At 75.5% G+C, this 57,671-nt stretch carries 49 protein-coding genes (2 of these 49 only partly in view); 30 read left to right on the plus strand and 19 right to left on the minus strand.

Annotated features, from left to right (window positions below; all coding sequences use genetic code 11):
* Together MT994_RS11270 and hemE are read right to left on the minus strand one after the other, a co-directional pair.
* A protein-coding gene (locus MT994_RS11270; RefSeq protein WP_354806303.1) for an FAD-dependent oxidoreductase crosses the window boundary here: on the minus strand, positions 1 to 808 show its 5' portion. Its footprint begins 665 nt before the window's first position; 808 of the gene's 1,473 nt are visible here — the first part of the coding sequence; its start codon is at positions 806 to 808; its stop codon lies off the left edge, out of view.
* Complete coding sequence (hemE, locus tag MT994_RS11275; RefSeq protein ID WP_354806304.1) at positions 805 to 1,959, minus strand: uroporphyrinogen decarboxylase; 1,155 nt, start codon at positions 1,957 to 1,959, stop codon at positions 805 to 807. The genes MT994_RS11270 and hemE overlap by 4 nt, the downstream gene beginning before the upstream one ends.
* Before the next feature lie 50 nt (positions 1,960 to 2,009).
* Here hemE and MT994_RS11280 point away from each other — a divergent pair, with 50 nt between their 5' ends.
* The 3 genes from MT994_RS11280 (at position 2,010) to MT994_RS11290 (ending at position 7,321) form a co-directional block, all read left to right on the plus strand.
* Positions 2,010 to 3,383, plus strand: a complete 1,374-nt coding sequence (locus MT994_RS11280) for a glutamyl-tRNA reductase (RefSeq protein ID WP_354806306.1) — start codon at positions 2,010 to 2,012, stop codon at positions 3,381 to 3,383.
* A 201-nt stretch (positions 3,384 to 3,584) separates the two neighbouring features.
* Positions 3,585 to 6,287 carry a GH92 family glycosyl hydrolase gene (locus MT994_RS11285; RefSeq protein WP_354806307.1) on the plus strand — a complete coding sequence of 901 codons (2,703 nt, stop codon included), beginning with the start codon at positions 3,585 to 3,587 and terminating at the stop codon, positions 6,285 to 6,287.
* 98 nt (positions 6,288 to 6,385) lie between these two features.
* The gene (locus MT994_RS11290) at positions 6,386 to 7,321 is read left to right on the plus strand and encodes a hypothetical protein (protein WP_076403882.1); all 936 of its coding nucleotides are present in this window, start codon (positions 6,386 to 6,388) and stop codon (positions 7,319 to 7,321) included.
* Between the two features lie 15 nt (positions 7,322 to 7,336).
* Here the strand turns inward: MT994_RS11290 and MT994_RS11295 are convergent, their stop codons facing one another.
* A complete protein-coding gene (locus tag MT994_RS11295) occupies positions 7,337 to 8,704 on the minus strand; it encodes a CoA transferase (RefSeq protein WP_354806308.1) in 1,368 nt (455 codons plus the stop codon).
* A 177-nt stretch (positions 8,705 to 8,881) separates the two neighbouring features.
* On the opposite strand from MT994_RS11295, the gene MT994_RS11300 reads away from it, so the two are divergent.
* Positions 8,882 to 10,132, plus strand: a complete 1,251-nt coding sequence (locus MT994_RS11300; RefSeq protein WP_354806310.1) for an SH3 domain-containing protein — start codon at positions 8,882 to 8,884, stop codon at positions 10,130 to 10,132.
* A 37-nt stretch (positions 10,133 to 10,169) separates the two neighbouring features.
* Here MT994_RS11300 and MT994_RS11305 read toward each other — a convergent pair whose 3' ends face one another.
* From MT994_RS11305 to MT994_RS11315, 3 genes are all read right to left on the minus strand, one after another.
* Complete coding sequence (locus tag MT994_RS11305) at positions 10,170 to 11,966, minus strand: hypothetical protein (RefSeq protein WP_354806312.1); 1,797 nt, start codon at positions 11,964 to 11,966, stop codon at positions 10,170 to 10,172.
* Positions 11,967 to 12,092: 126 nt separating this feature from the next.
* Positions 12,093 to 12,560, minus strand: coding sequence for an NUDIX domain-containing protein (locus MT994_RS11310; protein ID WP_222123552.1), 468 nt, complete (start codon positions 12,558 to 12,560; stop codon positions 12,093 to 12,095).
* A 160-nt stretch (positions 12,561 to 12,720) separates the two neighbouring features.
* On the minus strand, positions 12,721 to 14,358 hold the full coding sequence (locus tag MT994_RS11315; RefSeq protein ID WP_354806314.1) for a family 10 glycosylhydrolase: 1,638 nt from the start codon (positions 14,356 to 14,358) through the stop codon (positions 12,721 to 12,723).
* 238 nt (positions 14,359 to 14,596) lie between these two features.
* Between MT994_RS11315 and MT994_RS11320 the strand changes: the two genes are divergently transcribed.
* The 3 genes from MT994_RS11320 to MT994_RS11330 are packed head-to-tail and all read left to right on the plus strand — an operon-like array spanning position 14,597 to position 17,216.
* Positions 14,597 to 15,010, plus strand: a complete 414-nt coding sequence (locus tag MT994_RS11320; RefSeq protein WP_354806316.1) for a PadR family transcriptional regulator — start codon at positions 14,597 to 14,599, stop codon at positions 15,008 to 15,010.
* Complete coding sequence (locus MT994_RS11325; protein WP_354806318.1) at positions 15,007 to 16,116, plus strand: hypothetical protein; 1,110 nt, start codon at positions 15,007 to 15,009, stop codon at positions 16,114 to 16,116. Before MT994_RS11320 ends, MT994_RS11325 begins: the two co-directional genes overlap by 4 nt.
* A gap of 5 nt (positions 16,117 to 16,121) precedes the next feature.
* Entirely contained in the window at positions 16,122 to 17,216 is a 1,095-nt protein-coding gene (locus tag MT994_RS11330) for a hypothetical protein (RefSeq protein ID WP_354806319.1), read from the plus strand.
* Between the two features lie 101 nt (positions 17,217 to 17,317).
* Here the strand turns inward: MT994_RS11330 and purB are convergent, their stop codons facing one another.
* Positions 17,318 to 18,805 (minus strand): adenylosuccinate lyase, encoded by a 1,488-nt coding sequence (purB, locus tag MT994_RS11335; protein WP_354806321.1) that lies wholly within the window; start codon positions 18,803 to 18,805, stop codon positions 17,318 to 17,320.
* A 170-nt stretch (positions 18,806 to 18,975) separates the two neighbouring features.
* On the opposite strand from purB, the gene MT994_RS11340 reads away from it, so the two are divergent.
* A complete protein-coding gene (locus tag MT994_RS11340; protein ID WP_354806323.1) occupies positions 18,976 to 19,293 on the plus strand; it encodes a hypothetical protein in 318 nt (105 codons plus the stop codon).
* Positions 19,290 to 20,924, plus strand: coding sequence for a hypothetical protein (locus MT994_RS11345; protein WP_354806324.1), 1,635 nt, complete (start codon positions 19,290 to 19,292; stop codon positions 20,922 to 20,924). Before MT994_RS11340 ends, MT994_RS11345 begins: the two co-directional genes overlap by 4 nt.
* A gap of 70 nt (positions 20,925 to 20,994) precedes the next feature.
* Here the strand turns inward: MT994_RS11345 and MT994_RS11350 are convergent, their stop codons facing one another.
* The gene (locus MT994_RS11350; protein WP_021483630.1) at positions 20,995 to 21,384 is read right to left on the minus strand and encodes a phage holin family protein; all 390 of its coding nucleotides are present in this window, start codon (positions 21,382 to 21,384) and stop codon (positions 20,995 to 20,997) included.
* A gap of 103 nt (positions 21,385 to 21,487) precedes the next feature.
* Here MT994_RS11350 and hisC point away from each other — a divergent pair, with 103 nt between their 5' ends.
* The 18 genes from hisC to MT994_RS11440 all read left to right on the plus strand — a co-directional run bounded on the left by hisC (position 21,488) and on the right by MT994_RS11440 (position 43,930).
* Positions 21,488 to 22,567: a histidinol-phosphate transaminase gene (gene hisC, locus MT994_RS11355; protein WP_194521760.1), complete on the plus strand. Its 1,080-nt coding sequence runs from the start codon at positions 21,488 to 21,490 to the stop codon at positions 22,565 to 22,567.
* Between the two features lie 121 nt (positions 22,568 to 22,688).
* Positions 22,689 to 22,979: a lactococcin 972 family bacteriocin gene (locus MT994_RS11360; RefSeq protein ID WP_354806326.1), complete on the plus strand. Its 291-nt coding sequence runs from the start codon at positions 22,689 to 22,691 to the stop codon at positions 22,977 to 22,979.
* Between the two features lie 60 nt (positions 22,980 to 23,039).
* Positions 23,040 to 25,085, plus strand: a complete 2,046-nt coding sequence (locus MT994_RS11365) for a hypothetical protein (protein ID WP_354806327.1) — start codon at positions 23,040 to 23,042, stop codon at positions 25,083 to 25,085.
* 10 nt (positions 25,086 to 25,095) lie between these two features.
* Positions 25,096 to 25,791 carry an ATP-binding cassette domain-containing protein gene (locus tag MT994_RS11370; protein ID WP_228485188.1) on the plus strand — a complete coding sequence of 232 codons (696 nt, stop codon included), beginning with the start codon at positions 25,096 to 25,098 and terminating at the stop codon, positions 25,789 to 25,791.
* Positions 25,792 to 25,848: 57 nt separating this feature from the next.
* Entirely contained in the window at positions 25,849 to 26,115 is a 267-nt protein-coding gene (locus MT994_RS11375; protein WP_021482356.1) for a hypothetical protein, read from the plus strand.
* Positions 26,116 to 26,430: 315 nt separating this feature from the next.
* Positions 26,431 to 27,543, plus strand: coding sequence for a pyruvate dehydrogenase (acetyl-transferring) E1 component subunit alpha (gene pdhA, locus MT994_RS11380; RefSeq protein ID WP_044144382.1), 1,113 nt, complete (start codon positions 26,431 to 26,433; stop codon positions 27,541 to 27,543).
* Complete coding sequence (locus MT994_RS11385) at positions 27,540 to 28,532, plus strand: alpha-ketoacid dehydrogenase subunit beta (RefSeq protein ID WP_043656580.1); 993 nt, start codon at positions 27,540 to 27,542, stop codon at positions 28,530 to 28,532. Before pdhA ends, MT994_RS11385 begins: the two co-directional genes overlap by 4 nt.
* Positions 28,533 to 28,588: 56 nt before the next feature.
* On the plus strand, positions 28,589 to 30,133 hold the full coding sequence (locus tag MT994_RS11390; RefSeq protein ID WP_354806329.1) for a dihydrolipoamide acetyltransferase family protein: 1,545 nt from the start codon (positions 28,589 to 28,591) through the stop codon (positions 30,131 to 30,133).
* A 132-nt stretch (positions 30,134 to 30,265) separates the two neighbouring features.
* Complete coding sequence (locus tag MT994_RS11395; RefSeq protein WP_128957644.1) at positions 30,266 to 30,769, plus strand: hypothetical protein; 504 nt, start codon at positions 30,266 to 30,268, stop codon at positions 30,767 to 30,769.
* Between the two features lie 85 nt (positions 30,770 to 30,854).
* Positions 30,855 to 31,556: a DUF6766 family protein gene (locus tag MT994_RS11400; protein ID WP_076403851.1), complete on the plus strand. Its 702-nt coding sequence runs from the start codon at positions 30,855 to 30,857 to the stop codon at positions 31,554 to 31,556.
* Between the two features lie 145 nt (positions 31,557 to 31,701).
* Complete coding sequence (locus tag MT994_RS11405) at positions 31,702 to 33,162, plus strand: MFS transporter (RefSeq protein ID WP_354806330.1); 1,461 nt, start codon at positions 31,702 to 31,704, stop codon at positions 33,160 to 33,162.
* A 2-nt stretch (positions 33,163 to 33,164) separates the two neighbouring features.
* Positions 33,165 to 35,345: a molybdopterin oxidoreductase family protein gene (locus tag MT994_RS11410; RefSeq protein WP_354806331.1), complete on the plus strand. Its 2,181-nt coding sequence runs from the start codon at positions 33,165 to 33,167 to the stop codon at positions 35,343 to 35,345.
* Positions 35,342 to 37,078, plus strand: a complete 1,737-nt coding sequence (locus MT994_RS11415; protein ID WP_354806333.1) for an FAD-dependent oxidoreductase — start codon at positions 35,342 to 35,344, stop codon at positions 37,076 to 37,078. Before MT994_RS11410 ends, MT994_RS11415 begins: the two co-directional genes overlap by 4 nt.
* A gap of 256 nt (positions 37,079 to 37,334) precedes the next feature.
* Positions 37,335 to 40,076 (plus strand): nitrite reductase large subunit NirB, encoded by a 2,742-nt coding sequence (nirB, locus tag MT994_RS11420; protein ID WP_354806334.1) that lies wholly within the window; start codon positions 37,335 to 37,337, stop codon positions 40,074 to 40,076.
* Positions 40,073 to 40,513 (plus strand): nitrite reductase small subunit NirD, encoded by a 441-nt coding sequence (gene nirD, locus MT994_RS11425; RefSeq protein WP_354806336.1) that lies wholly within the window; start codon positions 40,073 to 40,075, stop codon positions 40,511 to 40,513. Before nirB ends, nirD begins: the two co-directional genes overlap by 4 nt.
* Positions 40,510 to 41,865: a uroporphyrinogen-III C-methyltransferase gene (cobA, locus tag MT994_RS11430; protein WP_354806337.1), complete on the plus strand. Its 1,356-nt coding sequence runs from the start codon at positions 40,510 to 40,512 to the stop codon at positions 41,863 to 41,865. The genes nirD and cobA overlap by 4 nt, the downstream gene beginning before the upstream one ends.
* A 125-nt stretch (positions 41,866 to 41,990) precedes the next feature.
* On the plus strand, positions 41,991 to 43,082 hold the full coding sequence (locus MT994_RS11435; RefSeq protein WP_354806434.1) for a uroporphyrinogen-III synthase: 1,092 nt from the start codon (positions 41,991 to 41,993) through the stop codon (positions 43,080 to 43,082).
* Positions 43,079 to 43,930 (plus strand): sirohydrochlorin chelatase, encoded by an 852-nt coding sequence (locus MT994_RS11440; protein ID WP_354806338.1) that lies wholly within the window; start codon positions 43,079 to 43,081, stop codon positions 43,928 to 43,930. The genes MT994_RS11435 and MT994_RS11440 overlap by 4 nt, the downstream gene beginning before the upstream one ends.
* On the opposite strand, the gene MT994_RS11445 is transcribed toward MT994_RS11440, so the two are convergent.
* Positions 43,863 to 45,392, minus strand: coding sequence for an MFS transporter (locus MT994_RS11445; RefSeq protein ID WP_354806340.1), 1,530 nt, complete (start codon positions 45,390 to 45,392; stop codon positions 43,863 to 43,865). The two genes, MT994_RS11440 and MT994_RS11445, sit on opposite strands and share 68 nt — an antisense overlap.
* Complete coding sequence (locus MT994_RS11450) at positions 45,389 to 46,417, minus strand: zinc-binding dehydrogenase (protein WP_354806342.1); 1,029 nt, start codon at positions 46,415 to 46,417, stop codon at positions 45,389 to 45,391. The genes MT994_RS11445 and MT994_RS11450 overlap by 4 nt, the downstream gene beginning before the upstream one ends.
* 232 nt (positions 46,418 to 46,649) lie before the next feature.
* On the opposite strand from MT994_RS11450, the gene soxR reads away from it, so the two are divergent.
* On the plus strand, positions 46,650 to 47,120 hold the full coding sequence (soxR, locus tag MT994_RS11455) for a redox-sensitive transcriptional activator SoxR (RefSeq protein ID WP_074804932.1): 471 nt from the start codon (positions 46,650 to 46,652) through the stop codon (positions 47,118 to 47,120).
* Positions 47,121 to 47,203: 83 nt separating this feature from the next.
* Here soxR and MT994_RS11460 read toward each other — a convergent pair whose 3' ends face one another.
* The 8 genes from MT994_RS11460 to MT994_RS11495 all read right to left on the minus strand — a co-directional run bounded on the left by MT994_RS11460 (position 47,204) and on the right by MT994_RS11495 (position 54,473).
* Positions 47,204 to 47,926 carry a GNAT family N-acetyltransferase gene (locus MT994_RS11460; RefSeq protein ID WP_354806344.1) on the minus strand — a complete coding sequence of 241 codons (723 nt, stop codon included), beginning with the start codon at positions 47,924 to 47,926 and terminating at the stop codon, positions 47,204 to 47,206.
* A 110-nt stretch (positions 47,927 to 48,036) separates the two neighbouring features.
* A complete protein-coding gene (locus MT994_RS11465; protein WP_354806345.1) occupies positions 48,037 to 48,672 on the minus strand; it encodes a nitroreductase family protein in 636 nt (211 codons plus the stop codon).
* Positions 48,673 to 48,840: 168 nt separating this feature from the next.
* A complete protein-coding gene (locus tag MT994_RS11470) occupies positions 48,841 to 49,887 on the minus strand; it encodes a hypothetical protein (protein ID WP_354806347.1) in 1,047 nt (348 codons plus the stop codon).
* Positions 49,884 to 50,969, minus strand: a complete 1,086-nt coding sequence (locus tag MT994_RS11475; RefSeq protein WP_354806348.1) for a VWA domain-containing protein — start codon at positions 50,967 to 50,969, stop codon at positions 49,884 to 49,886. The genes MT994_RS11470 and MT994_RS11475 overlap by 4 nt, the downstream gene beginning before the upstream one ends.
* A 7-nt stretch (positions 50,970 to 50,976) precedes the next feature.
* Positions 50,977 to 52,071, minus strand: coding sequence for a VWA domain-containing protein (locus tag MT994_RS11480; RefSeq protein WP_354806349.1), 1,095 nt, complete (start codon positions 52,069 to 52,071; stop codon positions 50,977 to 50,979).
* Positions 52,065 to 52,568, minus strand: a complete 504-nt coding sequence (locus tag MT994_RS11485; RefSeq protein WP_034654434.1) for a hypothetical protein — start codon at positions 52,566 to 52,568, stop codon at positions 52,065 to 52,067. Before MT994_RS11485 ends, MT994_RS11480 begins: the two co-directional genes overlap by 7 nt.
* Positions 52,555 to 53,442, minus strand: a complete 888-nt coding sequence (locus tag MT994_RS11490) for a DUF58 domain-containing protein (protein ID WP_354806351.1) — start codon at positions 53,440 to 53,442, stop codon at positions 52,555 to 52,557. The genes MT994_RS11485 and MT994_RS11490 overlap by 14 nt, the downstream gene beginning before the upstream one ends.
* 32 nt (positions 53,443 to 53,474) lie before the next feature.
* Positions 53,475 to 54,473 carry a MoxR family ATPase gene (locus tag MT994_RS11495; RefSeq protein ID WP_021483297.1) on the minus strand — a complete coding sequence of 333 codons (999 nt, stop codon included), beginning with the start codon at positions 54,471 to 54,473 and terminating at the stop codon, positions 53,475 to 53,477.
* A gap of 205 nt (positions 54,474 to 54,678) precedes the next feature.
* On the opposite strand from MT994_RS11495, the gene MT994_RS11500 reads away from it, so the two are divergent.
* Together MT994_RS11500 and MT994_RS11505 are read left to right on the plus strand one after the other, a co-directional pair.
* The gene (locus MT994_RS11500) at positions 54,679 to 55,188 is read left to right on the plus strand and encodes a PPOX class F420-dependent oxidoreductase (RefSeq protein WP_137279867.1); all 510 of its coding nucleotides are present in this window, start codon (positions 54,679 to 54,681) and stop codon (positions 55,186 to 55,188) included.
* Between the two features lie 41 nt (positions 55,189 to 55,229).
* Entirely contained in the window at positions 55,230 to 57,338 is a 2,109-nt protein-coding gene (locus MT994_RS11505; RefSeq protein ID WP_354806352.1) for a cytochrome c oxidase assembly protein, read from the plus strand.
* A gap of 38 nt (positions 57,339 to 57,376) precedes the next feature.
* Here MT994_RS11505 and MT994_RS11510 read toward each other — a convergent pair whose 3' ends face one another.
* On the minus strand, positions 57,377 to 57,671 hold the final stretch of the coding sequence (locus MT994_RS11510; protein ID WP_354806353.1) for a type IV toxin-antitoxin system AbiEi family antitoxin domain-containing protein. It continues 719 nt past the right edge of the window; only the last 295 of its 1,014 coding nucleotides appear in the window; the start codon falls outside the window, past its right edge — the gene reads right to left on this strand; it ends in the stop codon at positions 57,377 to 57,379.

The following is a 57,671-nucleotide window of genomic DNA, read 5'->3' on the forward strand; positions in this document are numbered from 1 at the left end:
CGGGGCCGCCGTCCGGGGCCGCGGCGCGCGAGATCCCCGTGACCTCGTGGCGCAGCCGGACGTCGGTTCCCGCGACGAGCCCCTCGACGAGCCGGTGCATCCCGCCGTCGATGCCGCGCACGGCCGACCCGGCGGGGGCGAGGGCGCGCATCGACGCGACGGCGCGCGCGAGCGACCCCTCGCGCTCGAACGCCTCGCGCAGCCCGGGCGCGACCGCCGCGACGTCCAGCCGGTCGAGCGGGGCGGAGTGCACGCCGGAGGCGACCGGCGCGACGAGCCGCTCGGTCACGCGCGCCCCCATGCGGGACCGCGCGAACGTCTCGAGCGTCCGCAGGTCGGTGAACCGGCGGGGCAGCACCCGGTCGAGGCTCGCGCGCAGCGACCCGCCGAGGCCGACGGCGCGGCGCACGTCGCGCGACCACGGGTCCGCGGGGATGCCGAGGACGCCCGCGCGCGGCAGGGGGTAGGCGTGCCCGGCGGCGTAGCCCCACGCGCCCGCGCCCGACGGCTCGACGACGTCCAGCCCCAGCTCGTGCACGAGGTCGCCGACGGCCGTGCCGCGGGCCGCGAACGACTCGGCCCCGAGGTCGACGCGCACGCCGTCGAGGCCGGGCAGGTCGCCGCCTCGGACGGGCCCGCCGGGCGCCTCGGCGGCGTCCAGCACGACGACGCGCAGCCCCTGCGCGCGCAGCGTCCGCGCGGCGGTGAGCCCGGCGACGCCCGCGCCGACGACGACCGCGTCCGCGGTCTCGACCCCTTCCGGTGCGGCGGGTGCGGACGGACGGGGAGTCGTCGGCTCGGCGCTCACCGTCGGGTCGCCTCCTCGGTGGCGGCGTCGGGAGCGTCGTCCGCGAGCGCGTGGACGAGCGCGACGACGCGCGTCAGCACGTCGGGGTCGGTGTCCGGCGGGACGCCGTGGCCGAGGTTGACCACGTGCCCCGGGGCCGTGCGCCCGCGGCGCACGACGTCCCGGACGTGCGCCTCGAGCACGTCCCACGGCGCGGCGAGCAGCGCGGGGTCGATGTTGCCCTGCACCGGCACGGGGGCGTGGCCCTCGGCGAGGAGCCGGGCGGCGTCGTCGAGCGGCGTGCGGTAGTCGACGCCCACCGCGACGTCCTGCACCCCGGCCGCGGTCACGGCGTCGCGCATGGCGGGGAGCAGGTGCCCCGTGCCCGTGCCGAAGTGGACGACGGGCACGCCGAGGTCCGCGACGTGGGTGAGCGCGCGCGTGCTCGCCGGGGCGGCGCCGGCCGCGTAGTCCGCGAGCGAGAGCGAGCCGGCCCACGAGTCGAAGAGCTGCGCCGCGCTCGCGCCCGCCTCGACCTGCGTCCGCAGGAACGTGCCGGTGAGGTCGGCCGCCCAGTCGACGAGGCGCTGCCACGTCTCCGGGTCGCCGCGCAGCAGGGCGCGCGCCGCGAGGTGGTCGCGCGACGGCCGACCCTCCACGAGGTAGGCAGCGAGGGTGAACGGCGCCCCGGCGAACCCGATGAGGGGCGTCGTGCCCAGCGCGTCGACGGTCAGCGCGACGGCCTCGCGGATCGGGGCGAGCGCGTCCTCGGTGAGCTCGCTCTCCACGAGCCGGGCGACGTCGTCGGGCGTGCGGTACGCCTGGCCCATGACGGGGCCGACGCCCGGCGTGATCTCCACCTCGACGCCCGCGAGCCGCAGCGGGACCACGATGTCCGAGAAGAAGATGCCCGCGTCCACGCGGTGCCGGCGCACCGGCTGGAGCGTGATCTCGGACGCGAGGTCGGGGCGCAGGCACGAGTCGAGCATGCTCACGCCCTCGCGCGCGGCGCGGTACTCCGGCAGCGAGCGGCCGGCCTGGCGCATGAACCACACGGGTGTGATTTCCGGGCGCTTTCCGGTCGTGCCCGCGCGCAGGGCCTGCACGAGCGGGGAACGGTCCGTGCGGCCGTCGGTCAGGGGATGGCCCGGGGAAAGGGCGACAGGAATCACAGCTACCGATTCTGCCTCTCTCCCGGGGGAATGATTAAATCGGAGGCACTGTGGCTCTTCTCTCCCTCACGGCCAGCCACCACGAGCTGGACCTCGACGCCCTGGAACGACTCTCCACCGGGGCCCACTCGATCGGCGGCTCCGCGGTCGCGGCGTGCGACGTGATCACCGGTGCGGTCGTCCTCGCGACGTGCAACCGGTTCGAGCTGTACCTCGACGTGGACGCCCCCCTCGACGGCACCGGTGTGCAGCACGCGACCGAGCACGTCGCACGCATGGTCGCCGAGGCGTCGGGCGTGGAGGTGGCCGAGGCGCTCGCGTCGTTCCGCACGCGCGCCGGGACCGAGGTCGCCGAGCACCTGTTCGCCGTCGCGTCGGGCCTGGACTCGATGGTCGTGGGGGAGCGCGAGATCGCCGGCCAGGTGAAGCGGGCGCTCGAGACCGCGCACGCCGACGGCGTGACGTCCTCGACGCTCGAGCTCCTCTTCCAGACGGCGTCGCGCACGTCCAAGAAGGTCAGCACGCAGACGACGCTCGGCGGGGCCGGTCGCTCCGTCGTCGCGCTCGGGCTCGACCTCGCCGCCGCCGAGCTGCCGCCGTGGCCGCAGGTCCGGGCCGTCCTCATCGGCACCGGGTCGTACGCGGGCGCGAGCCTCGCCGCGCTGCGGGCGCTCGGGTGCGACGACGTGCGGGTCTACTCGCAGTCCGGCCGCGCCGAGGAGTTCGCCGCCGCGCGCGGTGTGGAGGCCGTGACGGACCTCGTCGCGGCGCTCGAGGACGCGGACCTCGTGGTGTCGTGCAGCGGCGCGCGCGGTCGGGCGCTCGCCGCAGACGCCGCGCGCCCGGGCTCCGAGCGGCGCGAGCAGGCGATCGAGCACGTGCTTGACGCCGCCGCCGTGGTACGGGCGCGCGAGCGGGCCGCGGTGCGGGCGGGCGACGAGCCCGTCGCGCGCCCGACGGTCGTGCTCGACCTCGCGCTGCACCGCGACGTCGACCCGCGCGTGGCCGACGTCGAGGGCGTGCTCCTGTACGACCTCGCGACGCTCGCGGCGCACTCGCCGTCGATCGCGTCCGAGCTCGTGACGCAGGCCCGCACGATCGTCGACGAGGCGACGCGGGCGTTCGAGGAGACGCGCCTCGGGCGAGCGGCGGACACGGCGGTCGTCGCCCTGCTGGCCGACGCCGAGCGGCGCGTCGCGCTCGAGGTGGCCGACGTCGTCGCGCTGCGCGAGGCGGACGGCGACCCGGTGGAGCCGGACGAGGCCGACGAGATCGCGCGCGGCGTGCGGCGCCGCGTGCACGCCGACCTGCACCGCGCGATCGTCGCGGCCCGCGCGGAGGCCGTCGCCGCGGCGCAGGCCGAGGAGCGCGCGGTCGTCGCGGACGCCCAGGCGCTCGTCCACGTGGCCGCCGGCGCGCGCTGACCCCGGTCCGCTCGGACGGACCCGCTGCCCTGGGCATCCGATTGACAGCGCAGTCATAGCCGGGAGAGGGTGGCCGACGGACGCCCGTCGTCGACCAGGAGCACCGTCGCCCCGCCACGAGCGGCCCGGGCGGCACCTGACCGAACGGCCCCGGGGCGCCCCGGGCGACGACGCCCGGTCGCACGTCGAAGAGGACATGGCATGAGACGACCACGACTCGCCCTGCTCGCCGCGGGGCTCGCGCTCGCCGTCGCGCCGGGCACCCTGCTGCCCGCCGCCGCGGGCGCCGCCCCCGCCGACGAGGGCACCGTCACCGCCGCCGCGGGCGACGACCTCACGCTCGAGGTCAACCCGTTCGTCGGCACCGAGAGCGAGGGCAACGCCTACCCCGGCGCGACCGTGCCGTTCGGCATGGTCCAGCTCAGCCCGGACAACACGAACTCCTACGCCTCGACGTCGTACAGCACGAACGCCGGGCGCGTGTGGGGCTTCAGCCACCGGCACGTGAACAGCGCGGGCTGCCCCGCGGCGGGCGAGCTGCTCGTCACGCCGGACACGAGCGCGACCCCGCGCACGGCGCGCTCCTTCATCGCCATCAAGGACCAGAAGAGCACCGAGCGCGCGTCGGCCGGGTTCTACGAGGTGACGCTCGCGAACGACGTGCACGCCGAGCTCACCGCGACCACGCGCGTCGGCGCGCACCGCTACACGTTCCCCGCCTCGACGACGTCGCACCTGTCGTTCAACGTGGGCCAGACCCTGCGCGACGCCGGCGCGAGCTCCGTGACGTGGGTCGACGACCGCACGCTCGAGGGCTGGGTCGACAACGGCGGCTTCTGCGGCGGCACGCCGGACAAGCAGCGGTACTTCTTCAGCGCGACGTTCGACCGCCCGGTCGCGTCGAGCGGCACGTGGGGGACCGACGCGCTCTACGTCGCGGGCTCCACGACGAGCGAGGTCGCGGGCGGCAACAACGGCGCCGTCGCGGTGTTCGACACCACGACCGACCGCGACGTCGAGGTGAGCGTGGGCGTGTCGTTCGTGAGCGTCGACGGCGCGCGCGCCAACCGCGAGGCCGAGGCCACCGACGAGGGCGGGCAGGTCGCGTTCGACACCGTGCGCGAGGAGGCCCGCGACGCGTGGAACGCCGAGCTGAGCCGTGCCGCGATCGACGCGTCGCCCGACCAGCGCCGCATCTTCTACACCCAGCTCTACAAGACGCTGCTCTCGCCGACGATCGGCAGCGACGTCGACGGGCAGTACCGCGGTATGGACCTCGAGGTCCACCAGGCCGACGGCTGGGACTACTACCAGAACTTCTCGCTCTGGGACACGTACCGCACGCAGGCGACGCTGCACGCGCTCCTGCTGCCCGAGCGCGCCCAGGACATCGTGCGCTCGATGTACCAGCACCGCGTCGAGGGCGGCTGGCTGCCGCGCTGGTCCCTCGGCGCGCTGGAGACCAACATCATGGCGGGCGACCCCGTCACGCCGTGGCTCGCGGAGAACTTCGCGCTCGGCACCGTCCCCGACGACGTCGCGGACGAGCTGTGGGACTACCTCGTCGAGAACGCCACGACGACCCCGCCGGACGACGTCGCGTCCGTCGGGCGGCGCAGCACCGAGTTCTACGCCGAGCACGGCCACGTGCCGTTCTACCCCGAGAACGAGGGCGGCCTCGGCGGCCAGTTCGAGGAGTACCGCCACGGCGGCTCGGCGACGCTCGAGCTCGCGCTCGCCGACGCGAGCCTCGGCGCCGCGGCCGAGCGCACGGGCCGCGAGGGCGGCCAGGCGTTCCTCGACAAGGGTCGCAACTGGCGCAACCTCTGGAACCCGGACGTCGAGCTCTCCGGCGGCTTCCAGGGCATGGTCAACGCGAAGCGCCCGACGGGCGAGTTCGTCACGCTGCCCGAGCTGACGGACGTCACGCGCTCCGGCTTCCACGAGGGCGTGCCGTGGCAGTACCAGTGGATGGTGCCGCAGGACGTCACGGGCCTCCAGGAGGTCATGGGCAGCGAGGACGGCTTCGTCGAGCGTCTCGACTACTACTTCGACCAGCCGGCGCTCGCCGCGAACCCCGGCGTCTCGCCGAGCACGTGGGCCAAGGGCGGCAGCTCGTACTACACGACCATCCGCTACAACCCGGGCAACGAGCCGACGATCATGAACGCGTGGCTCTACGGCTACGTGGGCCAGCCGTGGAAGACGAACGACGTCCTCGCCGCCAACCTCAACCGCTTCCCGGACACCCCGGGCGGCGGCGTCGGGAACGACGACCTCGGCACGCTCGCCGCCTGGTACGTCATGGCGTCGCTCGGGTTCGAGCCCGTCATGCCGGGCTCGGGGATCCTCGCGCTCAACGCGCCGAAGGTGCAGGCCGCGACGCTCACGACCGACGCCGGGGCGACGCTGCGCATCGACGCGGCGGGCGCGAACGAGAAGCTCCCGAGCTACGTCGCCGGCCTGGAGGTCGACGGCGTCGCGCACACCGCCGCGTGGCTGGACGTCGCGGCGCTGCAGGACGGCGGCACGCTCGACTTCGACCTGTCCGACACGAGCGAGGGCCTCACGTGGGGCACCGGCGCTGCCGACCGCATCCCGTCGGTCTCCGCCGTCGCCCCGCCCGCACCGGTCGAGGTCGAGGCGAGCGCGCGCTGCCTCGGTGGCCGGGCGTTCGTCGCGGTCCGCGCGACCAGCACGGCCGACGCGCCGGTGGACGTGACTCTCACGACGCCGTTCGGCGAGCGGACGGTCCGGCACGTGCAGCCGGGCAAGAGCGCCTACCAGTCGTTCACGACGCGCGCGACGTCCGTCGAGGCCGGGACGGCGACCGTCACGGTCGTCGCCGCGGACGGCACGACGACGACGGCCGACGCGGCGTACGAGGCGCTGGCCTGCGGCTGACCGCCACGTCGCCACGGGTGCGCGTCGCGCACCGGACGAGGGCCGTCGTCGGGCAGCACGCCCGACGGCGGCCCTCGCCGCGCCGCTAGGCTCGCCGCGTGAGCACCACCACGCGCCTGGGCGTCCTCGACATCGGCTCGAACACCGTGCACCTCGCCGTCGTCGACGCCGCGTACGCGGCGCGTCCCGTGCAGGCCGCGGGGGCGCGCACGGTCGTGCGCATCATGCGCTACCTCCGGCCCGACGGGTCGCTCTCCCCGGAGGGCGTCGCGGCGATGCTCGCCGCCGTCGACGACGCGATGGCGCTCGCGCGCGAGTCGGCCGTCGACGAGATGCTGCCCATGGCGACGTCGGCGCTGCGAGACGCGACCAACGGGCCCGAGGTGCTCGCCGCGATCGGCGAGCGCGTCGGGCAGCCGGTCCACGTGCTCTCCGGCGAGGACGAGTCGCGCCTGACGTTCCTCGCCGCGCGCCGCTGGCACGGCTGGGCCGCGGGCCGGCTGCTCGTCCTCGACATCGGCGGCGGGTCGCTCGAGATCGCGTCGGGCGTCGACGAGGAGCCCGATCTCGCCGTGTCCCTCCCGCTCGGCGCGGGGCGCATGACCATGGCCTTCCTGCCCGACGACCCGCCCGCACCCGAGCACGTCGAGGCGCTGCGGGAGCACGTGCGCACGACGCTCGCGCCCGCCGTCGCGCGGTTCGCCCGGCTCCCGCGCCCGGACCACGTCGTCGCGACGTCCAAGACCTTTCGCTCGCTCGCGCGGCTCGCGGGCATGCAGACCGAGGCGGTCGGTCCTGACGACCGGTGGCGGATGCGCCGCGCGCAGCTCGCGGACTGGGTGCCGCGGCTCGCGCGCATCACGGCCGAGGGCCGCACCGCGCTGCCGGGCATCACGCCGGAGCGCACGTTCCAGATCGTCGCGGGCGGGGTGGTCGCGGTCGAGACGATGCGCGCGCTCGGCGTGGACGAGGTCGAGATCTGCCCGTGGGCGCTGCGCGAGGGCGCGATCCTGCGCCGCCTCGACCACGCCTGACGCCCGGAGAGCAGCTCAGCCGTCGGCTCCGGGCGCGTCGTGCGGACTCGCCCACCGCGGCGCGTCCGTGCCCCACGGCCTGGCCGGGGCCGGGTAGTCGTCGACGGGCTCGCCCGCGAGGCGGTCGAGCGCGGGCCGGGTCGTCGTCGCCGCGACGTCCCGGCCGTCGAGGCGCACCCGGTGCCCGACGACGCACCGCGCCCCCGGCGTCCGCGGCGGCCCGTGCGCGGGGTCGCGCCCGGGGGCGACGAGCAGCGCGTGCGCGGTGCGGGCGAGCGCGCCGTCGACGTCGCGCCCGCGGCCGTCGGCCGCGCGGTCGGCGAGAGCGTCCACGACGGCCGCGGCCAGGAGGTAGCCCGTCGCGTGGTCGAGCGCCTGGGCGGGCAGGGCGCCGGGCGCGGCAGTCGAGGCGTCGCCCACGGTCCCGTCCCGGGTGCCCTCCACGAGCGCGATCCCGCTGGCCGCCTGCACGATCGAGTCGAAGCCGCGCCGCGGCGCCCACGGGCCGTCGTCGCCCCACGCGCTGACGCGCGCGTGCACCGCGCCGCCCGGCAGGCGCAGGCCGAACGCCCCGACCGCGCCCGGGCGGTAGCCCGTCACGAGGACGTCGGCGGCGTCGAGCAGCTCCTGGGCCCGGGCCCGGCCGCCGGGGGTCGCGAGGTCGAGCAGCGCGGACCGCTTGCCCTGCCCCGTGTCGAGGTGCTGGACCTCGATCTCGGGCAGGCCCGGCGGGTCGACGCGCAGGACGTCCGCGCCGAGCAGCGCGAGCGTCCGGGTCGCGACGGGCCCGGCGATGACGCGGGTGAGATCCAGGACCCGGAGGCCGGCGAGCGGCCGGGGCCCGACGGCGAGCGGGCGCGGGGGAGCGGCGTCGTCGCGCACCGCGGTCCGCACGCCAGGGCCCGACGCCGCGGCCCGGCCCGGCGCGGACGCGCGCCACTCGTCCGCGGAGCGCACGCGCACGGCGATCGCGCCGACCGAGGCCGCGAGGTCCTCGACCTCCTGCGCCGACCGCGCGGCGAGCGCCGTCGCGACGTCGTCCCGGGACGGGGGGTCCGCGACCGTGGCGGGCAGGTCGAGGAGCGCGAGCAGCCGCGCGCGGTGGTGCGGGTAGTTCGCGTGCGTGCGGACCCAGCCGTCCGCCGTGCGGAAGAAGCCGGACAGCGGCGCGAACCCGTCCACCGGAGCGCCGTCGACCCGCAGCAGCCGGTCGCTCGCGAACGCCGCCGCGACGCGCTCGGTGTCCGGGCCCGGTCCGGGGTCGAACCCGCCCGCCCGCGCCGCGGCGTCGCGCACGGCCGCGACCGACGCGAGCGCGAGGCCGAGCACGGGCAGCGTCGCAGCGAGGAGATCGTCGTCCGCGCGTCCCGTCCCGACGGTCATGGCACGACGTTACGCCCCGCGCCGTCCAGCCTTCGGCGCTGTTGGACGGTCGTCCATCTGGCGGTCCCCGCGGACTGGCCTTACCGTTCCTGAGGCGTGTCAACCCGACACGCCGGGTATGTCTGATTTCTTTTCAGGGGGCAGGGGATGGTTCGGAACGCGAGGCGCTGGTCGGGCGTGGCGAGCGTGGCGATGGCGACGGCGCTCGCCACGGGGCTCGGCGGCCTGCTCGTCGCCCCGAGCGCGAGCGCGGCGGCCGCCGTCGTGGCACCGCTGGGGGCGCGCACCTACTCGGTCTCCTCCTACTACGGCCCGCGCTGCATGCCGGTCGCCAGCGCGTCGACCTGGCACCTCGGGCAGGACCTCGGCGCGACCTCCGGCACGCGGATCAACGCGATCGCCGACGGCACCGTCCTGCGCGCGGGCAGCGTCAGCGGGTTCGGGCAGTGGGTCGTCCTGCGGCACACCATCGGCGGGAAGACGGTCTCGAGCGTCTACGGGCACGTCATCGACGGCGACAAGTACGTCAAGGCCGGGCAGACGGTCAAGGCCGGGCAGCGCATCGCCGACGTCGGCTCCACCGGCATCTCCACCTCGCCGCACCTGCACCTGGAGGTCTGGAACGGCACCTACGGGTCGGGCGCGTCGCACACCGACCCGCTCGCCTACCTCAAGGGCAAGGGCGTCGACCTCGGGCGCGACGCGACACGCGTGGCCGCCCGGTCGACCGCGACGTCCTGCACCTACTACACGAAAGCCGCCGTGGACGTGCGCGCCGGGGCGGGCACCGGCGCCGTCGTCGCCCGGGTCGCGCGCGGGGCGACCGTCGTCGGCAAGCCCGGGGACGAGAGCGGCACGTGGCGTCGGGTCACGTCGGGGCGGACGACGGGCTGGGTCCCGGCCGCGAGCATCGGGCCGACGAAGCCCGCGCCGGTCAGCACGCCCCCGGTGACGAAGCCGCCGGCACCCCAGCCGGCGCCGAAGCCGTCGGCGCCCCAGCCGGCGACGCGGTACGTCACGGCCGCGTCGCTCAACCTGCGGGCGTCGGCGACGACGTCCTCGGCCGTGGTCGCACGCCTCCCGAAGGGCACGAAGCTCGCGGTCGCGTCGACCTCGGGCGGCTGGCTCAAGGTCACCGCGAACGGACGGACCGGCTGGGTCTCCGCCCAGTACACCTCGACGAGCGCACCGGCGGCGCCCGCGAAGCCCGCCCCGGCACCGCCCCAGGCCGCGACGTCGTACGTCACCGCGTCGAGCCTCAACCTGCGGGCGTCGGCGTCGACCTCGTCCAAGGTCGTCGCACGGCTCGCGCGCGGCTCCGCGGTGACGCACGCGGGCACCGCCTCGAAGGGGTGGCTCAAGGTGACCGCCGGAGGCCGGACGGGCTTCGTCTCGACCGCGTACCTCTCGGCGCAAAAGCCCCGCTGAGGCGACCCGGCGCCGCGCCCCTCCGGGCGGCGCGGCGTCAGCCCCCCGGCGTCACCGTTCCGGGGAACCGGGCGGCGGAGCGGTCCGTGACCGAGCCGTCGCCCGCGGCGTTGATCTCGCTGATCATCATGACGAGGTCCAGGTCGGAGTCGGCCGCTCGGGCCAGGCTCGTGGCGAGCTGGTACGGGTCCGAGAGCGGCTTCATGTCGTAGTCGGTGACGACGGCCCGCGTCTGCATGCCGAGGGCGTCGTTCTCGACGGCGGTCCGCACGCTGTCGGCGAGGCGGTTCATCTGCGACTCGGTGAGCGTCATCGTCACCTGCTGGCCGGGCGACACCTCGCCGGACGGCGAGAAGCCGGAGAAGTCGCGCGTGTTGAAGTACTGCGACGACATGTCGTCGGCCGTGACGTCGAACGAGTACGTGCGCGCCGACAGGTCCTCCGTGCCGGAGGCGTCGAACGACTGCGACAGGCGGAAGTCGCCCCGGTCGCCGTACGTCGCGGTCATGAGCTGCTCGGTGCTGCCGTCGGGGTAGGTCGTCGCGACGAGCGACCCGGTGTTCTGGCCGATCTGCCACTCGGCCCCGCCGACGGGCGTATCGAAGCCGACGGTCGACGTCGAGTCGTAGTTGACGCGCTCGATGGTCGTCGTGCCGGAGATCCCGGTCGACGGGTCCCCGGGGATCTCGCCGGTGACGAGGTAGGTGTCGTAGGCGGCCTGGCCCTCGGGCGTCGACAGGTCGAACTCGGCGCTGCGCAGGGACGCGCCGTCGAGCGACGTCGTGTTGCCGAGCATGACCTTGACCGCGTCGAAGTCGAGGCCGAGGCCCGCGTGGTTCGCGATCGCCTCCGTCGGGCCCGCGGTGACACGGACCGTGTCGTCGCCCGTGCGCTCGATGAGGCTGCTCACGCCCTCGGAGTCCTTGACGGACGACTCCAGCGCGATGTGCCGGAACGCGGCGTCGAGCTCGGTCTTGGCGTAGCTCCCGCCGTCCATCGTCACGGACGAGCCGACCGGCATGCTCCGCGGGTCGAACGGGTTGACGGACCCGGGGTCGACGTCGGTGCCGTCGGGCATCTTCAGGGTGTACTCGGACGTGACGCCGGTCGTGTACCCGCCGCTGACGCCCGTGCCGCCCTTCGAGACGCCGCCCTCGACCCCGATCGAGACGTCCGACTTCGAGGTGTAGGTGGTGAAGCCGTCCTCCGACTTCTCCCCGACCGTGTACTCGGCGCCGCCGTTGACGCCGAACGAGACCTTCGAGCCGTCGGTCGTCTTGAACCAGTCGGCGAGCGACCCGCTGCCGGAGTACGTCGTCTCGCCGCTGTCCGGGTCGTGGGAGACGCCGAAGCCGACCTTCGACTCCGTGCCCTCCGTCGCGGGGCTCCCGAGGCCGCCGTTGTCGGAGCCGCCGCTCTGGCTGCCCTTCACCGAGACCGTCGGGCCGCCGGGGCCGTCGCCGCTCTCGCCCGAGCCGCCGTCGCCCGACCCTCCGGAGCCCGAGCCGCCGGACCCCGACCCGGACCCGCCCGACCCGCCGGCACCCCCGCCGGCGCCACCGCCCGTGCCGTCGGAGCTGGCGCTCTCCTGCTGGTCGGCGTTCGTGCGCACCTTGTCGGCCGCGTCGCGCAGCGTCGCCGCGGCCGCGGCGAGCGCGGGGCCGAGCTCGGAGGTCCAGCGGCCGCGCAGCTCGTCGCCGTCGGGCCCGGCCCAGCGGGCCCCGCTGACGGTGGACTGGAGGCCGCCGCGCGTCGTCTCGAGCGACTCCGACGCCGTCGTCAGGCTCTGCGCGAGCCTGCGCAGCTCGCCGATGTCGGCACCGTAGAACCCCATGGTCGTCCCTCTGTCGCGGCGGATCGTGCTTCCGGAGCGTACGTGGACGGGCGCCCCCGCGTCTCGGGGTGCCCATGGGGCGAGGTCCCCATGCCGCGTCCGAGCGGCCTGCCTGCGGGCGCGCGGTCAGGCCGAGAGCACGTCCGCGAGGCGTTCGAGGACGATGCGGCCGGCGGGCGGGACGCGGTCCGCGTCCGCCGGCGTGAGCCACGCGAGCTCGGCGATCTCGGCGTTCGGTGCCGGCTCGGGGGACCCGGGCAGCGGCTCGGCGTACAGGCAGTGCATCCGCACGACGCGCCCGCCCAGCCCGTGCCCCGGGGCCTCGGCGACGAACGCGGGCCGGACCGTCCCCGGGTCCAGGCGCACGCCGAGCTCCTCGTGGATCTCGCGCACCAGCGCCTCGGTGTCCGTCTCGCCGGGCTCGACCTTGCCGCCCGGCATGAAGAAGCGGTCCTTCCCGGTCGTCCGCACCGCGAGCAGGCGTCCGTCGCGGACGTTCACCCACCCGACGGTGCGCAGGGGCGGGAGGTCGGACGGCGGGGCCGACGCTCCGGCGGTCGAGGGGTCGGCGGGGCGCAGGTCGGGCGTGCTCACGCGTCCTACTGTGCCACCCGGCACCCACGGCGGGGCGGCCGCGGAACCCCGACGGCGCGTGGCGCACCCAGCGAACCACGCGCCGTCGGGCCTGCCCCTCGCGCGGCCCCAGTTCCGGCGAAGGGCGATCGTGCCGGGCCGAGGCCCGGCACGACGATCGTCACACCGACCAGCGGACCCTGCTCGGTGCGGACTCGTTCCAGACGCGGTCGAGCGCGGTCACGGCGTACGTATACCGGCGCCCGCGGACGGCGGTCGGGTCGAGGAAGTCCTGGACCACCCGGCCCTCGGCGCGCTGCGTCGCGACGAGGTGCGCCGGGTTCTCGGTGTCCACGTGCTGCACCCACCCGTCGGCACGGTAGATCGCGAACGACGTCGCCGCGAACCGGCGGCCGCCGGCGTCGGTCCAGTGCACGCGGACGCCGTCGTCGCGCCAGCCGGCCCACGCGAGCACGGGGATGCGGACCTTCGTGCCCGGGAGGTGCGGCATGGCCGGGACGAGCGCCGGGTACCGGTAGTGGTCGTCGCGCACGCGCGTCATCGATCCCTGCGGGTCGGCCGGGACGTGCTTGGCCGAGAAGTAGACGTTGCCGTGCACCGGGTGCTCCTGCTCCTGGCAGAACGTCAGGTGGTTCGACAGCTCGGCCGGGTCCGTGAAGACGCCCGACGTCACCTTGTACAGCGCCTCGCCGATGTACAGGTGCGTGCCGGACTGCGCGGCGACGTCGGCCCACCACGGGACGAGCTTCGCGTAGTCCGCGACGGCGAGCCCCAGCTGCCAGTAGATCTGCGGGTTGATGTAGTCGAGCCAGCCCTCGAGGACCCACTTGCGCGTGTCGGCGAACTGCATGTCGTACGACTGCGAGCCGCCCGTCTGCGAGCCGCGCGGGTCCGTCGAGGCGTTGCGCCAGATGCCGAACGGGCTGATGCCGAACTTGACCCACGGCTTCGCCTGCTTGATGCGCTGCGAGATGGACTGCACGAACGTGTCCACGTTGTGGCGCCGCCAGTCCTCGACCCGGTCGAAGCCGGCGCCGTGGGTCGCGAAGGTCGCGGCGTCCGGGATCGTCTCGCCCGCGACGGCGTACGGGTAGAAGTAGTCGTCGAAGTGCACGCCGTCGATGTCGTAGTTCTCGACGCTGTGCAGGATCGCGTTCTTGATGTGCTCCTGCGCCGCGGGCAGGCCCGGGTCGAAGTAGAGCTTGCCCCCGTAGGCCCACACCCACTCCGGGTGCTGCCGCGCGGGGTGCTCGGGGACGAGCCGCCCCGGGTCGGCCTGCATCGACACGCGGTACGGGTTGTACCAGGCGTGGATCTCGAGGTTGCGCCGGTGGCACTCCTCGACGACGAACGCGAGGGGGTCGTAGCCGGGGTCCTGGCCCTGCACACCCGTGAGGTACTGCGACCACGGCTCGTAGGGGCTGGGCCAGAACGCGTCGGCCGTCGGCCGGACCTGGACGAACACGGCGTTGAGGCGGAAGTCGCGCGCGACGTCGAGCCAGCCGAGGAGCTCGGCCTTCTGCTGCTCCGCCGAGAGCCCGGACGCCGACGGCCAGTCGATGTTCACGACGCTCGAGATCCACATCGCGCGCAGCTCGCGCTTGCGGGGTGCCGGGGCCGCAGTCGGTGCGGCGTGGGTCGCGCCGGGCGTGGTGAGCGCGGCGGCCGGGGTGAGCGAGCCGACCGTCACGGTGAGCGTGCTCGCCGCGACGCCCGCCGTGGCGAGGGTGAGGAACTGTCGTCGTCCGACGCCGGGCGGGGCCGGGGCGGGGGACGTGGGGGAGCCGTCGAGCGTCATTGCTGATCCTCCGGGTCGTCGAGTATGTGGCAGATAGTTTCACAGAACGTCGTGTCTGTGAAGGTTTGCGCCACGCGTTCCCGGCGGTGGCGCCGCGCGTGGTGGGTCGTCGGCGCTCCGCGCCCGGCGCGGTGCGGGGTGCGAGGTGGAGCTCTCCCGGCCCGTGCCCCGCGGGCCGCGACGCGCCGTGCGGGGCGGGTCCTGCGCATACCTTCGCGGCGAGAGTATGGTCGCCGCCATGGCATCGAAACCGCTCCAGGAACCCGCGTTCCTCGTGCTGTCCGCGCTCGCCGCCGGGCCGCTGCACGGGTACGGCATCGCGCAGGACGTCGAGTCCAGCTCCGACGGGCGCGTCACCCTGCGCGCCGGCACGCTCTACGGCGCGATCGACCGGCTCGTCGCCGCCGGGCTCGTCGAGGTCGACCACGAGGAGGTCGTCGACTCGCGCCTGCGCCGGTACTACCGGCTCACCAGCGAGGGCGGGTCGCGCCTCGCCGCCGAGGCCGAGCGCGCCGAGGCGCAGGCGCGCCGCGCGCTCGAACGTCTCGGTGCCCGACGCCGCACGGCCGCCCCGCCGGGCGACCGCACCGCGGCCCGGCCCGCGCGGGGGATCGGCGGGGGAGTCGTCGACGGCGGGGCGGTGCCGGCATGAGCGGCCACGACGGCCACCCCGAGCCGGACGCCGTCGGCTCGGTGCTCGTCGCGCCGGTCCTCGTGCGGGACTACCGGCGGCTGCTGCGCCTGTTCCCGTACACCTACCGGCGGGCGCACGAGGCCGAGATGCTCGGGCACCTGGTCGACAGCGCGCGGCCCGGGCAGTCGCGCCCGACGCGGGCCGAGCGGTGGGACCTGCTGCGCGCCGCCGCGCGCGAGTGGCTGCTCGCACCGCTGGGCCCGACGGAGCGCCAGCGCGCCTCCGCCTCGGTGGTCGTGCTGGTCGTGCTGACCGCCGTGCTCGCGGTCCCCGCGGCGTACGACCTCGTGCGCGCCGTCCAGGCGGTGACGGACGACGCGGCGCGAGAGGCGCTCGGGTCGCTCTCTTCACCGGTGCTGATGGTGACCGTGGCGGCACTGGTCGCGGCGCCCCTCGCGCCGGCCTGGCTGGCGTGGCTCTCCGCGCTCGTCGCCGTCGCCGTGGGAGCACGGCGAACAGGGCTCGTGCTCGCCGCGCTCGCCGCGGTGGCGGGAGTCGTGGCCATCGGGGCCCTCGTCTCGGCGGAACGGGCGTTCGTCGCGTTCCAGGCGGTCGGCTGGGTCGTCGTCCTCGTGGCCTTCCTCTTGACCCTCGTCGCGCGGGCACGGCAGGAGGCGCCCGTCTTCGGCGCGCGAGCGGGAGCGGTGGCGTTCTGGATGACGGCGGCCGCACTCGCGCTCTCGGCACGGGGCGATGCGTCGGCGGTCTCGCAGGAGCACGTCTGGGTGGCGCCGAACTCCTTCTTCTCGGCCAACGCCGTCGTGGTGCTCTGGTTGAGCACCGTGGCGCTGCTCGTGCTCGTCCGCCCGGTCCGGCAGGCCGCTCCCGTCCTCGGCGGCGCGCTCCTGGCCATGGCCCTGAGCCGGTCGGACGTCTTCTGGTCCGGCGCGCTCGACACGACGGCCGTGAACCTCGGCAACGTCCTGGGGGTGGTCGGGATCTCGGTGGCGCTGACCCTCGCGACCCGCTGGGTCGTCAACCGTCTCGACGAGCTCGCTGCCGCCCGCGCCGCGCACCGCGCGTTCCTGGCGGCGGCGGCCGACGGCACGGCGGCTGCCGCGTGACCGGGGTGGCGGCATCGCCCGCGGACCCGCTCCTGCCGGTGGCGCCGGTCCTCGTGCGGGACTACCGGCGGCTGCTGCGTCTCTTTCCGTACACCTACCGTCGGGCGCACGAGGCCGAGATGCTCGGGCACCTGGTCGACGGCGCGCGGCCCGGGCAGTCGCGCCCGACGCGGGCCGAGCGGTGGGACCTGCTGCGCGCCGCCGCGCGCGAGTGGCTGCTCGCGCCGCTGGGCTCGTCCCCGCGGCAGCGGCGCGCGGCGACGGGGCTCCTGCTCGTGGTCCTGCCCGCCGTGCTCGTGGTCATGGCCGCGCGCGTCCTCGCGTTCGCCGCGGCGATCGTCGGGGCCGTGCTCGGCCCGAGCGGGCACGCACCGCTCCTGACGACCGTCCCGGCGGCATCGATGTGGACCCTCTGGCTCGCGGCGGTGGCCCTCACGCTCGCTGGAGCGCAGCGCGTCGGCCTCGCTGCTGCGGTGCTCGCCGCCGTCGCCGGGATGGGCGGGCTCGCGGTCTCGCTCGGCGCGGGGAGCAGCTATGCGGCGTACCTCGACGCGCCGTGGGTCGCGGCGGTGTCCGTCTACGCGGGCGTGCTCGCCGCACGTCGGGCGTGCCGGGTCGGGCCCGAGCCGTGGACGGTCCGGGCCGCGACCCTCGGGGCGATGGCTCTGGCCCTCGGCGGGTTCGCCGCGGCGACCGCTCCCGACGCTGCGAGATTCGGGGCGCCGTGGTGGTCGGGGGTCGCGCTGAGCCCGTGGACGCCTCCCGCGCTGGCTGCGCCGGTCGTCCTGCTCCTCGGAGTCGCGCTGCTGTGGCGCCGGACGCGGCCGGCGGTCCCGGCGCTCGGCGGCCTCGCCCTCGCAGGCGTGCTGAGCCGCTCGGCCTTCTTCTGGTCGGGGACCGTGAGCGTCCAGACCGCGGACCTCGGCAACGTGCTCGGCCTGCTCGCGCTCGCGGCCGCCGCGACGATCGTCCTGACCTGGGTCGTCAACCGCCTCGACGAGCTCGCCGAGGTGCGCGCAGCGCACCGCGCCCGGCTCGCCGCCGCGGGTGGGATGCCGGGCCGGGGCGGGTCCCACCCGGGCGAGCCGACCGCCGTCTGACACGGGCGCCGTCGACCACGACGGTGCGTGCGGACGAGAACGGGGTCGGCGACCGAGATCCCCAGGATTCGGTCGCCGACCCCGTGCTCGGCACCGGCCGGTCAGTCCAGGTAGGTCTCGACGAGGCGGGAGGCTAGGCCCGTGTACGTCGCGGGAGTGAGGTCCGCGAGGCGCTGCGCGACGTCGTCGGGCAGGCCGAGGCCCGCGACGAACTCGCGGAGCCGCGCCGCGTCGACGCGCTGGCCGCGCGTGAGGTCCTTGAGGCGCTCGTACGGGTTCTCCATGCCGGGGACGCCCGCGACCGACGCCGCGCGCATGGCCGACTGGATGGGCTCGCCGAGCACCTCCCAGTTCTCGTCGAGGTCCGCCGCCATGAGGTCGGCGTTCGCGGCGAGGGCCTTCAGGCCGCGGCGCACGTTGTCGATCGCGAGGAGCGAGTGGCCGAACGCGGGGCCGACGTTGCGCTGCGTCGTCGAGTCCGTGAGGTCGCGCTGGAGGCGCGACGTCACGAGCGTCGCACCGAGCGTGTCGAGCAGCGCGGACGAGATCTCGAGGTTCGCCTCGGCGTTCTCGAACCGGATCGGGTTGACCTTGTGCGGCATGGTCGACGACCCGGTCGCGCCCGGCACGGGGATCTGCGTGAAGAACCCGAGCGAGATGTACGTCCACACGTCGGTCGCGAGGTTGTGGAGGATCCGGTTGAACCGCGCGACGTCCGCGTACAGCTCGGCCTGCCAGTCGTGCGACTCGATCTGCGTCGTCAGCGGGTTCCACGTGAGACCGAGGCCCTCGACGAAGTGCTTCGAGACCGACGGCCAGTCCACGCCCGGGACGGCGACGGTGTGCGCGCCGTACGTGCCCGTCGCGCCGTTGAGCTTGCCCAGGTACTCAGCCGCACCGACGCGACGGAGCTGGCGGCGCAGCCGGTGCGCGAGGACGGCGAGCTCCTTGCCGAGCGTCGTCGGCGTCGCGGGCTGGCCGTGCGTGCGCGAGAGCATCGGCACGTCCGCGTGCTCGCGCGCCATGTCCGCGAGCTGGTCGGCGAGGGCCGTCGCGGCGGGCAGCCACACGTGCTCGACGGCGCCGCGCACCATGAGCGCGTAGGACAGGTTGTTGACGTCCTCGCTCGTGCACGCGAAGTGCACGAGCTCCCCGACGCCCGGCAGCACCGTGTCGGGGCCCAGCGCGTCGGGAGCCGCGGCGAGGCGGCGCTTGACGAAGTACTCGACCGCCTTGACGTCGTGCACCGTCTCGCGCTCGATCGCGGCGAGCTCGGCGATCTCGTCGCCACCGAACGTCGCGGGGATGCGGCGCAGGTAGGCGACCTCGGCGTCGGAGAGCTGGGGCGCGCCGGGCACGACCGGGCGGACCGCGTTCTCGTCGACCGCCTGGACGCCGTTGCACAGCGTGATGAGCCACTCGACCTCGACGTGGATGCGCTCGCGGTTGAGCGCGGCCTCGCTGAGGTGGTCGACGAGCGGGGCGACCGCGGCGCGGTAGCGGCCGTCGAGCGGGCCGAGCGCGATCGGCGGGGTCACCTCGGCGAGGCTCACGCGGGCAGGGGCGGCTGCGGCAGGGTTCTCGGGCACGCCCCTGATTCTCCCACGCGTGCCCGACGGCGGTCGGTGCCGCCCGCAGTCCGGGCAACGGAGCCGTCGCGCGGCCCGTGGCCGTCCCCAGCGTCCGGGCGCGAGGGTCCGGTCCACAGCCGGGTGACCTGCCGCACCGTCGGCCGACGGGGCTCCGTACGGTCGCCGCCATGCCGACCCCGCCACCACCGCCGTGCCTCGCCGCACCCTTCGGGATCACCCGAGCCCGCGACCAGGTCCGCACGGCGACCGACGACGCCGCGCGCGCCGGCGCCGCCCTGGAGACCCCCGACCTCCCGTGGGCCGGGCAGGCGCGGCACGCGTACGACGACGCGACGGCGGAGGGTCGGGCAGCCCTGCTCCGGCTCGACGAGACGCTCGGGACGTGCCTCGTGCGGCTGGACGCGCTCACCGTGCTCGCGGAGGCGGACGTCACGAGCATGCGGGCGGGGCTGGCCGCGGGGCTCGCCGCGGGAGGCGGCTCGTGAGCGGGTCGCCGCCCGGCCCGTCCGTCGTGATCCGTGGCGGGACGGAGCCGACGGTCGTCGAGACGGCGGGGGTCGTCGCGCAGGCCGCGGTGCTCGCGGCCCGGGCGGACCTCCTGACCGGAGCGGCGGGGGCGCTGCGGGACGCGCAGCACGCGGTGGAGGTCACGACGGCCACGCCGACGGCGTTCGCCGGGCGGCTCGTCCCGGCCGAGCCGCTCGGGGCGGCCGCGGGCGCGAACCTGACGACGACGCCGTTCTGGTCGGCGGAGGTCCGGGCCGCGCGCGCGGCCTTCCTCGACGACCTCGACGCGGCGGCCCTGCTCGCCGGGCAGGAGGAGCAGCGGCTGCGCGGGCTCGCCGAGCGGCTGCACCAGGCGGTCCGGGTGTACGACGACGCGGACGCCGCGGCCGCCGCCGGGTGGTCCGACACCGCGCTGGTCGTGGCGGGACGGCACTACGGGCTGGCGGGGGCGGGCGCCGCCGGGCTCGGGATGATCGTCGCGCAAGGCCTCGCCGGGCTCGCGCAGTCGCTGCTGCACGGAGGGCCCGCTCTCGGTCGGCTCGTCACGACGGGCGAGGCGCTGCACCCCGCGACCGTCCGCGCGCTGGGTCGCACGATCGGCATGCTCGACCCGGACCGCCCCTGGTACGCCGTACCGACGGTCGGGAACGCGGCGGCGGTGCTGCGGGCGTCCGTCCAGCCGCTGCGCGACCGGTTCCTGCCCGACCCGGAGGTGCGGCGGATCGACGCGGCGCCCTACGACCTGCCGACCCCCACGGACACGCGGTCAGCCGTCGGCGCCGTGGCGGCGCTCGGGAGCACGGACTCGGTGCTGAGCGTCCAGCGCATCGTCAAGGACGGCGGGACACCCACGTGGGTCGTCGCGATCCCGGGCACCCAGCCCGGCAACCTCCGGACGGTGTGGAACATGACGTCCAACTACGACCTCATGTCCGACGACGAGTCCCAGCGCGCGCGGGCGGACAGCGTGCGGGCGGTGCTCGACGCGATGGGCCAGTCGGGCATCGGGCCCGAGGACGACGTCGTGCTCGTCGGGCACAGCCAGGGCGGCATGGTCGCGGCCACCATCGCGGCGGCGACGGTCGGGACCTACCAGGTGCGCCACGTCGTGACCGCCGGGTCACCGGTCGGGGGGCACGGCCTCCCGCCCGGCGTGCGCGCCACGCACCTCGAGACCAGCGGGGAGGGGGTCTCCGGCCTCGACGGGAAGCCGAACCCGGCGACGCCCGAACGCGTGACGGTGACCGGTACCGTCTCCGCGCCCGGCGGCGGGCCGCCGCTCGACGTGCCGCACTCCGTCGGCTACCACCAGGACGTGCTCGACGCCGCGGTCGAGGTGGGCGACCGCGGCCTCGAGGAGCACCTCGCCGACGTGGAGCACTGGCTCGACGGCGAGGCGGAGGACCCGCTCGTCTACGAGGCGCGTCTCGTCCCGGACCCCGAGACGACGTTCTGCGTCGGTGAGCTCGCGGTGCCGAGGCCGCCGTGGCCCCCGTGGCCGGCTCCGGACGGCGTCGTGACGGCGCCGGGCCCGTCCCTCGGCACGCTCGGCGGCACGGGCACGCCCGGGGGCGCCGGGACGGGTGGTGGCGAGGAGGATGCGCGGTGACGGCCCGGTGCCGTCTCCCGGCGGGCCGGTCGGGAGGGCGGGCGGCGGCGCGCGCGGTGGAGCGCTCGGGTCAGCGGTCCTGGGCCTTCGGCACGACGGCCGAGACGAGGAAGTTGATCACGGCGATGATGAGGGCCGCGAGCAGCGCCCACCAGAACCCGCCGATGATGCGGATGCCCCAGTCCGTCTGCTCGGTGATCCACGCGGTGAGCATGAGCATGAGCGCGTTGACGACGAGCGAGAACAGCCCCAGCGTGAGGATGTAGAGCGGGATCGAGAGGACCTGCACGATCGGCTTGATCACCGCGTTCACGAGCGAGTAGAGCAGCGCCACGACGAGGACGATCACGACCTTGCCGCCGGCCGTGTCGGAGCCGACGATCTGGAAGTGCTCGTCCATGAACAGGCTCGTGAGCCAGATCGCGAGACCGGTGATGAGGACGCGGACGACGAAGCTCATACCCGGCATCCTGCCATCCGGGCGGTCGTGCGGCACGGGCGCCGCGCGTGGCGCGCCGTCGTCCGCCACGGACCGCGGTGCACGGGTGGCATGATCGAGGACCGTGGCCCACGAACCCCGCGTCCCCCTGCGTCCTGCCGTCGCCGCCCTGCCGGCCTACGTCCCGGGGGCGCGCGTCGCCCCGGGTGCGGCGGCGTTCAAGCTCTCCTCGAACGAGAACCCGTACCCGCCCCTGCCCTCGGTCGTGGCGGCGATCGCCGACGCCGCGGCGGACGCGAACCGCTACCCGGACATGTACGCGACCGAGCTCACCGAGGCGCTCGCGGCGGACCTCGGGGTGGGGGCCGACGAGGTCGTCGTGGGCAACGGCTCGGTCGCGGTGCTCGCGCACGTCCTCCAGGCGGTCGTCGAGCCGGGCGACGAGGTCGTCTACCCGTGGCGCTCGTTCGAGGCGTACCCCATCGCGGTCGCGGTCGCGGGCGGCACGTCGGTGCGGGTCCCGCTCCTGACGGGGGAGCACCGTGGGCGCCTCGACCTGCCCGCGATGGCCGCGGCGGTCACCGAGCGCACGCGCGTCGTCATGGTGTGCACGCCCAACAACCCGACCGGTCCGGCCGTGCACCGCGACGAGCTCGAGACGTTCCTCGCGGCGGTGCCGTCGGACGTGCTCGTGGTGCTCGACGAGGCGTACCTCGAGTTCGTGCGCGACCCGGAGGCCCCCGACGGTCTCGCGGTGTACGCGCAGCACCCGAACGTCGTGCTGCTGCGCACGTTCTCCAAGGCGTACGGGCTCGCGGGCCTGCGCGTCGGGTACGCCGTCGCGCGTCCGCGCCTGGCGGCGGGCATCCGTGCCGTCTCCACGCCGTTCGGGGTCTCGCACGTGGCGCAGCGGGCCGCGATCGCGTCGCTCGGGGCGCGGGACGAGCTCCTGCAGCGGGTCGAGCACCTCGTGGCGGACCGCACCCGCCTCGTCGAGGGTCTGCGCGACCAGGGCTGGTCCCTGCCGGAGTCGCAGGCGAACTTCGTGTGGTTCGACCTGGGGGAGCGCACGGCCCAGCGCGCCGAGGAGGCGCGTGCTGCCGGCGCGATCGTGCGCCCGTTCGCGGGCGAGGGCCTGCGCGTGAGCGTGGGCGAGCCCGAGGCGACCGACCTCTTCCTGCGCGTCAGCGCGACCTGGCTGTAGCCCTACCTCGACGGGCCCCTCTGCGTTCCGGCAACGGAACTTCCCCAGTTCGACCGAACCCCTGGTGCTCGCGTCTCCGGATTGCTACTTTTACGTAGCAATCACTTCCGAAGGGGGAGATATGAGGTTTGGTCGAGTACTGACGACGGCGATGGTCGCCGGGGTCCTGGCCTTCACACCGGCGGCGGCGTTCGCCGGCTCGCAGCTCGTGGGCGGCGGGATCTGGAACTACGGGACCAGTGCGGGGGCGATCTACTCGCACTACCTGCACAACACCCAGTGCCACGGCGCGTCCGTGCACAACGGGAAGCTCTACCGGGTGACCAACATCAAGCCCGGGGTCTGGGCGAAGGTGCACGCCAAGGACTGGCCCATGCGCGTGGACCACGCCTACTGGCACACGTGCGCGTAGCACGGACGCAGGGCAGGGGCGGCGCCGTGCCGCCCCTGCCCGGTCCGGCGCGGAGCCTCCATGCCGAACAGAAGCCTCAGCCTGGCCTACGCGCTCGCGGTGGTCGTCAGCCTCTTCCTCGCCTTCTTCACGGTGCAGGCGTACAGCGAGTTCGCGGTCCGCGGGTTCGACGCCCAGCTCCGCGTCGACTCCCTCGGCACGACCGCGTCGAGCGCCGAGGCGTACGGCACGATCGCGACCTTCGCGACCTCCCGCGACTGCACCGTCGCCAAGGTGACCTTCGACCTCACCGACGTCTCGACGCGGCACCTCTCGGTCCTCGGTGACGGCTCGGCCGACCCGGGCGGGCGGTGGCTCGACCACGGCGTCGCCGACTTCAGCCGCGGCGTCACCACGCAGGTGCACCCCGGTGCCGAGCTCGGGGCCACGAGCCCGGTGGGCTCCTACGGGCTCTCGTGCGGCACGGCGGAGGCCGAGGCGCTGGCCGCCGCGCTGCGGGAGGCCGGGGTGACGGCGTCGGCCGACTCCTACCCGACGATCCTCTCGTGGCACCGCTACCTCGCGGGCACGCCGATCCCGGCGGGCTACGCCATCGCGGCGGTCGCCGTCGTGCTCCTCGCGGGGTGCGGCGCCCTCCTCAACGCCCGGGCGTACGCGGTCCAGCGCCTCCAGGGCGCGCCGTTCTCCAGCATCCTGCGGCGCGACCTCGCCCCGATCGGCCGACGCCTCGCCCTCCACCTGGGTGTGGCCGCCGTCGTGTGCGCGATCGTGCTCGGCGCCTACAACGGGTTCGCGCAGGCGACGACGTTCCTCGGCCTGGCCGGCGCCGTCCTCGCCGGGCTGCTGCTCGTCACCGTGACGGCCCACGCCGTCTCGACGGCCGCCGCGCAGCGCATCCCGCTCGCGGCCGCGATCAAGGGCGAGTCCGTGGGGGCCTGGGTCGTCCCCGCCGCGTTCGGCGTGCGGTTCTGCGCTCTCGTCATCCTCGTCGCGTCGATCTTCTCCGCCGTGCACGCGGGCCAGCTCATCGCGGGCCAGCAGGCCGCCCGCTCCGCCTGGCAGAGCGCGGGCGGCGCGACCTCCGTGGGCGTCGGCGGTGACGACCAGGCCCGGGCGGGCGAGTTCGCGCAGCGCCTCGGCGAGGTCGTCGTGCGGGCCCTCGACGACCGCGAGGCGGTGCTCGCCGCGCGGCAGCCCGTCTCGGCGTTCGGCACGGTGACGGTCGCGCCCGAGGACCAGCCGGTCCTCCTCGTCAGCCCCTCGTACCTGGAGGAGCAGGACGTCCGCGACGCGACCGGGTCGCGGCTCGCGCCGGCGCCGGGGTCGTGCCTCACGATCCACCTGCCCGCCACGCTGCGGGCGGACCAGCAGGGCGACGTCGTGGCCGCCGTCGGCTCGTGGGCGGACTACTTCGGTGCGACGTGCGCCGTCGAGCGCGGTGCGCCGCTCGCCGAGGGCAGCACGCTGTTCGACTACGGCAACGCGGCGGACCCGAGCGCGTCGCCGCTCGTGGACGAGCCGGTCGTGCTCGTCGTGGACCCGGCCTCGGAGGTCGTGAGCGCCGACGGGTACGGCGCGTACACCTCGACGGGGGACGTCGTCTTCCTCGACCCGGCGTACGTGCTGGAGGAGAGCCGCGCGGCGGGCATCCGCGACTACGTCCTGTCGGTCACGCCGATCGCCGACGCCGCGGCCGAGGAGTACCAGAAGCTCGTCCGGAGCTTCCGGCTCGGGCTCGCGAACATCGCGGCGGCGGCCGGCGTCGTGCTCCTCACCGCGGTCGTGGTGTCGAGCGCGTACACGCGGCGGTACGCGCAGAGCGTGTTCGTCCGCTACATCGCGGGGTGGTCGTTCGCCGCGCGGTACCGCGCGGCGTTCCTCGCCGAGGCCGCCTCGGCGGTGCTGCTCGTCGCGTACGTGGCGGCGAACCCGCCGCGCACGCCGCCGGCCCTCGGCGCCGTCGTCGCGGCCGCCGCACCGCGGCTGCTCGGGGGAGCGGAGCCGCCCGTCGCGGTGGCGGTGTGCCTCGTGTCGTCCGCCCTGCTGGTGACCGCGCTCGCGGTGGCCCAGCGCCGGCTCCTGCGGACGCGATCCAGTGACAGCTGAACGAAGGGGGATGGCGATGATCGAGGTCGTGGGTGCGGCCAAGTTCTACGGGGCGCGGACGGTCTGGACGGGCCTCACGCTGAGCGTGGAGGCAGGCACGATGGCGGGCCTCGTGGGGTCGAGCGGCTCGGGGAAGACGACGCTGCTCAACTGCGTGGGCCTGCTCGACCGGCTGGACGCGGGGACGCTGTTCGTGGACGGCCGCGACGTCACCGCGCTGAGCCCGCACGGGCGACGCCTGTTCCGACGGGACGAGCTCGGGTACCTGTTCCAGAACTACGCGCTCATCGACAACGCGACGGTCGCGGCGAACCTCGACGTCGCGTTCGTGAGCCGGGGCGTCCGGCGGGCGGACCGCGCGCGCCGGCGCGAGGAGGTGCTCGAGCGCGTGGGGCTCGGCGGCTACGAGCGCGCGGCCGTCTACGAGCTGTCGGGCGGCGAGCAGCAGCGCGTCGCCGTGGCGCGGCTGCTCCTCAAGCGGCCGCGCGTCGTGCTCGCCGACGAGCCCACGGGGGCGCTCGACGAGGGGAACGCCGACGCGATCGTCGGGCTCCTGCGCGAGCTCGCGGACGAGGGGCGTGCCGTGGTCGTCGCGACGCACAACCCGCGCGTCGAGCAGGCCTGCGACACCGTCCTCGAGCTCGGCGTCTCGACCCAGCACGTGGCCCGCGCGCTCGTCGGCGCGGACGACGACGGCACGCCGTAGCGGGCGGGCGACGGCGGCGCGGTTGCCGGGTCCTGGTCACGCGAGAAGACTCGCGGCATGGACAACCAGGAGTACGACCAGTTCGTCGACGACTACGGCTGGCTCTTCGGGGGCGCGGCCCTGGTCGTCTACATCGCGGTGGCGGTGATCTTCTTCATCGCCTACGTCCGGATCATCCAGAAGGCCGGCTACTCCGGCTGGTGGGTGCTCGTGGGCCTCGTGCCGATCCTCAACGTCGTCATGTTCCTCGTGTTCGCGTTCTCGCGCTGGCCGGTCCTGCGCGAGCGCGACGCGCTGCGCTCGGGCGGCGTCTACCCGCGGTAGGGGCAGCCCTCCTGGTACCGGGGGTGCGCCGGTGGGGATTGGAGGTTCTCTACAGCCGGTCGTGACGGACGTTGGGCGACACGTCGGAGGCGCTACCTACGGGGTCGTAGCCTACGCTTGCGTAGGCTACGGAGACGTAGGTTCCGACGGCGCCCTCTATCGGGCGCCTCCTGCCCCCGAGCGGGCCGGCTGCACGGCCGGGCCGCACCGAAGGAGAGTCGCGTGACCGAGAACGACGCGAGAACCGGCGTGCGGGACGCTGCGAGCACGCACCCCGACCTCCCCGACGTCGCGGGCGGTCCCGACGACGCACCCCTGCTCCAGCTCGTGACACCTGCGGGCGCCCGCGTCACGACCCCGGAGACCGACGGCTACCGCGAGCGCGTCGCCCACCTCGACGCCGCGGCGCTGCGCGGGCTCTACCGCGACATGGTGCTCACGCGCCGCTTCGACGACGAGGCGACGTCGCTCCAGCGCCAGGGCGAGCTCGGCCTGTTCGCGCAGGCGAAGGGCCAGGAGGCCGCGCAGATCGGCTCCGGCCGCGCGCTCGCCCCCCAGGACTACGTCTTCCCGTCGTACCGCGAGCACGGCGTCTCGCACGTGCGCGGCATCGACCCGACGGCACGCCTGCGCCTCTTCCGCGGCGTGGACCACGGCGGGTGGGACCCGACGGCGCACAACGTCCACCTGTACACGCTCGTCATCGGGTCGCACGCGCTGCACGCGACGGGGTACGCCATGGGCGTCCAGCGTGACGGCCTCGTCGGGTCGGGCGACCCGGAGCGCGACGCGGCCGTCGTCACGTACTTCGGCGACGGCGCGACGTCGCAGGGCGACGTCAACGAGGCGCTCGTCTTCGCGGCCGTGAACAACGCGCCGGTCGTCTTCTTCTGCCAGAACAACCAGTGGGCGATCTCGGAGCCGACGACCCGGCAGACCCGCGTGCCGCTCTACCGCCGCGGCGGCGGGTTCGGCATCCCCAGCGTGCGGGTCGACGGCAACGACGTGCTCGCGTGCTACGCCGTGACCGCGGAGGCGCTCGAGCGCGCCCGATCCGGCGGCGGCCCGACGTTCGTCGAGGCGTTCACCTACCGCATGGGCGCGCACACGACGTCCGACGACCCGACGAAGTACCGGTCGCGCGCCCAGGAGGACTACTGGCGCCGTCGCGACCCGATCGACCGGCTCGAGAACCTGCTCCGCGCCGAGGACGCGTGGGACGACGCGTTCGCCGCCGACCTGGCCGCCGAGGCCGACGCGCTGGGCGAGCGACTGCGCGAGGAGGTCCGCGCGCTCGCCGCACCGGACCCGGCGAGCATGTTCGACCACGTCTACGCGACCCCGAACGCCGTGGTCGAGCGCGAGAAGGCGTGGTTCGCCGACTACCAGCAGTCCTTCGAGGAGCCGACCGCGGAGGTGGCGCGATGAGCGACAGCAAGACCCTGACCCTGGCCCGCGCGATCAACGAGGGGCTGCGCCGGTCGCTGGAGAACGACCCCAAGGTCCTGCTCATGGGTGAGGACATCGGCGCGCTCGGCGGCGTCTTCCGGGTGACGGACGGCCTGCAGAAGGACTTCGGCGAGGACCGCGTCGTCGACACGCCGCTCGCGGAGTCCGGCATCCTCGGCACCGCGATCGGTCTCGCGCTGCGCGGCTACCGGCCGGTGTGCGAGATCCAGTTCGACGGGTTCATCTTCCCCGCGTACGACCAGATCACGACGCAGCTCGCGAAGATGGGCTACCGCTCGGGCGGGAAGCTCCAGGTGCCCGTCGTGATCCGCGTGCCGTACGGCGGCGGGATCGGTGCGGTCGAGCACCACAGCGAGAGTCCCGAGGCGCTGTTCGCGCACACGGCCGGCCTGCGCGTCGTGTCGCCGTCCACGCCGCAGGACGCGTACACGATGATCCAGGAGGCCGTCGCCTCGCCGGACCCGGTGCTCTTCTTCGAGCCCAAGGGCCGCTACTGGGAGAAGGGGCCGGTCGACGTCGCGGGCCGCGGCGAGGGCGCGACCGTGCTCGACCGGGCGCGGGTCGTCCGCCCCGGCACGGACCTCACGCTCGTCGCCTACGGTCCGACCGTCGCGACCGCGCTCCGCGTCGCCGCGGCGGCCGAGCAGGAGGGCCGCAGCATCGAGGTCGTGGACCTGCGCAGCATCTCGCCGCTCGACACCGCGACCGTCGTCGAGTCCGTCCGTCGGACAGGACGCTGCGTCGTCGTGCACGAGGCCCCGACCTACCTCGGCTCGGGCGCCGAGGTCGCGGCCCGCGTGACCGAGGAGTGCTTCTACTCGCTCGAGGCGCCCGTGCTGCGCGTCGGCGGCTTCCACACGCCGTACCCCGTCGCGAAGATCGAGCACGACTACCTGCCGAGCCTCGACCGCGTGCTCGACGCCGTCGACCGCGCGTTCGCGTTCTGACGCGCGTCCGCCGCGACCTCGACAGCGCCGACCGGGACCACCAGGAGGACCACGCAGTGCCCACCTTCGAGAAGTTCAACCTCCCCGACGCGGGCGAGGGCCTCACCGAGGCCGAGATCGTGCACTGGCACGTCGCCGTCGGCGACGCCGTCACGGTCAACCAGACGATCGTCGAGATCGAGACGGCGAAGTCGCTCGTCGAGCTGCCGTCGCCGTACACGGGCGTCGTCACGGAGATCCTCACGCCCGAGGGCACGACGGTCGAGGTCGGCGTGCCGATCATCGTCGTGGACACCGACCCGGGCGGCACCGCCCCGGCACCGACCGCACCGGCCGGCGTCGTGCCCGACGGCGCGGACGCGCCCGCAGCGGCTGCGTCGCCGCAGGCGGGCACCGGCGACGCGACCCCCGCCGCGAGCGAGGGGTCCGGCTCGGTGCTCGTCGGGTACGGCACCGTCGAGCCGGGCACGGCCCGACGTCGGCGCCGCGCGGCCGAGCCCGCCGCCGCGCCCACCGCTGCCGCGCCCGCTGAGCCCACCGGAGCCGGGGCCGCACGGCCCGGCAGGACCGACCGCCCCGGCCCGGCGACCCCGGACCGGACGGTCCCGGCGGCGAGCACCGCGCCGTCGGCCCCGGCCCCGGCACCCGCCCCCGCCCCGCGGGCGAGCGCGCCGGCCGCCGTCGGGCACGCGACCCTGCCGGTGCTGGCCAAGCCGCCGGTGCGCAAGCTCGCGAAGGACCTGGGCGTCGACCTGGCGAGCGTCGCGGGCACCGGCCCGGGCGGGATCGTCACGCGCGAGGACGTGCAGGCCTACCACGAGCAGGCGAAGGCGCAGCCGCTCGCGACGTACGCCGACGACGACCAGCCGTGGCTCGCGACGGGCGCCGTCACGGCCGACGGCCGCCAGACGCGCGTGCCCGTGAAGTCGGTGCGCAAGCGCACGGCCGAGGCGATGGTCACGAGCGCGTTCACCGCCCCCCACGTGACGGTCTTCCACACGGTCGACGTCACGCGCACCATGAAGCTCGTCCGCACCCTGCGGGAGGACCGCGAGTTCGCGGACGTGCGCGTCACGCCCCTGCTCGTCACCGCCAAGGCGCTGCTGCTCGCGGTGCGCCGCCACCCGGAGATCAACGCGAGCTGGGACGACGCCGCGCAGGAGATCGTCTACAAGCACTACGTGAACCTGGGGATCGCGGCGGCGACGCCGCGCGGGCTCGTCGTGCCGAACATCAAGGACGCGCACCGTCTCGACCTGCACGGCCTCGCCGGCGGGATCGCGGACCTCACCGCGACCGCGCGGGCCGGGCGCACGTCGCCCACCGACATGTCCGACGGCACGATCACGATCACCAACGTCGGGGTGTTCGGCATCGACACGGGCACGCCCATCCTCAACCCCGGCGAGGCCGCGATCCTCGCGTTCGGCGCGATCCGCGAACAGCCCTGGGTCCACAAGGGGAAGATCCGCAAGCGCTGGGTCACGCAGCTCGCGCTGAGCTTCGACCACCGCCTCGTCGACGGCGAGCTCGGCGCGCGCGTGCTGGCCGACGTCGCGCGGATCCTCGAGGACCCGGCGCGCGGTCTCGTCTGGGGCTGAGCCCACCCGTCGGCACGCGGGACGCGCGTCGGCACTCGTTGCGCCGCTCGGCACCTCGAGGTGCCGAGCGGGCGCGCCCCGTGCCGAACCGTGCCTGGGCCACTGCTTGCGAGCGCACCCAGAACCGCGAGCATGAGGCTCAGCGCCGGCGACACGGTCGGCGTGGCGTCGCCACGGGAGGGTCGTGTGCTCGGGAGTGCTGGTCGGCGGTCACGGACGGGTCCGGGCGTCGGGCTCGCGGCCCTCGCGCTCGTGACCGCCACGCTCGCGGGGTGCGCGGGACCCGGCGCGGCGGAGGCGCGGGACGTCGTCGAGGACCTCGCGGGCGCGCTCGCCACGGGGGACGGTGACGCGGCGTGCGCCCTGATCCTGCCCGACGCCGCCGACGCGCTCGCCGCCGACGAGGGCGAGCCGTGCGCGGACGTCGTCACCGCGCCGGACGGCCCGCTCGCCGGGCTGGCCGCGGCCGGACCCGCCGTCGTCGTCGAGGACGTCCACGTCGCGGGACGTCAGGCGCAGGTCGTGACGGCGACCGACACCGTCTTCCTCGCGCTCTCCGGTGACGCGTGGGTGGTCACCGCGGCGGGCTGCACGCCCCGCGACGACCGCCCCTACGACTGCGAGGTGGAGGCATGAGGGTCCCACGGCTGATGTTCTGGGCCACGCTCGTGCTCGTCGTCGCGGGCCTCGCGGTCACGGTCGTGCTGGCGGCGGTGCACCGATGAGCGCCGGCAGCGGGAAGGGCGGCGTCCTCGGTGGCCTGCGCGCGAGCTCGCTGAGCCTGTTCTTCGCGCTCGCGTTCCTCGCGTCGCTCGTCGCGCAGGCCGTGAGCGGCGTCGCCGTCTTCAACACCGACCAGCGGGCGGCGGGCCTCGACCCGGTGACGTTCGGCCAGTACGTGCTGTCGTCGGCGTTCTGGGTCGACGTCACGGAGAACTGGCAGTCCGAGTACCTGCAGTTCCTCCTCTTCATCACCGCGACGGTGTGGTTCGTGCAGCGGGGCTCGCCCGAGTCGAAGAAGCTCGACCAGGCGGGCCGCGAGTCCGACGAGGACCAGAAGGTCGGCGAGCACGCGACCGCCGACTCCCCGGCGTGGGCCCGCGCCCGGGGCTGGCGGCTCGCCGTCTACTCGCGCTCCCTGTCGCTCGTCATGGGCGCGATCTTCCTCGGGTCGTGGGCCGCGCAGTCGGCGGCGGGTGCGGTCGCGTTCAGCGAGGAGCAGCTGCGCGACCTCCAGGACCCCGTGCCGTGGACGGAGTACCTGTCCATGCCGGACTTCTGGAGCCGCACGTTCCAGAACTGGCAGTCCGAGATGCTGGCCGTCCTCAGCATGGTCGTGCTCGCGATCTACCTGCGCGAGCGCGGGTCGCCCGAGTCCAAGCCGGTGGGCTCGTCCCACGAGGCGACCGGCGTCGAGGGCTGACGGCGACCGCACGGACGGCCGCTCACAGCGGCCGCCGAGCGGGTGTGCGGAAGACCTCACACGGGCTTAACGGGGGTCGCGCGCGGGGGAAACACGGCGTTCCTAGCGTCCTGGTCACTGACCGGGACCTGCTGAAGGAGCCGCCATGTCCGCGCCCACGAGCCCCACCACCCACGAGGGTGAGCAGTCCGCAGCCCGCACGTCCGGCGTCGTGCCCGCGACGCCGCCCGCCGCGGGACTCGCCCCGGCACCACCCAGGACGCCGCACCGCCGCTCCGGGCGGTGGATCGACCGCTGGGACCCGGAGGACCCGACGTTCTGGCGCGACGGCGGCCGCCGGGTCGCGACCCGCAATCTGGGGATCTCGGTGTTCGCGGAGTTCCTCGGCTTCGCGGTCTGGGCGCTGTGGTCGATCGTCGTGCCGCAGCTCCCCGCCGCCGGGTTCACCTTCACCGTGGACCAGCAGTTCTGGCTCATCGCCGTGCCGAGCCTCGTCGGAGCGACGCTGCGCATCCCCTACACGTTCGCCGTGCCCCTGTTCGGCGGGCGCAACTGGACGGTCGTGTCCGCCCTCCTCCTGCTGCTCCCGACGGCGGCGCTCGCGGTCGTCGTGCAGGACCCCGGCACGTCGTTCGGCGTGATGCTGGCCGTCGCGGCGCTCGCCGGCTTCGGCGGCGGCAACTTCGCGTCCTCGATGGCGAACATCTCGTTCTTCTACCCGGAGCGGGAGAAGGGCAAGGCGCTGGGCCTCAACGCCGCGGGCGGCAACCTGGGGACGGCGGTCGTGCAGCTCGCGGTGCCGCTCGTCATCGTCGCCGGGGCGGGTGTCGCGCTCGAGCGCGCGGGCCTCATGATGATCCCGTTCATCCTGCTCGCGGCGTTCCTCGCGTGGCGGTTCATGGACAACCTCGCCACGGCGAAGGCGGACCCGCGGTCGTTCGCCGTCGCGACGCGGAACCGGCACACGTGGATCATCTCGTTCCTCTACATCGGGACGTTCGGGTCGTTCATCGGCTACGCCGGTGCGTTCCCGACGCTCCTCGCGGGCCAGTTCCCGGAGGTCACGCTCTCGATCGCGTTTCTCGGCGCGCTGGTCGGCTCGGTGTCCCGGCCGCTGGGCGGCATCGTCGCGGACCGCCTGGGCGGCGCGCGCGTGACGATCGCGTCGTACGGGGTCATGGCGCTCGGCGCGGTCGGCGCGATCCGGGCGCTGGAGACGCACAGCTTCGGCCTCTTCTTCGCGTCGTTCCTCGTCCTGTTCGTCGCGACGGGCGTCGGCAACGGCTCGACCTACCGGATGATCCCGGCCGTCTTCCAGGCGAGCGCGGCGCGGGCCCTCGACGGCCCGACGGCGAGCGACCCCGCGGCCCTCGCCGCGGCCCGGGTCCGCGCCCGCCAGGCCGCGGCCGGGTGCATCGGGATCGCGGGCGCCGTCGGCGCGTTCGGCGGGTTCCTCATCCCGCGCGGGTTCGCCGCGTCGACGAGCCTCTCCGGCTCGCTCGTGCCCGCCCTGTGGACGTTCGTGGGGATGTACGCCGTGATGGCGGTCGTCGCGTGGGCGGTCTACCTGCGCGAGGGCTCGGCCCTCGCGGCGGCCGGGATCTGAGCGTGGACACCCACTGCCCCTACTGCGCGCTCCAGTGCGGCATGACGCTCACCCCCGCGCGCGGCCCGCTGCCGGTCGCGGTCGCCCCGCGCGACTTCCCGACCAACCGGGGCGGGCTGTGCCAGAAGGGCTGGACGAGCGCGACGGTCCTGCGCGCGCCCGACCGGTTGACGAGCCCGCTCCTGCGCGGGCCCGGCGGCGAGCTCCGGCCCGCCCCGTGGGACGAGGCCCTCGACGTGGTCGCGGCCGGGATCGAGCGGGTCCAGGCCGCGCACGGCTGCGACGCCGTCGCGGTGTTCGGGGGCGGCGGCCTGACGAACGAGAAGGCGTACGCGCTCGGGAAGTTCGCGCGCACGGTGCTGCGGACCGCGAACATCGACTACAACGGGCGGTTCTGCATGGCGTCCGCCGCGGCGGGGGCGAACCGCGCGTTCGGCGCCGACCGCGGGCTCCCGTTCCCGCTCGCCGACCTCGGCGGCGCGGACGCCGTGCTGCTGCTCGGGTCGAACGTCGCCGAGACGATGCCGCCGTCCGTCCAGCACCTCGCCGGCGTGCGCGCGCGGGGCGGGCTCGTCGTCGTGGACCCGCGCCGCAGCGCGACGGCGGCGCTCACGGGGGAGGCGGGGGACGCCGTCGGGCAGGGGGTGCACCTGCAGCCGGTCCCGGGCACCGACCTCGTGGTGCTGCTCGCGCTGCTGCACGTCGTGGTCGCGGAGGGGCTCGCGGACACGGCCTACCTCGACGCGCGCACGACCGGGTTCGACGACGTCCGCCGGTCCGTCGCCGGGTGGTGGCCCGAGCGCGCGGAGACGGTGTGCGGGGTGCCGGCGGGACGGCTGCGGCACGTCGCCCGGCTGCTCGCGGCGGCGTCGCCCGTCCACGGGGGCGCGGGTGCGTACGTGCTCACGGGCCGCGGCGTCGAGCAGTCCGCGCAGGGTACGGCGACCGTGACCGCGGCGATCGACCTCGCGCTCGCCCTCGGCCTGCCCGGCCGCGTGGGGTCCGGGTACGGCGCGATCACCGGCCAGGGCAACGGGCAGGGCGGACGCGAGCACGGGCAGAAGGCGGACCAGCTCCCCGGGTACCGCAGGATCGACGACCCGGCGGCCCGCACGCACGTCGCCGCGGTGTGGGGCGTCGACCCGGAGTCGCTCCCCGGTCCTGGGATGCCCGCCGTCGAGCTCCTGCGGTCGCTCGGCGCGCGGCCCGGACCGGGCGGTGCGACCACGACCTACGCCGAGGACGGGCGCCCGCGCGCCTTGCTCCTGCACGGGTCGAACGTCGTGGTGAGCGCCCCGGACGCGGACCGGGTCGCGGCGAACCTGCGCGCGCTCGACCTGCTCGTCGTGTGCGACCTCGTGCCGTCGGAGACGGCGCTGCTCGCGGACGTCGTGCTGCCCGTGACGCAGTGGGCCGAGGAGGAGGGCACCATGACGTCGCTCGAGGGTCGCGTGATCCGACGGCGCCGCGCGGTCGTCGCGCCGGGCGAGGCACGGTCGGAGCTGTGGATCCTGGCGGAGCTCGCGCGTCGGCTGGGATCGCCGGTCTCCTTCCCGACCGACCCGGCCGTCGTCTTCGACGAGCTCGCGCGCGCGTCCGCGGGCGGCGTCGCGGACTACGCCGGGCTCAGCCACGCGCGCCTCGACGCGGACGAGGCGGACGGCGGCCCGGGCCTGCACTGGCCGGTGCCGTCCCCCGACCACCCGGGCACCCCGCGGATGTTCCTCGACCGGTTCCCGACGCCGGACGGACGTGCCCGCCTGGTCGCGGTCGACCACACGGGCCCGAGCGACGACGTGCGGCCCGACGCGCCGCTCTACCTCGTCACGGGCCGCGTGCTCCAGCACTACCAGTCGGGCGCGCAGACCCGGCGCGTGCCGGAGCTCGACCGCCTCGTCCCGGAGCCGTTCGTCGAGGTCCACCCGGTTCTGGGCACGCGCCTCGGCATCGACGACGGAGACCGGGCGCGCCTCACGACCGCGCGCGGCGCGATCGAGGCGGTCGTGCGGTGGACGGACCGCGTCCGGCCGGACACGGTCTTCATGCCCTTCCACTGGGGCGGCGTGGGCAGCGTCAACCGCGTGACGACCGACGCGACCGACCCCGTCTCCGGGATGCCGGAGTTCAAGGTCTGCGCCGTGGACGTGCGACGCGCCCCTGCGCTCCAGGAGGTCGTGGGATGACGCGCGTCGTCGTGGTCGGTCACGGCATGGTCGGGTCGCGGTTCGCGGGCGACCTCGCGGCGCGGTGCGGCGCCTCCGGGGGTTCGGCGGGCGTCGAGGTCACCGTGCTCGGCGCGGAGGAGCACGAGCCGTACAACCGCGTGCTGCTCAGCGAGGTCGTCGCGGGCCGGGCCGACGTCGCGACGATCGCCCTGCCTGTCGCGGACGACGCGCGCGTCACGGTCCGGCGGGGCACCGAGGCCCTCGCGGTCGACCGGGCGTCGCGCCGCGTCTTCACGGGCGAGGGTGCCTACCCGTACGACGTCGTCGTGCTCGCGACGGGCGCCGCGGCGCGCGTCCCCGAGGTGCCCGGCCTCACCGGCCTGCCCGGCGGCCTGCCGCGTGGCGCGCACGTCCTGCGAACGCTCGACGACGCACGCGCGATCGTCGCGAGGTCGCTCGACGCGCGGCACGCCGTCGTCGTGGGAGCGGGCGTCCTCGGCCTCGAGGTCGCGTGCGGGCTCGCGCGTCGCGGCGTCGCCGTGAGCCTCGTGCACGGCGGCGCGAGCGTGATGGACCGCCAGCTCGACCGTGCGGCGGGCGGCGTCGTCGCGCGCGGTCTCGCCGGGCTCGGGGTGCGCGCCTGGACCTCAGCCCGGACCGAGCGCGTGGTCGTGGCCGGCGGCAGCGTGCGGGGCGTGACGCTCCGCGTGCCCGACGGCGGCCCGCACGACCGCGCGGCGGATCGGCCGGGCGCGGCCGGGGGAGCGCCGGACGGCATGCGTCGCGTCGACCTCGACGCCGACCTCGTCGTGCTCGCGTGCGGCACCGTGCCCGAGGCCGGGCTCGCACGGGCGGCGGGGCTCACGGTCGACCGTGGGGTCGTCGTCGGGCCCGACCTCGCCAGCCCGGACGACCCGCGCGTGTTCGCGATCGGCGACTGCGCCCAGCCGCCCGAGGGCGGCACCGGGCTGATCGCCCAGGGGTGGGACCAGGCGCGCCGGCTCGCGCAGCACCTCGCGGAGCGGCTCGCCGCCGGGGCCGACGGCGCGGGGAGGCCGGGCGCCGCGCAGGGGGCCGCGCCCGACCGGCGGCGTGCGCGCCGAGGACCGGCCGCCGACCGGCCGAGCGTGGCGCTGCGGCTCGCCACGGACGTCGTCGCGCGCCCGCTCGCGCCGACGTCCGACCCCGGGGTCGGCACGCGCGCGACCGCCGGGACCGACGTCGTGCGGGTCAAGGCGGCGGGGCTCGAGATCGTGACGATGGGCGTGTGCGGCGAGCGTCGCGCGCCCGACGCGGCGCACCGGTCCGTGACGCTGAGCGACCCGGCGGCGGGGCGGCACGTCGAGGTCGTCGTCGCGGACGGGCTGCTCGTCGGCGCGACGTGCGTCGGCGCGCCCGAGGTGGGCGCCGACCTCACCGCCGCGTACACGCGCCGCGTCCCCGTGCCCGCCGACCCGGCCCACCTGCTGCTGCGCCCGGTCGCGCAGGCGCCCGCGCCGGCGTCGTCCCCGACGCTCATGCCCGACCGCACGACCGTGTGCACGTGCAACGGCGTGACCAAGGGCGACGTCGTGGGCTGCTGGCACGACGGCGCCCGGAGCGTCGACGACGTCGCACGGGCGACGCGCGCGACGACGGGCTGCGGCGGGTGCAAGGACGTCGTGTGCGGCCTGGTCGACTGGCTCGCGCAGACCGACCCGGAGCAGCCGCAGGCCGACGGCGCACGGGCGAGCGTCGGCCTCGGCGCGTGAGGTCGGCAAGCCCTGCCGAGATCGGCAGTCACGATCGCCGATCTCGACACGACCTGCCGGTCTCGCACCGCTCCGCCGACCTCACACGGCGACGTCCGGCCGGGTGAGAACACCGTTACGGACGGGCAACGGGCGGGGCACGGTCGCGAAACCGCCCGTCCGTAGCGTCGTCAGCACCATCCCCGGGGGCCTCTCCTCGCTCTCGTCGGACCCCGCGGACGGTGACCGATCCGCCCCGACGCCCCAGGAGCCTGCCGTGACCGGACCGCAGACCGATCCCGCCCCCGCCCCGGCCCCCGGTGCGCCCCGGCACCTCGTCGTCGTCGGCGGCGGCATGGTGGCGCAGCGGCTCGTCGAGGCGTTGCGCGCGCGCGACGCCGAAGGGACGTGGCGCGTCTCGCTCTTCGCCGAGGAGCCGCGCAAGCCGTACGACCGCGTCGCCCTGACGAGCTACTTCTCGGCGCGCGACGCCGAGGAGCTCACGCTCGGCGACCCTGCCCTGTGGGACGACCCGCTGGTCACGCTGCACCGCGACTGCGCGGTGACGTCGATCGACCGCGAGGCGCAGACCGTCACCGACCGGCTCGGGCGCGTGCACGCCTACGACGAGCTCGTCCTCGCGACCGGTTCGAACGCCGCGCGCCCCCCGATCCCCGGCAACGAGCTGCCCGGCGTGTTCGTCTACCGCACGATCGACGACGTCGCGGCACTGCGCGGCTGGGTCGAGGAGAAGCGGCGCGACGCCAGGACCGAGGGTGGCTGGGAACGCCCGGTGCGCGGCGCCGTCATCGGCGGCGGACTCCTGGGCCTCGAGGCCGCGGGCGCGCTCAAGGCCCTCGGCGCGCAGGCCACGGTCGTCCAGTTCGGCACGCACCTGATGGACGCGCAGATCGACCTGGGCGGCGGCGAGGCCCTCAAGCGCCTCATCAACGGCATGGGCATCGCGGTCCGGTGCGACACCGGGACCAAGGAGCTGAGGGTCTCCCGCAAGACCGGGCACGTGGGCCGGCTCGACTTCGCCGACGGCGGCCGGCTCGACGTCGACGTCGTGGTCCTCGCGACGGGCGTGCGGCCGCGTGACGAGCTCGCGCGCGCGGCGGGGCTCGCGGTCGGGGAGCGCGGTGGCGCCGTCGTGGACCTCGCGTGCCGCACCGAGGACGAGCACGTGTGGGCGGTCGGCGAGGTCGCGTGCCTCGAGGGCCGGTGCCTCGGCCTGGTCGCGCCGGGCTACGCCATGGCGGAGGTCGTCGTGGACCGCCTGCTCGGCGGCGAGGCGACGTTCCCCGGTGCGGACACGGCGACCAAGCTCAAGCTCCAGGGGGTCGACGTCGCGAGCTTCGGCGACGCGCACGGCCGCACCGAGGGCGCGATGGAGCTCGTCTGGGCCGACCCGGTCGCGGGCGTCTACAAGAAGCTCGTCCTGTCCGACGACGCGCGCACCCTCCTGGGCGGCGTGTTCGTGGGCGACGCCGCGCCGTACGCGTCGCTGCGGCCGATGCTGGGCACGGAGCTCCCCGGCGACCCGGGGCTGTTCCTGCTCCCCGAGGGGTCCGGCGGCGGGGCGCCGGACCTCGAGCTCCCCGACGACGCCACGGTCTGCTCGTGCAACAACGTCGGCGCGGGCACGATCCGGGGTGCGGTCACCGAGCACGGGTGCACCGACCTCGCGGGCGTCAAGGCGTGCACGCGCGCGGGGACGAGCTGCGGGTCGTGCCTGCCGCTCGTCAAGAAGATCACGACGACGGAGCTCGCCCGGGCCGGCGTCGAGGTCTCGAACGCGCTGTGCGAGCACTTCGACCTCTCGCGCGCGCAGCTCTTCGACGCGGTGCGCGTCGCGGACCTGCACACGTTCAGCGAGATCGTCGCGCGGTTCGGCCGGGGTGTCACTGCGCCGGTGGACGAGAGCGCAGCCACGCAGGGTGCCGTGCTGGTGCGCGACGCCGGGCGCGGTTGCGACATCTGCAAGCCCACGATCGCGTCGATCCTCGCGTCGCTCGGCAACGGTCACGTCCTCGACGGCGAGCAGGCGACGCTGCAGGACACGAACGACCACGTCCTGGCGAACATGCAGAAGGACGGCACGTACTCGGTGGTCCCGCGCATCCCGGGGGGAGAGATCACACCGGACGGGCTGCTCGTCATCGGGCAGGTCGCCAAGGACTTCGGGCTCTACACGAAGATCACGGGCGGCCAGCGCATCGACATGTTCGGGGCGCGCATCGAGCAGCTCCCGCAGATCTGGCGCCGGCTCGTGGAGCACGGGTTCGAGTCCGGCCACGCGTACGGCAAGTCGCTGCGCACGGTGAAGTCGTGCGTCGGGTCCACGTGGTGCCGGTTCGGCGTGCAGGACTCGGTGGGCATGGCCGTCGAGCTCGAGCTCCGGTACCGCGGCCTGCGCTCGCCGCACAAGATCAAGCTCGGCGTCTCGGGGTGCGCGCGCGAGTGCGCCGAGGCGCGCGGCAAGGACGTCGGCGTCATCGCGACGGACAAGGGCTGGAACGTGTACGTCGGCGGCAACGGCGGGTTCACGCCCCGGCACGCGCAGCTCCTCGCCGAGGACCTGGACGACGAGGCGCTCGTGCGCACCATCGACCGCTTCCTCATGTACTACGTCCGGACGGCCGACCGCCTGCAGCGCACGGCCGCGTGGGTCGAGGACCACGAAGGCGGTCTCGACGCGATCCGCGAGGTGGTCGTCGAGGACTCGCTCGGCATCGGTGCCGACCTCGACGCCGCGATGGCCCGCCACGTCGGCGACTACGAGGACGAGTGGCGCGCCGTCCTCGAGGACCCGGAGAAGCTGCGCCGCTTCGGCTCGTTCGTCAACGCGCCCGCCGAGCCCGACCCCGACCTCGCGTACGTCACCGAGCGCGGCCAGATCCGGCCCGCCAGGGCGGACGAGCGGGCCGCCCTCGAGGAGGCCCGCGCCTCGGGTCTCGCCACCGTCCCCGCCGGCCCCGTGGTGATCGCCGGCACGACCCTGGAGGTCCGTCGATGAGCGTCGTGCCAGCAGAGCAGGCCGCGTACCCCGTAGAGACGCCGACGTCGGACGCGGCGGGGTGGGAGCGCGTGTGCCTCCTGCGCGACCTCTTGGTCGAACGCGGCGCCGCCGCCCTCGTCGGCGGGGTGCAGGTCGCACTGTTCCGCCTCCCCGACGACACGGTCCGCGTCGTGCAGCAGCGCGACCCGTTCTCCGGTGCGAACGTCCTGTCGCGCGGCATCGTCGGCACGCGCGGGGGCGTGCCGACGGTCGCCGGCCCCATGTACAAGCAGGTCTTCGACCTCACGACCGGTCGCTGCCTCGAGACCGCCGGGTACGCGCCCGTCGAGGGCCTCGCGCCGGACCTGGCGACGTGGCCCGCCGAGGTGCGCGACGGCGTCGTGCACGTGGGCCTGCGCCCCTACGCCGCCGGGCCTGCGGACGGTGCGTCGTGACGACGCTCCTCGGGATCGACCTCGCCGGGCGCACGGTGCTCGTCGCGGGCGGCGGCCCCGTCGCGGCCCGCCGCGCGCGGGCCATGGCCGACGACGGCGCGCACGTCCGCGTCGTCGCCCCCCAGGTCTGCGAGGACCTGCGCGATCTCGTCGCCGCCTCGCTGCGCGCCCCGCTCCGGGCACCGTCACCCGCCGGGCTGCGGGCCGACGGCGAGGTCGCGCCGGGTGGTCGCGTCACCTGGGCGCCGCGCGACGTCCGCGAGTCCGACCTCGAGGACGCGTGGCTCGTGCTCGCGGCGACGGACGACTCGGGGACCAACCGGGACGTCGCCGCGTGGGCCGCCGCGCGCCGCACCTGGTGCGTCAACGCCGGGGCGGCGCACGAGGGCACCGCGCGCACGCCCGCGACGACCCGCAGCGGCGACGTCCTCGTCGGGGTCGTCACGGGCGCCCCCGCGGTCGGCGTGCCGGCGGACGTCCGGGAACGACGAGCGGCTGACGCCGCGGCCGAGCGGCGCGGTCCGGACCCGCGGCGGGCGCGCGCGGTACGCGACGCGATCGCCGAGCACCTGCGCTCCGGCAGGGCCGACCAGCGGCGCCACCGCCCTGCGCCGGGCGGCCTGGGGCGTGTGACGCTCGTCGGCGGAGGGCCCGGCGCGGTCGACCTGCTCACGGTCCGGGGCCGCCGGGCGCTCGCGGAGGCGGACGTCGTCGTCGCGGACCGGCTCGGGCCGGTCGACGTGCTCGACGAGCTCGCGCCCGGCGTCGAGGTGATCGACGTCGGCAAGACGCCCGGCCACCACCCCGTGCCGCAGCACGAGATCAACGCCCTCCTCGTGGAGCACGCGCAGCGCGGCCGGCGCGTCGTGCGGCTCAAGGGCGGCGACCCGTTCGTCTACGGGCGCGGCGGCGAAGAGGTGCTCGCGTGCCGCGCGGCGGGCGTGCCGGTCGACGTCGTGCCGGGCGTGTCGAGCGCGCTGAGCGTCCCGGCGCTCGCGGGCATCCCGCTCACGCACCGGGGCACGGTCGCCGCGTTCCACGTGGTCAGCGGTCACGACGGGCTCGACGCCGCCGCGCTCGCCGGGGTGCGCGACCGCACGGCTACGCTGGTGGTCCTCATGGGTGTCTCGCAGCTCGCACGCATCACGGCCCAGGCCCTCGACGCCGAGGCCGACCCTGCGCTGCCCGTCGCGATCGTGGAGAACGGGTCGACGCCGCGCCAGCGCGTCACGCGGGCCCCGCTCGGCGAGATCGTGGAGCGCGCCGCCCAGTCTGGGGTCCGACCCCCGGCGATCATCGTGGTGGGGGACGTCGCCGCCGCGGGACGGCTCGACCCGGCGACGGTCGCGTGACCGGCACCGGCGGCACCGAGGTCGACCCGCCCGTCGCGACGTCGACCCGCGGAGGGTCGATCTCGGACGCTCGGGTCGATCTCGCGTCCGGCCCCGACGCCGATCGCCCCACCCTCGGCCAGGTCATGGCCGGCTGCACCGTGCTCGTCACGGCCGACCGCCGCAAGAGCGAGCTCGCCGCCGCCCTCCAGCGCCGGGGCGCCGAGGTCCGCCACGCGCCCGCGCTGAGCATGATCCCGCACGCCGACGACGAGCAGCTCCTCGCCGGGACGCGTGACCTCGTCGAGCGACCGCCGGACGTCGTCGTCGTGACGACCGGCATCGGCTTCCGGTCCTGGGTCGAGGCTGCGGACGCGCACGGCCTCGCCGACCGCCTGCTCGAGGTGCTCGCCGACGCGCGGATCGTCGCGCGTGGACCCAAGGCGCGCGGCGCGATCCAGGCCGCCGGGCTCACGGCCGACTGGGTCGCCGAGTCGGAGACGTCGGCCGAGATCGCCGACGTGCTGCTCGGCGAGGGCGTCGCCGGGCTGCGGATCGCCGTCCAGCACCACGGTGCGGGGGCCGACGGCCTCGACGTCGTGTTCGCCGAGGCGGGCGCCGAGGTCGCGAGCCTCGTCGTCTACCGCTGGGGGCCGCCGCCCGACCCCGAGGCGCTGCGCGCGTCGGTCGAGGCCGCAGCCGTCGGGGAGATCGACGCCGTGGTCTTCACCTCCGCGCCCGGCGCCGAGGCGTGGCTGAGCGCCGCCGAGGAGCACGGCGTGGGGCGGCTCGTCGTGTCCCGGTTCCAGGACGGGTCGATGGTCGCGGCCGCCGTCGGTCCCGTCACCGCGCGGCCGCTCGAGCACCGCGGCGTCACGCCGCTGCAGCCGGAGCGCGGACGCCTCGGCGCGCTCGTGCGGACGCTCGTCGCGCACTACGAGAAGGCCGAGACGGTGGCCCTCGCGACCGTCGCCGGGACGCTCCAGATCCGCTCGCGCGTCGCCGTGCTCGACGGCGAGGTGCTGCCCCTCTCGCCCAGCAGCCTCGAGGTGCTGCGCCTCCTCGCCGCGCGCCGTGGCGAGGTCGTCACGCGCGACGACGTGCTCGACGTCCTGCCCGGCGACTCGCGCGACCCGCACGCGGCCGAGGTCGCGGTCGCGCGCCTGCGCGAGGCCACCGGTCGCCGGGACCTCGTCAAGACCGTCGTCAAGCGCGGATACCGATTGGAGCTCGTATGAGCCCGGACAGCCCCACCTCCCTCGACGCCGTCTCCGATGCTCCGGCCGGTCCGCGCGCCGCGACGCCGGCGCTCGTCGGCTGCTCCCACGGCACGGACGACCTCGCGGGGCGCGCGGTGGTCCGCGCGCTCCTGGACGACGTGCGCGCGGCCCGCCCCGACCTCGACGTGCGCGAGGCGTTCGTGGACGTCCAGCAGCCCGAGGTGGCGGACGTCGTGACCGCCGTCGTCGCGCCGTCCGACGGCGGGGCGCCCGGCGACGCCGTGGTGGTGCCCCTCTTGCTCTCCGCCGGGTTCCACGTGAGCGTGGACGTCGCCGCGGCCGTCGAGGACCGCGGCCCCGGCACCGGGGCCGCTGCCGCGTCGGGGCCGCTCGGCCCCGACCCGCGCCTCGTGGACCTGCTCGCCGAGCGGCTCACGGAGGCGGGCCTGCGCGACGGCGACGCCGTCGTGATCGCCGCCGCGGGGTCGAGCCGCCCGGGCGCCGCGCGCGACGTCGAGACGCTCGCCGCCGGGCTCCGCGAGCGCGTCCCCAGCCCGGTCTCCGTCGGCTACGGCGCCATGGCGACGCCCACGGTGCCCGACGCCGTCGCCGCCGCCCGCGCGGGCCTCGCCCCGGGCGGGCGGGTCGTCGTCGCGGCCTACCTCCTCGCGCCCGGCTTCTTCTACGACCGGGTGCTGGAGGCGGGCGCCGACGTCGTGACCGGCCCGCTCGCGCCCGACCCGCGGCTCACCGCGATCGTGCTCGACCGGTACGCCGACGCCGCCGCCGGGCTGCGCGCTACGCCCCGAGGACCGGGCGCGTGCGCGGTGCGAGGAGGGCGACGCCCGCCGCGAGCAGCACCGTGACCCCGAAGCACACGACGTACGACGCCAGGCCGAGCGTGGGGTGCAGGGCCCACAGGAGCGACCCGGTGACGGCGAGCGCGGTCGCGGCGGCGACGGCGTCGGACACCTGGAGCGCGGACGAGTTCGCGCCCTGCTCGGCGACGGGCGAGAGCTCGAGCGTGAGCACGGACAGCGTCGGGTGCGTCATGCCCATGCCGAGCCCGGCAAGGGTCCACGCGACCATCCCGACCACGGGCGGCACGGCCGTCCAGGCGAGCAGCGCGGCGCCGCCGATCCCGAGCGCGACGAGCGTCCCGCCGAGGCGCACGTAGCCCGCGTGCTGGAGCCCCCAGGTCGCCCGGCCGCGGAGCCACGACCCCGTCGACCAGCCGACGGCGCCGAACGTGAGCACGGCGCCCGCGAGCGACGGCGAGAGGCCGCGCTCGTGCGACAGCAGGAGCGGGAGCAGCACCTCGGCGCCGGTGAACGCGGCCGCGACGAGGCCGCGGATCGCGATGACGCTCGGCAGGCCGCGGGCCGCGCGGGTCGTGCCGCGGGGGAGCAGTCGGGGGACGGCGAGCGCGACGGCGGCGAGCGACGCGACGAGCAGGGCCGCGAGCCCGACCCCGCGCAGCTGGCCCGCGTAGTTGAGCGCCCCGATGCCGACGGCTGCGACGACGGCCCAGGTGAGCGACGCCTGGCGCGCGGTCCGGTCGAGCGGCGGCTCGGCGTCGTCGGGCCGGTCCCCGGACAGCGGGGTGGACGCCGGGGCGGGCTCGGGGGCCGAGCCGCGGGCGGCGCGCATCCCCGGGCGCATGAGGAACAGCGCGGGCACCGCGAGGACCGGGACGGCGAGGAACACCCAGCGCCACCCGACGTGCTCGACCACGAGCCCCGCGATGGCGGGCCCGACGATCGACGGGATCACCCAGGCCGCCGCGAACGCCGCGAAGACCTTCGGGCGCCGGTCGGTGGGGAAGACGCGCGCGACGAGCACGTACAGCGCGACGATGTACAGCCCCGTCCCGACGCCCTGGAGCACGCGGCCCGCGACGAGCACGAGCATGTCCTGCGCGAGCCCGGCGACGAGCAGCCCGGCGAGGAAGAGCCCGATGCCGGTCCACAGCGGGGTGGTCGGGCCGGCGCGGTCGCTCCAGCGCCCGGACGCCACCATGCCGACGACGCTCGACGCGAGCGACGCGGCGAACGCCAGCGTGTACAGCGTGAGCCCGTCGAGCTCGACGGCGACCGTCGGCATGGCGGTCGCGACGGCGAGCGCCTCGAACGCGCCGAGGAACACGAACGCGACCATGCCGAACAGCACCGTGCGCTGCGTCCCGGGCGAGAGCGTGCCCGCCTCGGTCGGGCCGGTCGCGGGGGCGGTCTCGGGCACGCCGACCTCTCCCGTGCCGGCCTCGCCCGCGCCGGGCGCGGGGGAGCCGTACGCCGGTGCGTCGGCGTCGGTGCGGGGGTCCGCCGTCATACGAGAACGACCTTTCCGGTGGTGGCGCGCGCTTCGAGCTCGCGGTGGGCGCGCGCGGCCTCCGCGAGGGGGATCTGGTGCGTGACGACCCGCCACGTCCCGTCCGCCGCGAGCGCGAGCGCGCGCTCCTGCAGCGCGGACAGGTCTCCCCAGGGTCGGGCCTGGGGTCCCACCGCCCACCGTACGTCCGGCGTGCCGCCGTGGGCCCCTGTTTTGCCGTCCGGGTGGTCGACGTCACCGGCCCGGTTCGGCGCCCCCGACGCCCACCCGTAGAGCACGAGGCGGCCGGTCGGCGCGACGAGGCTCGCGGCGTCGGTGCCCGCGTCGCCGCCGACGCCGTCGAGGAGCACGGTCGCGCCCTCCGGGGCGTGCTGCCCGACGGCGGTCCGCGCCTCGTCGAGCCAGCCGTCGGCCCGGTAGTCGACGGCGGCGAGGCGGTCCTCCTGCGCCTGCCCGGCGAGCGACCGCACGAGGGCGACCTTCTCCGGGCCGCCGGCGAGCGCGACGACGCGCGCCCCTGCCGCGAGCGCGCTCTGGACCAGCAACGTGCCGAGCCCGCCGGCCGCGGCCGTGACGACGACGGTGTCCGTCGCGGCGAGCTCCGCGAGGTCGAGGATGCCGACGGCGGTCCGACCGGTGCCCATCATGGCCAGCGCGTCGGGCGCGGTGACGTGGTCGGGGATCCGGTGCAGCGCCTCGACGGGCACGAGCGCCAGGCGCGCGTACCCGCCGCCGTCGGGCGTGGCGCCGAGGTGGGCCGCGACGCGTCGCCCGCGCCATGCGGCGTCCACGCCCGGCCCGACGACGTCCACCACCCCGGCGACCTCGCGCCCGGGGATCGTGGGCAGGGTGGGCAGCGGCAGGGGTCCTGCGACCTCGCCCCGGCGCAGCGTCGTGTCGAGCAGGTGGACGCCGTGCGCGCGCACGGCGACGCGTACCTGGCCGGGGCCGGGGACCGGGTCGGGGACCTGGTCCAGCACGAGGTTCTCGGGTGGTCCGAACGCGTGCAGGCGGATGGCGTCCACGGGTGCTCCTTCGGGATCGGGTCGTGCAGGGCGGTCGTGCGCGGTGCTGTGGGCGGGCCGCGTGGTGCACGGCCCCTCTGGGCCGTCGCACGGTCCGGGTCGCGCTGCCTGACGGGCGCGCCCTGCTAGTCTCGAACCTCAACAATTGTTCAGGTCAAGTGCCCCGGGCCGAGGGGTGACCGGTCGTGTCCGCCGCGTCGGCCGTCAGGCCCGTCTGCGTGGAGGTACCACCGTGCCCGACGCCGCCCCGTCCCCGAGCGACGAGCTCACCGTCGGCCAGCTCGCGGCGCGCAGCGGCGTCGCCGTGTCCGCGCTGCACTTCTACGAGCGCGAGGGGCTCATCACGAGCCGCCGGACGCCCGGCAACCAGCGGCGCTTCACGCGCGAGACGCTGCGCCGCGTCGCGTTCGTGCGCGCGTCGCAGCGCGTGGGCATCCCGCTCGCGCGCATCCGCGCCGCGCTCGCGACGCTCCCGGGCGACCGCACGCCCACGGCCAAGGACTGGCACCGGCTCTCGGCCGGGTGGCACGCCGACCTCGACGCGCGCATCGAACAGCTCACGCGCCTGCGCGACCACCTCACGGACTGCATCGGCTGCGGGTGCCTGTCGCTGCGCCGGTGCGTCCTCGTCAACCCCCACGACGCGCTCGCCGACGAGGGCCCCGGGCCCCGCACGCTGCTCGTCGAGGGGATCGAGGACTGAGCCGCACGGCGCCGAGCGTCCGATCGGCCGCGTGGCCGCGTGGCAGCGTGGCAGGAGCGTGGGCGGGCCCGGCGACGAGGCCGTCAGCCCGGCGCGCGCAGCGACCCGAACGTCGGGCGGTGGCGCAGCGCGAACCCGAGCCGCTTGTAGACGCCGATCGCGCCGACGTTCTGCGCCGCGGCGTGCAGGAACGCGCGGTCGCCCCGCTCCTGCACGTGGAACGCGACGTCGCGCACGAGGCGTGAGGCGAGGCCGCGCCCGCGGTGGTCGGGGTCGGTCGTCACGGCGCTGATCTCGGTCCACCCCGCGGGCCGCAGGCGCTCGCCCGCCATGGCGACGAGACGGCCGTCGCCGTCGCGGAACCCGACGTACCGGCCGAGGAGGTAGGTCCGCGCCTCGAACGGACCCGGTCGGCTGCGCTCGACGAGCGCGAGCATCTCCGGGACGGCGTCCGCGCCGAGCACGACCGCCTCCGGGTCGGGCCGGGTGACGAGGCGCTCGGTCTCGACGAGCTGGACCCCCTCGACGCGGGCCTCGACCGTCCAGCCGCGCGGCGGCTCGACCCCGGCCGGCGGCGCCGAGAAGTGCCCGCCCGGGCCGACGAGCGCGGCGATCGCGTCCCACACGCCCGGGTCGGTCCACGAGCGCACGCCCGTGATCGGGGAGACGTCGGCCGGGTAGCGGCGCGCCAGGTCGTCGCCCTCGGCGAGGTGCGCGTGCGCGCCGGTGAGCGCGCTCCACGACGGGTTGTCCAGGACCGGGTGGTCGACGCCGGTGGCGCCGGGCCCCGTGCTCGTCGCGGTCATGCTGCTCCTCCTCGCCCGGTCGCCCGGGTGCCGTGCCGTCGTCGCGGCCGTCCGGCCGTGCGTGTCCTCCGGGGCGAACGCGCGCGGGCGCTCGCCTCTTCCCGGCGCGCTCAGCTGTGCCACCGGTCCCGGTGCACGACCTCCGCGAGCGGGCGCCGCCGCGGCTCGGACCAGCGGCCCCGGGTCGGGTACCCGAGGGGGAGCAGGCCCATCGTCAGCGCGTCGTCGGGCAGGCCGAGCAGCGCGGCGACGTCGGCCTCCCGGACGGTGTGGAAGGTCGTGAGCGTCGTCCCGATCCCGTAAGCCCGGGCTGCGAGGACGAGGTTCTGCACCGCACCGTAGATCGAGGCCCCGAGCCGGGGGTCGGCCGAGCGCGCCGCGTCCCGCAGCACCGGCACGACCCACACCGGAGCCTCCTCCAGGTGCAGCGCCAGGTGCTCGACGGCGCGGAAGCCCGCCTCGCTCACGCCGGCGTGCGTGGTCGCGGCACCGAGGACGGCGTCCCGGCGGTCCCCGTACGCCGCTCGCCACCCCTCGCGGTACCAGGCGGCGATCTGCGCCTTCGTCGCGGGGTCCCGCACGACGACCCACCCCCACCGCTGACGGTTGCCCCCGCTGGGCCCGCGGACCGCGGCGTCGAGGATCGCGTCGAGCACGTCGTCGGGCACCGGGTCGGGCGAGAGGTAGCGGCGCGACGGCGTCGAGTGGAGCGCGCGCAGGACGGGCAGGTCCTCGGGTGTGGTCACGGTCGCCGAGGGTACGGGCGAGCCGCCGGCGCGTCCTCGGGTCGTGCCCGTCGTCTCGCAGGCTGGGCACCCCTGCGACGCGTCCCGCTCCACCGGCCGACGAGGTGAGCAGGCGGACGTCGGAGCGGCCGGCGGACGACGGCGGATCGGCCGCGGCGCAGCCGGGGCTCACCAGTTCTTGGTGCCGCCCCCGCTGCTGTCGCCCGGGTCGCTGCCGGTGCCCGGCTGGTCCCCGTAGAGGTCGCGGTACTCCTGCTCGAGGCGCTCCTGCTCGTCGCGCGCCTCGGAGCCCTGCTGCTCGAGCTGCTCCTGGCGCTGCTGCTCCTCGCGCTCGGCCTGGCTCTGCTGGTCCTCGCCCTGCGCGCCGTCGCCGCCCGAGGCGTCCGACTGCTCGTCGCCCTCGGAGCCGTCGTCCTCGCCCTCCGAGGTGTCGCCACCGTCCTGGTTCTCGGGCTGCGAGTCCTGCGCCTCCTGCTGCTTGTCCTGGAGACGCTGCTGCGCGGCCGCGTCCTGCTCCTGCTGCTCGGGGGTCTGCTCGGACTCCCCGCAGTCGGGCCAGCCGCGGATCTGCTCGGCCGTCGCGTACTCCTGCTCGGCGTACTCGTACCAGTCCTGGACGTCCTGGCGCAGCTCCGCCGGGTCGGGCTCGGTACCGTCGCCGTACGGGTCGAGGACCCCCTCGTCGTACGGCAGGCCCGCGTCGCGGGCGGCGATCGCCTCCTCGACGAGGGCGAGCTCCGCCGCCTTGCGGTCGGCGTAGGCCATGTCGGCGTCGCCCTGGATCTCGTACGTCAGCGACAGGTTGGTCTGGATCATGCACCGTTCCTCGGGAGACGAATTCTCCGCGAGGTCGTAGGCACGGTCGAGGGATCGGATCGCGTCGTACAGCGACCACGAGTCCTCGGTCCGCGCGAGCGCCGTCCCGTGGTTGTAGTGCGCCTTCCACGGCTCGACGAGGTTGAGCGTCCGCTGGAGGCCGTACGTGCTCGCCGCGCCCTCGGTGTCGCCGGCGTCGTAGCGGTCCTTCGCGAGCGAGGCGACCGGGGCGCGCAGCGCCAGCGTGAACCCCAGCACGAGGAGCACGAGCACGACGGGCAGGGTCCCGAGGAGCCACCACCGGCGCCGCCGCAGCCGCGCCGCACGCAGGGCGGCCGCGCCGGTGGGCCGGGGCGCGCGGGCGCCGGGCGGGGGTGCCGGGGGAGGGGTCCAGGTCATCGGCGCACCTCCGCCCGGTCGCGTGCCGTCGGGCGGACGAGCGAGCGGCTCGCCGAGCGCGCCCAGAACCACGCCTCGACGCCGAGCAGCGTCACGAGCGCGAGGGCGAACGGCCACACGACCGGCCGGTACGCCGTGACGTCGCGGCGTCCGTCCGCTGCCACCTGCTGCGGGTCGACGCCCGCGACGAGCGACGCCGTCTCCGACGGCTCCTGCCGGTGCACGTACGGCACGCCGAGCTGGTCGGCGAGCGCGGTGAGCGTCGCCTCGTCCAGCACGGACAGCGCCTCGACGGGCTCGCCGCCGTCGCTCGGCTTCGACCAGTCGACGAGGTACTCCGCGTCCTCGGGGTCCACGTCCGGGTCGTACTCCTTCATGCGGCCTCCCTCGGCGGTCCCGTAGCCCAGCACCGCTCCGCCGTCGACGAGCGGCGCGAGGTCGGCGAACGACCGCGGCTCGCCCTCGGCCGTCTGCTCGCCGTCGGTGAGGAAGAAGACGAGCCGCACGTTGGCCGGGTGCTGCTCCGCCGAGCCCTCGAGCGCCGACCGCAGCTCGTCGAGCGGCCGGTCCGTGAGGGACCCCTGCGAGTACCGCGTGATCTCGCGGTGGAACGTGTCGGCCCAGGACGTGATCGCGCGCGCGTCCGTCGTCAGCGGGAGCTGGCGCGACGCCTGCGAGTCGAACGAGATGATCGAGTACCGCGCCCCGGGGATCGCCTCCGTGAGGCTCGTGATGTCGTGCCGCACGCCGTCGAGGCGCTCCTGACCGCCCTCGGGCCCGTAGTCCTCGGCCGCCATCGACCCCGTGCGGTCGACGACGAAGAACATGTCGACGTTCGCGACCGACGTGTCGCGGTCCGTCGACGCGACCGACGGCGCGATCCCGATGATCCCGAGCAGCACGACCACCCCGGCGCGTCGCACCCAGGCCGCGCGCGGGGCGCCGGGGCGGGGGACGCCGTCGGGTCCCGGGCGCCCGGCCACGACCGCCTGCCACCCGGCGAGGCCGAGCAGCGGCAGCACGAGCAGCGTCAGCGCCCACAGGGGCACGAGCGGCTGGAACGTGAGTCCGGCGAGGTTCATCGGCGCGTCACTCCTTCACCCGCCACGCGACGACGAGCAGCAGCGCGACGCCGAGGACCGCGACGAGGAACCAGCCCGCGGGCCGGTCCGTGACGACCACCTCGGGGGACGCGTCGAGCTCGACCGCCTGCTGCGCGACGACGTCGTCGACCATGCCCTGGACCGCGGCCGGGTCGTCCGCGAGGAAGTACAGGCCGCCGCCCGACTCGACGGTCTCGCGGTACTCGGTCTCCTCGGGCGTGCCCTCGTAGCGCTGGGACCCGCCGAAGATGCCGTGCAGCGTGATGTCGCGCGACGCGACGAGGTCCGCCGCCTGCGGGAGCGTGTAGATCGGTTCGCCGGAGACGTAGTTGTCCGTCGCCAGGATGATCGAGCGCGAGCGCTCGGTGTCCTCCGCGTCGAACTGGAGCGCGCAGCTCGCGAGCCCGTCGCCGATGAGGCTCGCGCCCGAGAGATTCGCCGTCGTGCCCGCCGTGAACTGCGCGTACTCGAGGATCTCCGCGTCGTCGGTGCCGCCCGTGTAGTCGAACGTCGCCGGGTCCTGGTCGAGCGCGGCGATCCCCGCCTGGAGCTCCTCCTGGACGAGCGTGTAGTCGTCCGTGAGCGGGAAGACCGTGCGCGAGGACGAGTTGAAGATCGACAGCGCGATCCGCTCGCCCTCGAAGTTGTCCACGAGCTCCTGGAACACCTTGAGCACCGCGCCGTCGTACTCGATCATCGAGCCCGACACGTCGAGGCACAGCACGATGTCGCGCGTGCCGAGGCGGTCGACGACGACGTCCGTCTCCACCGGGCGGGCCGCGACCGCGCCCGCCCCGACGACCGCCACGAGCAGCCCCGCCGCGGTGAGGCCCTGCAGCACGCGGTAGCGGCGCACCCACGCAGCGAACGCCGGGACGCGCGCGAGGTAGTCGGAGTTCGCGACCCAGAGCACGCCCGCGTCCGCGTCGCGGCACCGGCGGCGCCGCGCGAGCCACCACGCCACCGCCGCCGCCGCGAGCACCGCGACGACGAGGACGACCCACAGCCACGGCCACAGGATCGACGGGCCCTGCGGCCCGGGGACGACGGCGGTGCTCGCCGCGACGGGACGCGTCACCATCCGCGCACCACCGCCCGGGCGCGGTCGATCGAGTCCTCGCCGTCCGTCGAGCGCGCCGCCGGGTCGTTGTCGTGGTCCGCGAACGACGGCCGGTAGTAGCGCGCGATGAGCTGCGTGAGGCGGCCCGCCTCGGCGAGCTGCTGGATCTCCGAGAGCGTCATGGACGACGCGTCCTGGCCGAGCCGCCCGGTCGCGAAGCCGCGCATCTCCGCCGAGAGGGCGAGGTGCAGGGTGCGCTCGTCGAGCTCGCCCGCGCGGAACCGCTCGGCGACGGCGTCGAGGCGCCGCTCGTACTCCGCCCGCAGCGACGCGTACGGGTCGTGCGGGCCCGTGGGGAGCAGCGGGGCGGGGCGCGGGGCGTTCTTCTCCTCCGCGCTCGCGCGCGTCAGCCAGATCACCAGGAACACGACCGCGGCGGCCGCGAGGACCAGGACGATCCCCAGGGCCGTCCACCACCCCGAGTAGCCGACGGGGTCGACGAGCTCATCGACGGGCACGCTTCTGCCTCCCCAGGAGCTCGACGAACCGCTGCAGGACGTCGTCGGACCCCTCGACGAGCACGCCCTCGACCTGGAGGGCGCGCAGCCGCTCGGCCACCTCGGCGCGCCGCGCGGCGAGCGCCTCGGCGGCGGGCGCCGCGAGCGCGGTCCGCCCGCGCAGGAACGGCGGCAGGCGCAGCGTCCCGTCGACGTCGGCCACCTCCCCGGTCCCGGCGCCCACCGGCGAGAGGTCCGCGACCTGCACGACCATCACCTCGTGACGCACGCGCAGCGAGCGCAGCAGCTGCTCGTGCTCGGCAGCCGGGCGGGCCTCGTCGGTGACGACGACCACGAGCGATCGGCGCCGGAACGCCGTCTGCGCGCGGTCGAGCGGCCGGGACAGGTCGCTCCCGGGGGCGTCCGGGCGCCACAGCCCCTCCACGGTGCGCAGCAGCACCTCGAGGTCGCGCGTGCTCGCGCGCGGCGGGAGCTGGACCAGGCGCTCGGCGTCGCCCGCGACGAGCGCGACGCGGTCGCCCCGGTCGCGGGCGAGGTAGGCGACGAGCGCGCAGCAGAAGCTCGCGATCTCCGCCTTCGTCTCCCCGCTCGGCGCCGTCGCGCCCATGGTGCGCCCCGTGTCCACGACGAGCACGAGGTTGAGGTTCGACTCGCGCACGAACCGGCGGATGATCGGCAGCCCGGCGCGCGCCGACGACTTCCAGTCGATGTCGCCGACGTCCTCGCCCGGCGCGTACAGGTGCAGGTCGTCGAAGTCCTGCCCGTGCCCCTTGAACACCGAGCGGTGCCGGCCCTCGAGCAGGCCGGACGCCCGGCGCGCGACCGGCAGGTCGAGCCGGGCCCGGACCTGGGCGAGACGGGAGACGTCGGGCACGTGGTGCTCTCTCGGGACGGTGGGCGGACCGGTCAGGGCGTGGGGACGGCGTCGAACACCGCGTCCACGAGCTGCTCCGGCGGCACGTTGTTGGCGAGCGCGTCGAACGTGCGCACGAGGCGGTGGCGCAGCACCGAGTACCGCACCGCCTTGATGTCGTCCGGGATGACGTACGCCCGGCCCGCGAGGATCGCGAGCGCCTGGCCCACGCGCATGAGCGCGATGCCGCCGCGCGGCGACGCACCCACGCGCACGTGGCGGTCCAGGCCCGGCACCGGGCGCGGGCCCGAGAACCGCGTCGTGTTGATGAGGTCGACGACGTAGCGCTTGATCGAGTCGTCCACGTACACGTCGTCGACGAGGCCGCGCAGGAAGCGCACGTCGTCGAGCGAGATCGGCTGCGCCGTGAGGGGGCGCGTCATCTGCCCGGTCGCGATGCGCTGGAGGATCTCGAGCTCCTGCGGCGGCGTCGGGTACGTGAGCACCTCCTTCATGAGGAAGCGGTCCATCTGGGCCTCGGGGAGCACGTACGTGCCCTCCTCCTCGATGGGGTTCTGCGTCGCGAGCACCATGAACGGGTCGGGGAGCGCGTAGTTCTCGCCACCGATCGACGTCTGCTTCTCCTGCATCGCCTCGAGCATCGCCGACTGCGTCTTGGCCGACGAGCGGTTGATCTCGTCGAGCAGGACGACGTTCGCGTGCACCGGGCCGAGCTGGGTCGTGAACTGGCCGGTCGCGTAGTTGAAGATCTGCGTGCCGACGATGTCGTTCGGCATGAGGTCCGGCGTGCACTGGATGCGGTGGAACGAGCCGTCGACCGCCGCGGCGAGCGTCTGCGCCGCGGTCGTCTTGGCGAGGCCCGGGACCGACTCGAGCAGGATGTGCCCGCCCGCGAGCAGCGTGCTCACGAGCGCGGTGCGCAGGGCCTCCTGCCCGACGACGCGCTGGTCGAAGACCTGGCCGACGCGCTTGAGCAGGTGGCTCGCGCGGTCGAGGTCCTGCGTCGAGATGCTGCCGTGCCCTGCGGCCATCGGTCGTCCTCCGGGTGGTGCGGGTGGTGTGGTCCCGTGCGCGGCCGGAGGGCGGACGGAGCCTCGCGAGCCCCCGGCGAACCCGGCCCAGTATGCCAGCGCGGACCCCGCCGGACCGGGCGTCGTCCACAGGTCCGGGTGGGGAGAGGTCCCCACCGTGCGGTGCGCCGGGAATGCCCCGCGGGCCGGCGACGGTTGCCCCGGCATGAGCACCGACGCCCGTGACATCTCCCGTGACACCGCCCGCGACGCCCCCGGCCGCGCGCCGCGCGCCCCGCTCGGGGACCCCGCGCTCCTCGACCTCGTCGCCGCGCGCCGCCAGGGCGTCCTCGCGACCGTGAAGAAGGACGGGCGGCCCCAGCTCTCCAACGTGCTCTACGTCTGGGACCCGGAGGACGGGCTCGCGCGCGTCTCCGTCACCGCCGACCGCGCGAAGACCCGCAACGCGGCGCGCGACCCGCGCGTCTCGCTCCACGTGAGCGCGGAGGACTTCGCGGGCTACGCCGTCGTCGAGGGCGACGCCGAGCTGAGCGCCGTCGCGGTCGACCCCCACGACGCCGCCGCCGACGAGCTCGTCGCGACCTACCGTGCGGCCACCGGGGGCGAGCACCCGGACTGGGAGGAGTTCCGGCGCGCCATGGTCGCGGACCGCCGCCAGGTGCTGCGCGTGCGCGCGACGAAGGTCTACGGGATGGCCCGCCTGTCCCGGCCCTGAGCCGTGACCGGAGGGGCCCGCGCGGTCGATACCCTGGTGGGGTGACCACCACTGCCCTGCGCCGCGCGCCCTCGGACGCCCGACCCGCGAACCCGTGGTGGCTCGTCGTCGCCGGGCCGTTCGCCGTCGTCGTCGCGGTCGTCACCGTGCTCGCCGCCGGCGCGTTCTCGGCCGCGTTCACCGTCCCCGCCGGCTTCCCGGACCCGGGCGCCCTCGCGCGCCTCGGCACCCCGGTCGTCACGGTGCTCACCGAGCTCGCCGTCGCGCTCACGCTCGGCTCGCTCGTCCTCGCGGCGTGCGTGCTGCCCGCCGGGACGCCCGTGCGCAAGGCGCTCGGCGTCGCGGGGGCGGCGTCGGCCACCTGGGCGGTGCTCACCGTCCTGCAGGTCGTGCTGCGCTACTCCTCCATCTCGAGCACGCCGGTCACCAACCCGACGTTCGGCGACCAGCTCGGCCTCTTCGTCTCGCAGGTCAGCCTCGGCCGGAACTACCTCGCGATCGTCGTCGTCGCGGCCCTGACGTCCGCCGTCGCGCTCGCCGTGCGCAGCGCGACCGGGGCGATGTGGACCGCGGCCCTCGCCCTCGTCGCCCTCGCGATGCAGGCCAACACCGGCCACGCGGCCGGCGCGGTGAGCCACGAGCTCGCCGTCTCCTCGATGTTCCTGCACCTGGCCGGCGCCGCGCTGTGGGTCGGCGGGCTCGGGACGCTCGCCGTCGTGCGCGTGCGCGGTGGCCTGGGCCGCGCGGACTTCGCGTCGTCCGTCGCGCGTTACTCCGCGATCGCGCTGTGGTGCTACGTCGCCGTCGCCGTCTCGGGCATCGCGAACGCGAGCATCCGGGTCGACTCCCTCGCCGGGCTGACCACCGACTACGGCATCCTCCTGCTCACCAAGCTCGCGCTCCTGCTCGTCCTCGGCGCGGTCGGCTTCGCGCACCGGGAGCTCGTCGTGCGCCGCCTCGCCGGCCCGACGGCGGCCGCTCGCCCGGCCGGGGACGGCGCCCCGGCGAGCGGTGCCGGGACGGGAGGGGCGTCGTCGTCCACGGGCGCACGGGCCGCGGCCGCCGAGGGGACGCGCTGGCTGTTCTGGCGCCTCGTCGCGGTCGAGCTCGCGATCATGGGCGCCGTGTCCGGCGTCGCCGTCGCGCTCGGGTCCACCGCCCCGCCCGTGCCGCAGGAGGAGCCGCTCGACACCTCCGCCGCGTACCAGGTGACGGGGCACGCGCTCCCGCCGGAGCCGACGCTCGCCCGCTGGTTCACCGAGTGGCGCTGGGACCTGCTGCCCGCGTTCGCGTGCGTCGCGGCGATCGTCGTGTACCTGCGCTGGGTGCGCCGCCTCGCGCGGCGCGGCGACTCGTGGTCGGTGGGGCGCACCGTCTCCTGGTGCCTGGGGATCCTCGTCCTGTTCTGGGTCACGTCCGGCGGCCCGGCGATGTACGGCCACGTGCTGTTCAGCGCGCACATGGTCCAGCACATGATCCTCGCGATGGTCGTGCCGATCTTCCTCGTGCTCGCCGCCCCCGTGACGCTCCTGGTGCGCGCGGTGCCGCCGCGCAAGGACGGGTCGCGGGGACCGCGCGAGTGGGTGCTCGCCCTCGTCACGTCGCGCGTGGGCCAGTTCTTCGCGAACCCGATCGTCGCGGCGGTGAACTTCGCCGGCTCGATGATCGTCTTCTACTACACGCCCGCGTTCGAGTACGCGCTCACGACGTACGCCGGCCACCTCGTCATGCTGGTGCACTTCACGCTCGCGGGGTACCTGTTCGCGAACGCGCTCGTCGGGATCGACCCCGGCCCGCACCGCCCGCCCTACCCGCAGCGTCTGCTCCTGCTGTTCGCGACCATGGCGTTCCACGCGTTCTTCGGTGTCGCGCTCACCTCGGGCGAGGAGCTGCTCGTCCCCGAGTGGTTCGGCCTCCTCGGCCGCGAGTGGGGCCCGAGCGCCATCGCCGACCAGCAGCGCGGCGGCGCCGTCGCGTGGGGCATCGGCGAGCTGCCGACCCTCATCCTCGCGATCGTCGTCGCCGTCATGTGGACGCGCTCCGACGAGCGCGAGGCCAAACGCCGCGACCGCCAGGCAGACCGCGACGGCGACGCCGAGCTCCAGGAGTACAACGACATGCTCGCGGAAATGTCGAAGCGGAACGACTGACCGACGCCTCCGTTCCGCCGAACACGGGGTTGTTGTCGTCATCGGCCTGATAACGACAGCAGGCTCGTGCTCGACGGCGTGGAACCTCGTGCTCGACCGAGATGGTGACGCAGGGCGGTCGTCATGCGACCGGGGCGGCTCGTCCCCGGGACCGCGAGGTCACGGCCCGTGAAGCGCAGCAGCTCCACCCCGCCGTGGGACACGAGAGCGTTCTGGCGCGTGCGGTCTCGCAGGAGCGCCTCGGGCGTGCTGTGGACGTCCCTGCCGTCCATCTCCGCGATCAGCCACCGCCCTCGCGGCAGCCGCCACCCCAGATCTCCACGACCGATGAAC

This window comes from Cellulosimicrobium sp. MI9406 (genome assembly GCF_040595865.1).
In the GTDB taxonomy this organism is placed as follows: Bacteria; Actinomycetota; Actinomycetes; order Actinomycetales; family Cellulomonadaceae; genus Cellulosimicrobium; species Cellulosimicrobium funkei.

Coding starts and splice junctions, on each gene's coding strand:
- MT994_RS11365 (WP_354806327.1), top strand. CDS start 23,040: ATGCCGAACAGAAGCCTCAGCCTGGCCTACGCGCTCGCGGTGGTCGTC.
- MT994_RS11440 (WP_354806338.1), top strand. CDS start 43,079: ATGAGCCCGGACAGCCCCACCTCCCTCGACGCCGTCTCCGATGCTCCG.
- MT994_RS11475 (WP_354806348.1), bottom strand. CDS start 50,969: ATGAACCTCGCCGGACTCACGTTCCAGCCGCTCGTGCCCCTGTGGGCG.
- MT994_RS11315 (WP_354806314.1), bottom strand. CDS start 14,358: ATGACGCTCGACGGCTCCCCCACGTCCCCCGCCCCGGCCCCGCCCGGC.
- MT994_RS11295 (WP_354806308.1), bottom strand. CDS start 8,704: ATGACCGTCGGGACGGGACGCGCGGACGACGATCTCCTCGCTGCGACG.
- nirD (WP_354806336.1), top strand. CDS start 40,073: ATGAGCGTCGTGCCAGCAGAGCAGGCCGCGTACCCCGTAGAGACGCCG.
- MT994_RS11480 (WP_354806349.1), bottom strand. CDS start 52,071: ATGGTGACGCGTCCCGTCGCGGCGAGCACCGCCGTCGTCCCCGGGCCG.
- MT994_RS11350 (WP_021483630.1), bottom strand. CDS start 21,384: ATGAGCTTCGTCGTCCGCGTCCTCATCACCGGTCTCGCGATCTGGCTC.
- MT994_RS11470 (WP_354806347.1), bottom strand. CDS start 49,887: ATGACCTGGACCCCTCCCCCGGCACCCCCGCCCGGCGCCCGCGCGCCC.
- MT994_RS11385 (WP_043656580.1), top strand. CDS start 27,540: ATGAGCGACAGCAAGACCCTGACCCTGGCCCGCGCGATCAACGAGGGG.
- MT994_RS11405 (WP_354806330.1), top strand. CDS start 31,702: ATGTCCGCGCCCACGAGCCCCACCACCCACGAGGGTGAGCAGTCCGCA.
- MT994_RS11320 (WP_354806316.1), top strand. CDS start 14,597: ATGGCATCGAAACCGCTCCAGGAACCCGCGTTCCTCGTGCTGTCCGCG.
- MT994_RS11375 (WP_021482356.1), top strand. CDS start 25,849: ATGGACAACCAGGAGTACGACCAGTTCGTCGACGACTACGGCTGGCTC.
- MT994_RS11285 (WP_354806307.1), top strand. CDS start 3,585: ATGAGACGACCACGACTCGCCCTGCTCGCCGCGGGGCTCGCGCTCGCC.
- MT994_RS11325 (WP_354806318.1), top strand. CDS start 15,007: ATGAGCGGCCACGACGGCCACCCCGAGCCGGACGCCGTCGGCTCGGTG.
- MT994_RS11395 (WP_128957644.1), top strand. CDS start 30,266: ATGAGGCTCAGCGCCGGCGACACGGTCGGCGTGGCGTCGCCACGGGAG.
- MT994_RS11460 (WP_354806344.1), bottom strand. CDS start 47,926: ATGACCGCGACGAGCACGGGGCCCGGCGCCACCGGCGTCGACCACCCG.
- MT994_RS11340 (WP_354806323.1), top strand. CDS start 18,976: ATGCCGACCCCGCCACCACCGCCGTGCCTCGCCGCACCCTTCGGGATC.
- MT994_RS11445 (WP_354806340.1), bottom strand. CDS start 45,392: ATGACGGCGGACCCCCGCACCGACGCCGACGCACCGGCGTACGGCTCC.
- MT994_RS11370 (WP_228485188.1), top strand. CDS start 25,096: ATGGCGATGATCGAGGTCGTGGGTGCGGCCAAGTTCTACGGGGCGCGG.
- MT994_RS11495 (WP_021483297.1), bottom strand. CDS start 54,473: ATGGCCGCAGGGCACGGCAGCATCTCGACGCAGGACCTCGACCGCGCG.
- MT994_RS11500 (WP_137279867.1), top strand. CDS start 54,679: ATGAGCACCGACGCCCGTGACATCTCCCGTGACACCGCCCGCGACGCC.
- MT994_RS11415 (WP_354806333.1), top strand. CDS start 35,342: ATGACGCGCGTCGTCGTGGTCGGTCACGGCATGGTCGGGTCGCGGTTC.
- MT994_RS11400 (WP_076403851.1), top strand. CDS start 30,855: ATGAGCGCCGGCAGCGGGAAGGGCGGCGTCCTCGGTGGCCTGCGCGCG.
- MT994_RS11360 (WP_354806326.1), top strand. CDS start 22,689: ATGAGGTTTGGTCGAGTACTGACGACGGCGATGGTCGCCGGGGTCCTG.
- MT994_RS11305 (WP_354806312.1), bottom strand. CDS start 11,966: ATGGGGTTCTACGGTGCCGACATCGGCGAGCTGCGCAGGCTCGCGCAG.
- MT994_RS11435 (WP_354806434.1), top strand. CDS start 41,991: ATGGCCGGCTGCACCGTGCTCGTCACGGCCGACCGCCGCAAGAGCGAG.